Below are 56,076 nucleotides of genomic sequence, written 5' to 3' on the forward strand. Positions count from 1 at the left end.
AAGTGGGCCAGGACCGCGGTGCCGACGGCATCTACGACATCGTCGGCAAGGGCGACAAGCGCAAGCTGGTCTTCCGGAGCTACTTCAAGATCCCACGCCACCAGGCCGACACCGAGAACTGCGTCGCCCACAACGGCTCGCTGATCCCGGCAAAGGGCCGCGACATCATGGTCCAGGCGTGGTACCAGGGCGGCGTGTCCATCTGGGACTTCACCGACTCCGACCGGCCTAAGGAGATCGGCTACTTCGAGCGCGGGCCGCTCTCCAGCGACACGCTCGTCACCGGCGGCTCCTGGTCCGCGTACTACTACAACGGCTACATCTACTCCAACGACATCCAGAAGGGCTTCGATGTCCTGAAGATCCACGACCGGCGCACCGACAGCGCCGATTCGGTCCGGCTGCGCGAGCTCAACACGCAGACGCAGCCCGACTACCGCTGAGCGCCGCTCCCTAGTCCAGAGCGCTCATCCGGCTCCCGCCGGGCGGCTCATCGCCCGGCGGGAGCCCCAGCTCCCAGTCCAGTTCGTAGCGGTGGAACAGCTCCGCCCGCAGCCGCTCGGGCGCCATCGGCGCGCCCGGCAGCAGCACCGCGACCACGGCGCCCATCAGCAGGGCGCGCAGCAGCCGGTAGTCGGTCTCGGGGTCCTCGGAGCCGTAGCGCGTGACGGTGTCCCGCAGCAGGGCGGCCAGCCGCTGCTGCTCGGGGCACTGGATGAAACCCTCGGCCGTGAGGATCCCCGCCATATGCGTCCGCATCAGCCGCGGCCGGTCCCGGGCCAGGCCCAGGATCGCGTCGATCGCCCGGGCCAGCAGCTCCCGCCCGGCCTCCTCGCCCTCCGGCCGCGGCTCCCGCTCGAGCCCCCGCGCCAGCTCCATGTGCATCAGCCGGTGCACGGCCGTCTGCAGCAGCTGCCGCTTGCCCGGGAAGTAGTACGAGACCAGACCGCGGGCCGCCCCGGCCCGGTCGGCGATGTCGGCGAGGGTGGTCGCCTCGTAACCGTGCTCGCCGATCAGCTCGACCGTCGCCTCCAGCAGACGGGCCTGGGATCGGCGCCGCAACTCCTCATTGACCGACGGGCTTCGGGGGACCATGCTATAACTCCTGCGTTGGCTGGCTGTCAGCCAATATACTCAGGGGACATGGGGTTGTCCGCCGTTCCTCTGAGGGCCGCCGCATGTCTCCGCCGGTTCGGGCGACACGGGGGGATCGCCCGAACCGGTGGGGTTCGCCCTGGTGGGACGCCTCTGGAAGTCCTTGCGGGTCCTGCCTCCCAGCGCGTCGCACGCGGCGCAAGCGAGGGGAAGGCAGTCTTGAGCATGTCGACTTCCAGTCCGGCCGCCGGTTCCGCGTCTGCTTCCCGGCAGGTCACCGTCGGGCTGGCCGAACGCTCGTACACCGTCCACATCGGACACGGTGTGCAGCGGCTGCTCCCGCGGGTGGTGGCCGCCCTGGGCGCGCGCAAGGCGGTGGTGGTCACCGCGCGGCCCCCCGAGCGGACCCCCGACCCGGGTGTGCCCTCGCTCGTCGTACAGGCGCGCGACGGGGAGGAGGCCAAGGACCTGGCCGCCGTGACGGACCTGTGCCGCCGGTTCGTCGGATTCGGGCTGACCCGCTCGGACGTGGTGGTGTCCTGCGGCGGCGGCACCACGACCGACACGGTGGGCTTGGCCGCCGCCCTCTACCACCGGGGCACACCGGTCGTCCATGTGCCGACCTCGCTGCTGGCCCAGGTGGACGCGAGCGTCGGCGGGAAGACCGCGGTCAATCTGCCCGAGGGGAAGAACCTGGTCGGCGCCTACTGGCAGCCCGCGGCCGTGCTCTGCGACCTCGACCACCTGGACACCCTGCCCGAACGGGAGTGGCGCAACGGCCTCGGCGAGATCGCCCGCTGCCACTTCATCGGCGCGCCCGATCTCGACCGGCTGCCGCTGCTCGACCAGATCGCGGCCAGTGTGACGCTCAAGGCGGGCGTCGTCGCCGCGGACGAACGCGACACGGGCCTGCGCCACCTCCTCAACTACGGCCACACCCTGGGGCATGCGCTGGAGCGTGCCACCGGATTCGCACTGCGGCACGGGGAGGGCGTGGCCATCGGCACGGTGTTCGCCGGGCGGCTGGCCGGCGCGCTGGGGCGCATCGGCCCGGAGCGGGTCGCCGAGCACCGTGACGTGGTCGCCCGCTACGGCCTGCCGGCCGGGCTGCCCCCGCATGTCGCCGTCTCCGAGCTGGTGCAGCTGATGCGGCTGGACAAGAAGGCCACCGATGGGCTGACGTTCGTCCTGGACGGCCCCGAGGGGCCCGGACTGGTGCGCGGGATCCCCGAGGAGACGGTCAGCGCCACCCTCGCGGAGATGCCCCGCGAGGCGGAACGGTGATGTGGCACGAGCCGGAGGGATGATGCGCCCAGCGCGCCGGAATCGCGATACGCCGCGGTAGTCGGCCCGTTCGCCCCAGGGGCACACGCCGGGGCCGTCGGCCATCCTCCACGGGAGCGGCGATCCGGCGGCCGAGGCCGAGGCCGCCCGGCTGTGCCATCGGCCGTGCACCTCGCTGATCGTTCATGCGGAGCACACGCCACTGCTGCTCGCCCTGGACGATGTGCGGCACGGCGACCCGGCCTCCTGGAGCCGGGCGCTCCTCAGCCGGTGGGTGTGCTGGAGCCGGGCGCGCTCGAGCCGGGCGCGCCGGACCACGCGGCGGGCAGAACCTCGTCGACGGGCCCGCGCCGCACGCGGCGGCCGCCGTCGAACGGCGCGGGCTCCTCGGTCAGCGCACGGACCGCGGGCAGGTCGTGGCTGATGAACGGCGGGGCGGTCGCGGCCGGGGCCAGGGGAGCCACGGGCCGTGCGCCGCGCCGGATGCAGCCGACGAGGTCATGGCCCCCGCGCGCGAGGAAACTCTACAAACCTGTAGATTCTGTTTTCTCCCCACAATGGAGGTATTACTGAGAAGGAGATGCAGATGACGCTGTGGGACCGCCTCAGGGACTCGGTCCAGACGATGCAGGCTCAGCTCACGGCGAAGAAGCACGAGTTGCAGAGCGGGGCGTTCCGGGACGCGAGCATGGCCATGTGCGCCCTGGTGGCGGCGGCGGACGGCACGATCGACCCGTCCGAGCGGCGGCGCGTCGCCCAGCTCATCGCCACCAACGACGTGCTTCAGAGCTTCCCCCCGGACGATCTGCACCGCCGCTTCGAGGACCACCTCGACGAGCTCACCACGGACTTCGCCCTCGGCATGGCGAGCGCCATACGGGAGATCGGCAAGGCGAAGCGGAGGCCGGCGGAGGCCCGTGCCGTCATCCAGATCGGCATTGTCATCGGCTGCGCCGACGGCTACTTCGACGAGAGCGAACGGGACGTCGTCCGCGAGGCGTGCTCGGCCCTGGACATCCCCCCGACCGAGTTCGACCTCCACCGCCCCCTCCGCGTCCCCCGCCCGTACCGGGCCCCGGACGAGCTCCCGCAGGCGGCCGGCGAGCGGGTGTCGGGGCGTGCGGGCTCCGGTACGGGGCGGGCGATACGCCCCGGGGCCGCCGTACCCGGCGACGACCTCCAGGTCTTCCTCAAGGCGCTGACCAGCGGAACCCGCCAGAAGCTCTTCGCGCACTTCGCCGACGGGGAGGAGCTGACCGTCGGCGAGGCCGCCGAGCGTGCCGGACTCGGCCCGTCGACCACCTCCGAGCACCTCGCGGTCCTCCGGCGCGGCGGCCTGCTCCAGTCGACGCGCAGCGGCAAACTGGTCCGCTACCGCGCCGACAGGGAGGGCATCGCCGAACTGCTCGGCCAGCTCCACTCCTACCTCCTCGCCCCCTCCGAACCGCAGGACACCCCGCCCGCCCACGGCTAGTGCCGTGACCGGACGGGTCCGCCGGATCGGGCCATCACCGCGGCTCCGCCACGGCAGTAGAGTGCGACGGTGACCTCTCCGCCGGAAAACCCGCCGTCACTCGTCAGCGAAGACGACCGCGACACTGCCGTGCGGCGCCTACAGGACGCGTACGCCGAAGGGCACATCTCGCACGAGGAGATGGACCAGCGCCTCCACACGGTGCTCACCGCCACGACCCACGACGAGCTCGTGTCGGCCCTGGCCTCGCTCCCGGCGGAGCCCCCGGGCACCACGTCCACGATCGCCGCCCACAGCGGACGGATCCGGCGGCGCGGCCCATGGCGGGTACCGCGAACCCTCAGGGTCGAGTCGGCGTTCGGCAGGGTGCATCTGGACCTGTCCCGGGCGATCATCGAGCATCCGGTCATCGACATCGAGCTGGGGCTCGGCACCGGCAGGGCCAGGATCACGGTGCCGCGCGACGCGATCGTGGACGTCGAGGGCCTGCAGACCGGATGGAAGGACCTGCGCTACAAGCCCCGGCCGCGGCGCTCCCTCCCCGGCGGCCCGGGTGGCCCCGGCGGCCTCGGTGGCCCGGGCGGCGCGGGCGGCCCGAAGATCCGGATCTCCGGGGCCGTGGGGTTCGGGCGCTTGAAGATCCGCCACGCGCGGCGTTGAGGCCCCATCCGGCGCCGGAACCACCCGCCCCGCGCTCCTTGGGTCCTCCGGCTCTTGACTTTCCTATCGGGAAAGCAGGACGCTTACTTTCCCGATAGGAAAGTGAGGTCTCGGCATGGACGACATCGCTCCCGAGCAGGCCCGCACCGCCCTCGACGCGGCCGACCGGGCCCGGCGCCAGGTGGCCGAGGAGGTCGGCCTGCCCCGTGGCTACTGGTGGGCCATGGCGGTCGGCTGGCTCCTGCTGGGCGTGCTCGGCAATGTGCTGCCGCCCTGGCCGGCCGGGGTCGCGACCGTGGGCTTCGGCGTGGGGCACGGAGTGCTCGCGTCGCGCCTGCTCGACGGACGCCGGCGCACGGGGCGGCTCCAGGTGAGCGCGGCGGTCGCCGGCCGCCGCATCCCCCTGGTCGTGGTCGGCATGCTGCTCGGGCTCATCGGGGTCACCGTCCTGGTGGCCCTCGCGCTCGACGCCGACGGCGCAGGCCATGCCGGCATCTGGGCGGCGGCGCTGACCGCGGCCGTCGTCGGGTTCGGCGGGCCGGAGATGCTGCGCGTGCTGCGTCGGTGGGCGCGGGCATGACGAAGGCGCGATTCGATGAGCTGATCCATCCCAGCACCCGGCTGTCGCTGGTGGCGACCCTGGCAGCCGCCGACTGGGCGGAGTTCGCCTTCCTCAAGGACCGGCTCCAACTGTCCGACTCGGCGCTTTCCAAGCAGCTCACGACACTCGAAGAGGCCGGGTACGTCGCCACGGAGCGCCGGCTCAGCGGCAGCCGCCGGAAGGTGCGCGCCCGGCTCACCAGCGCCGGCCGGGATGCCTTCAACGGCCACATCGAGGCACTGCGAGCGATCGTCGCCGACGCCGCGGCACCGACCCAAGAGCCTCCCGTGTGAGGCCATCACGGAAACGCGGGCCTCACGGGTCAGCCGGAACGCGCACCGCCCGGATCGCCGCCGTGTCCCCGGCACGGCGGCGAATCGACATGCTCATCCGCGCACAAATCGACACGCGACGACAACATTACGGTCGTATGATCCCTGCTCACAGGCGCCCTCCAGGCCCTGTGCGGTGGAGTTAACCCCTGGTGACCGGCCTGAGAGACCTGCGCAATGAGCGGTTCGTACCGTCACGAAAGGCTGGACTGGACCGAGCACAGGACAAGGAGGCGCCCGTGGTCGCGTCGGGCTCCCGGAGCGAGGACACGACGAAGACGACGAAGGCGGTGCGGACGGTCTGCTCGTACTGCGGTGTCGGATGCGGCTTGGTCCTCGATGTCGGCAGGGGGCCGGACGGGCGCCGTACGGTCCTGAAGGCCTCCGGGGACAAGGAGCACCCCGCGAACTTCGGCCGACTGTGCGCCAAGGGTGCCACCACGGCCGATATGCTCGCCGCCCCCGGGCGTCTGACCACGGCGCTCCGGCGTCCGCACCGTGCGGAAGAGCCGGTGCCGACGTCCCGGGACGCGGCGATCGCCGAGACGGCGCGCCGGCTGCGGGCGATCGTCGACGAGCACGGGCCGGACGCGGTCGCCCTCTATGTGTCCGGGCAGATGAGCCTGGAGGCGCAGTACCTCGCGAACAAGCTGGCCAAGGGGTTCCTCCGCACCAACCAGATCGAGTCGAACTCCCGGCTGTGCATGGCCAGTGCCGGTACCGGCTACAAGCTCTCGCTGGGCGCGGACGGGCCACCGGGCTCCTATCAGGACTTCGACCAGGCCGATGTCTTCTTCGTCATCGGCTCCAACATGGCCGACTGCCATCCCATCCTCTTCCTGCGGATGATGGACCGGGTGAAGTCGGCCGGTGCCAAGCTGATCGTCGTCGATCCGCGCCGCACCGCCACCGCGGCCAAGGCCGATCTGTTCCTGCAGATCAAACCGGGTACGGACCTGGCGCTGCTCAACGGGCTGCTGCACCTGCTGCATGCGAACGGCCACACCGACGCCGGGTTCATCGCCGCGCACACCGAGGGCTGGGAGGCGATCCCGGAGTTCCTCGCCGACTACCCGCCCGCCACCGTCGCCGAGATCACCGGCATCCCGGAAGACGACATCCGCGACGCCGCCCGGCTGATCGGCGGGGCGGGCGAGTGGATGAGCTGCTGGACGATGGGCCTCAACCAGTCCACGCACGGCACCTGGAACACCAACGCGCTCGTCAACCTCCATCTCGCCACGGGCGCGATCTGCCGCCCGGGCAGCGGACCCTTCTCCCTGACCGGACAGCCCAACGCCATGGGCGGCCGGGAGATGGGCTACCTGGGGCCGGGACTCCCCGGTCAGCGGTCGGTGCTCGCCGACGCCGACCGGGCCTTCGTCGAGAAGCTGTGGGAGCTGCCGCCGGACACGATCCGCGCGGACGGCGTCGGCAAGGGCACCGTCGAGATGTTCCAGAAGATGGCCGACGGGGACATCAAGGCGTGCTGGATCATCTGCACCAACCCGGTCGCCTCCGTCGCGAACCGCAAGACGGTCATCGAGGGCCTGGAGGCCGCCGAATTCGTCGTCACGCAGGACGTGTTCGCCGAGACGGAGACAAACGCGTACGCCGATGTCGTGCTGCCCGGTGCGCTGTGGACCGAGGCAGAGAGCGTCCTGATCAACAGCGAGCGCAATCTCACCCTGGCTCAGCCGGCCGCCGATCCGCCCGGCGAGGCGATGGCGGACTGGCGCGTCATCGCGGCCGTGGCCCGGGCCATGGGCTTCGACAGGGGCTTCGCGTACGACAGCGCGGAGGAGATCTTCGAGGAGATCAAGCGCGCCTTCAACCCGTCGACCGGCTGGGACCTGCGCGGAGTGAGCTACGAGCGGCTGCGCTCCACCCCGGTTCAGTGGCCGGCCGCGAGCGCCGAGGGACCCGACCGCAATCCGATCCGGTACGTCGGTGCGGACGGCTCACCGAGCTTCCCGACCGCGAGTGGCCGTGCGGCCTTCTATCCCCGCCCGCACATACCGGCCGCGGAACTGCCCGACGACGACTGCCCGTACCTGCTCAACACCGGCCGTCTGCAGCATCAGTGGCACACCCTGACGAAGACGGCCAAGGTGCCCAGGCTGAACAGGCTCAACCCCGGTCCCTTCGTGGAGGTGCACCCGCGGGACGCGGCCGAGCTGGGCCTCGCCGAGGGGGATTCGGTGGAAGTCGCCTCGCGGCGCGGCCGGGCCGTGCTGCCCGCGGTCGTCACCGACCGGGTGCGGCCGGGCTGTTGTTTCGCGCCGTTCCACTGGAACGACCTGTTCGGGGAGTACCTCAGTGTGAACGCGGTGACCAGCGACGCCGTCGATCCGCTGTCGTTCCAGCCCGAGTTCAAGGTGTGCGCGGTTTCGCTGACCAAGGTGGCCACCCCGGTGACGGTGCGGACTCCGGCGGCGGCGGACGCGCAATCCACGGCCACGGTTTCCCCTGCGACTACGGCGTCCACCGCGGGCACGGCGTCCACCACGGCCCTGTCGTCCACCGCGGGCACGGCGGTCGCCCCACCGCCCGCCGTCCTTCCCGCAACCTCCGCTCCCGCCCCGTTCGGGCTGGACCCCGCCCCGCCGCCGGCCCTCACCGAACACGAACGCCGTTACCTGACCGGCTTCCTCGCCGGTATCCCGTCCGGCACCCCCGGAGTGCCGGTGCTGCCCGCGGACGCCCCGTTCAGCCCCTCGCACGCCCTGTGGGTGAACGGCGTACTGGCCGGAATGTACTCCAGAGCCGAGGCGACGCGTCCCACCGCGCACGACGTCGGCGACTCCCCGCGGTCGTCCTCCCCGCCCGCGGACGCGCCGCGCCGCCAGGTCGTGATCCTCTGGGCGTCCCAGACCGGGAACGCGGAGGAGTTCGCGGCCGCCACGGTGGAGCGGCTCACCGCGCACGGCCACGCCGCCTCCCGCGCGTCCATGGACGAGGCCGACCCTGCCGCGCTGCCGTCCGACGCCGACCTGCTGCTGATCACGAGCACCTTCGGCGACGGGGACGCACCGGACAACGGCGCCCGCTTCTGGGCGGCCCTCGCCGGGCCCGACACCCCGCGCCTGCCGGACCGGCGCTACTCCGTCCTGGCCTTCGGCGACTCCTCCTACGGCGACTTCTGCGGCCATGGCCGCCGCCTCGACCGGCGTATGGAAGAGCTGGGCGCCGTGCGGCTGGCCCCGCGCACCGACTGCGAACCGGACTACGAGACCGAGGCCGGGGCATGGCTCGACCAGGTACTCATCGCGCTGAAGAGCGCGGAGCGACCGGCCCCCGCCCCGGCCCCGGCCCCCGCCCCGGCCCCGGTCCCCGCTCCCGCCCCGGCCCCCACCCTCGCAGCCGCCCCCGCGGCCGGGACGGCTCCGCGCCCGAGCCGTCCCGCCCCTGCCACCGCCCGCCTGACCGGCAACCGCCGCTTGAGCCTGCCGGGCGCGGGCAAGGAGGTCCGCCGCTTCACCTTCGACACCCGCGACAGCGAGACCCCACTGGGCTACGAGGCCGGTGACGCCCTGGCGGTGCAACCGCTCAACCGGCCCGAGCTCGTGACCGAGTGGCTGGCCGCCACCGGCCTCGACGCGAACGCGACCGTTCAGGTCGGACACGTGGGAGAGGTGCCCTTCGCCGAGGCCCTGTCGCGCCATCTCGACATCACCCGCATCACTCCCGGCCTGCTGCGCTTCGTCGCCGATCGGACCCGCGACCCCCGCGATCTGCGGAAGCTCCTGCGCCCGGACAACAAGGGAGAGCTGGCGAAGTGGTCCTGGGGACGGCAGGCCGTGGACGTGCTGGCCGAGTTCGGCATCCGGGCCGGGGCGCAGGAGTGGACCGGCCTGCTGGGCCGCCTGCGGCACCGCCTGTACTCCATATCGTCCAGCCCGCTGACCGACCCCCACCTGGTGTCGCTGACGGTCTCCGTCGTCCGTTACGAGAACCTGGCCGGCCGTCCGCGCCAGGGCGTCTGCTCCCCCTTCCTCGCCGACGCGGAGCCGGGCACCCCGGTACCGGTCCGGGTCCAGCGCGCACCGCACTTCCGCCCGCCCGCCGACCCCGCCACGCCGGCGGTGATGGTCGGCCCCGGCACCGGTATCGCGCCCTTCATCGCCTTCCTGGAGGAACGCCGGGCCCGCGGCCACCACGCCCCGAACTGGCTGTTCTTCGGGGAACAGCACCGCGCGACCGACTTCTACTACGAGGAGGAGCTGACCGGGTTCCTCGCCGCGGGCGTCCTCACCCGCCTGGACACCGCGTTCTCCCGCGACGAGCGCGCGAAGAAATACGTTCAGGACCGCATGCGCGAGCACGGCCCCCTGCTGTGGTCCTGGCTCCAGGACGGTGCCCACTTCTACGTCTGCGGCGACGCTTCCCGCATGGCCAAGGACGTCGACCAGGCCTTGCGGGACATCGTCACCGTCCACGGCGGCCTGAACGAGGCCGAGGCGGCGGCGTACGTCAAGCAACTCGCCACCGACAAGCGCTACCTGCGCGACGTCTACTGACCGCCGCGTTCCATCAGGCGCCGACGGCTTCCAGCAGGAGATGGAGGTCGTGTGCGGCCTCGGCGGTGGACAGGACAGTGACGGCGAGGACCGTGGCTGTCACGGCGGCGAGGACGGGGTGGCGGCCGAACGGGGGAGCGAGGAGGGCGGCGACGCGGCGGGGCACGGGCCCGGCGGCGGCGAGTGGGGTGCGGCGGCCGAGGATGGCCAGGGCGGCGCCCGGGGTGCGGCCGGAGGCGTGGTGGGCGGCGAGGGCGGCCTTGCCGACGGTGCGGGCGACCCCCTCGCGGTCTCCGGTGGCGGCGGCCGCGCTCTCGTCGGCCCACCGTTCGATGGTGTAGGTCACGGCCGTGGCGAGGGGGCGCAGCAGGGGGTTGGCGGCGGCGCCGAGCTGGGCCAGGGCGACGAAGGCGTAATGGCGGCTCGTCAGGTGGGCGCGTTCGTGGGCGAGGAGGATGTGGCGCTCGGTCTCGTCCAGAGTGTGCAGCATGCCGGTGGAGACGACGACGCGGCCGGGCAGGCCGGGGATCGCGAAGGCGTTGGGGGCCTCGTCCTCGATCACGACCAGGCCGTCTTCGGCGGGCATGCAGGCCGCTTCCAGGGCGGCGGTGGCCAGGGTGCGGGCGCGCCGCCAGAGCATGCGGGCGGCCATGAGCACGGCGGCGCCGAGCAGTAGCCCGGCGATCAGGGCGACGGACAGTTCGGCGGGGTCGTCGCGCTGCGCGGTGTGGGCCGACCAGTGGCCGAGGCCGGCCAGCTGGGGGAAGCGGATCAGTCCGGTGATGGTCAGCAGCCCCAGCGAGATGGTGGTCGCCGTGCCCAGCAGGAGGGCGGAGGCGGTGAGCAGCCAGGTCGCCAGGCGGGGTTCGCATCGCTCCGCCAGGGGGCGTGCTCCGAGGGGAGCGAGCAGGGAGAGCAGCAGGGGGATGTAGACGGCGATGCGCATCTGGGCGGCCTCTTCCTACTGGTCGGGGTCGAGCAGTTGGCGCAGCAGGTCCGCGTCGGTGGTGGACAGGCCGTCGGCGAAGCGGGCGAGGACGTCCTGGCGGTCGGACCGCTCTTCCAGGACCGAGCGCATGCGGCGGGCGGCGAAGCCGGGGTCGTCGGTCACGGGGGCGTAGGCGTAGGCCCGGCCGCGCGGGGTGCGGGTGAGCAGCTGCTTGGTGTGCATGCGGGTGAGGATCGTCACCACGCTGTTGTAGGTCAGCTGGCTGCCGAGGCGTTCGGTGACCTCGCGGGGGGTCAGCGCGCCGTCGGCCCGCTGCAGCAGTTCGAGGATCTCGGCCTCGCGTGCACCGTTGGGCCGCTTGGGGCCCTGTCCTGGTGTGCGGGTGCCCATGGATTTGGCGTCCCTTCCCTCATCTTCTACAGTCGTGTAGAACTCCTACACCGGTGTAAAAGTCACTGTCTCCCAAGTGTGCCATGCGCTCGTACCCGGGCCGAACCCTGCCCCGGGCGGCGCACGGCCGGAAAGGAACCTGCGGTGCCGCTGGCTCTCGATCCGCTGGATGCCGCCCAACCACTGGTCGGCCGCCGCGCCCGTACCCGTACCGCCGCGGAGCCGACCGTGGGGAGCGCCAAGTGAAGATCACCTTCCTGATCCACAACGTGTACGCGATCGGCGGCACGATCCGCACCACGCTCAATCTCGCCGCGGCCCTCGCCGACCGGCACGAGGTGACGATCGTGTCGATGCTCCGCCACCGCACCCGCCCGCGGTTCGTCATCGATCCACGGGTGACGGTGGTGCCCCTGGTCGACATCCGGGAGAACAGTGCGGACGGCGGCGATCCGCTGCTGTACCGGCCGGCCGAGGTCTTCCCCACCGCCGAGAAGCGGTACGGGCAGTACAGCCGCCTCACCGACCACCGGGCGCGGGAGTACCTGCGGAGCTGCGACGCGGACGTGATCATCGGCACCCGGCCGGGCGTCAACGTGTACCTGGCCCGCTTCGCCCCGCCCCGGGCGCTGCGCATCGCCCAGGAACACCTCACCCACGACATGCACACCAAGAAGCTGCGCGCCCAGCTCGCCCGGGACTACCGTGACCTGGATGCCGTGGTCACCACGACCGACGCCGACGCGGCCGTCTACCGGGCGAAGATGCGGCTGCCGGGCGTGCGGATCCTGGCCGTCCCCAACGGTGTGCCCGACCCCGGCCTGCCGCCCACCGACGGCAGCGCCCCCGTCATCGCCGCGGCCGGGCGCCTGGTGCGCGCCAAGCGCTTCGACCTGCTCATCGAGGCATTCACCGATGTCGCCGCCAAGCACCCCGACTGGTCGCTGCGCATCTATGGAGCGGGCACCGACAAGGAGCGGCTCCAGCGGCTGATCGAGGAGCGGGGCCTGGGCGGCCGGGCGGCGCTGATGGGCGCGGTGTCCCCGATCGAGGCCGAGTTCGCGAAGGCGTCGATCGTCGCCTCCGCCTCCGACGCGGAGTCCTTCGGCATGACACTGGCCGAGGCGATGCGCTGTGGCATACCGGTGGTCGCCACCGACTGCCCGCTCGGCCCCGCCGAGATCATCAACGACGGCGTCGACGGCCGCCTGGTCCCCATGGGCGACCGGCGGGCGCTGGCCGCCGCGCTGAGCGACCTGGTCGCCGACGAGCCCGGCCGCCGCGGCATGGGCGAGGCCGCCCGCGCCGCGGCCCGCCGCTTCGACCCGGCCCATGTCGCGCACGCCTACGAGGAACTGTTCGGCGACCTCGCCGCCACGCGTTCCGCCCGCGCCTGGCAGCGCCGCAAGGCCCGCTGGCGCAACCGCGCGGGCCGGGCCCTGCGCCGCCTGCGCAGCCCGCGCCGCTGACCCCACCCCACTGACCGCGGCCGCACCGCGCCGTTTCCCCCTGCGCACACGGCCCGCTCCAGCCATCACAGAAACGGATCCAGATGAGTGCCATCAGCATCGGCCAGGCGGCCATCCTCGGCATCGTCGAAGGCGTCACGGAGTTCCTCCCCGTCTCCTCCACCGGCCATCTGAAGATCACCGAAGGGCTGCTGGGCATCCCGGTCGACGACACCTCCGTGGTCGGCTTCACCGCCGTCATCCAGGTCGGCGCGATCGCCGCGGTGCTGGTGTACTTCTTCAAGGACATCGTGCGGATCGTCTCCGCCTGGGGCCGCGGACTCGCCCACCGCGAACAGCGCTACCACCACGACTACAAGTTCGCCTGGTGGGTCGTCTACGCCACCATCCCGATCGTGCTCGTGGGCCTGGCCGCGAAACCCCTCATCGAGGGCCCGCTCGCATCCCTGTGGGTGGTCGCCGCGTCCCTTGTCGCCGGGTCCGGTGCGATGTGGGTCGCCGACCAGATGGGCCGCCACAAGCGCGGCGAGGACGACACGGGCTTCAAGGACGCCATGCTGGTCGGCTGCTCGCAGATCCTCGCGCTGCTCTTCCCCGGCTTCTCGCGCTCCGGCGCCACCATGTCCACCGCGCTCATCCTCGACCTGGACCGGGTGGCCGCCACCCGTCTGTCCTTCTTCCTCGGCATCCCGGCGCTGACCGGCGCGGGCCTGTACGAGCTGAAGGACGCCGTCGGCGCCGGGGTCGGCACCGCCCCCCTCGTGGTCGGCACCGCCGTCTCGTTCGTGGTCGCCTACGCCTCGATCGCCTGGCTGCTGAAGTTCGTCGCCAAGCACTCCTTCAACGCGTTCGTCATCTACCGCGTCGCCATCGGCCTGCTGCTCCTCGGCCTGCTGGGCACCGGAGCGCTCACGGCATGATCGCTTCGCGTACGGTCATCCGCCCACCGCGCCGGATCCCGTGGCTGGTGCTGGTCGCCCTCGCCTATGCCGTGGCCCAACTCGCCCTCGTGGTCCCACACCTTGGGCTGGGCTGGGACGAAACGGTGTACCTCTCCCAGGTCGACCCGCACCGCCCGGCGGCGTACTTCAGCGCCCCGCGCTCGCGCGGCATCAGCCTTCTGGCCGCCCCCGTCCTCGCCGTCACCGACTCCATCACCGTGCTCCGGGCCGTCCTGGCGCTGCTGTCCGCCGCCGCCCTGTACGCGGCCTACCGCGTCTGGCGGCCGCTGCTCGGCCCGAGGCGGACCGCCCTGGCCGCGCTGCTGTTCGCCGGCCTGTGGACCACCATGCTCTACGGACCGCAGGCCATGCCGAACCTGTGGGTGGCCCTGTCCGCGGTGGCGGCCGTCGGCTGGTTCCTGCGTACCGCACACCCCCGTGCGGGGCGGCGGGCCCTGCTCGGCCTGGGCGCCATGGTCGCGGCCGCCACCTGCTTCCGCTTCTCCGACGGCGGCTGGCTCGCCCTGCCCCTGCTCGCGGCGTGCGCGATCGTCCCGGCCCGGCGGCGCCCGGCGCCCGCGCTCGCCGTGGTCGGCGGATTCGCCGTGGGCGGCGCCGAGTGGATCGCGGAGGCGTACGCGCGCTGGGGCGGGGTCGGCGCCCGGCTGCACCTCTCCAGCACCACCGAGGGCGGCATGGGCACGCACTGGGCAGGCGGCATGGCATGGCGCAGCCTCAACGGCCCCCTGCTCTGTCGCCCCTGCCACGTCCCGCTCACCCACCCCGAGCTCACCCTGTGGTGGCTGGCCCTGCCCGCCCTCGCCCTCATCACCTGCGCCCTGGCCTGGCACACCCGGCGCGACGCGGTCATCCTGCTCCCCACCGCCTGCGCCACCACGCTGAGCATCCCCTACCTGCTGCTCATCGACTACTCCGCGCCGCGCTTCCTGCTGCCCGTCTACGCCCTGCTCTCCCTCCCACTCGCCGCCCTGGCAGCACACTCCGCGCAGGCCATCCGCCCGCCCCGCGCCCGCGCCCTGGCCGCCGGACTGGCAGCCGCGCTGCTCGCCCTGCACCTGTCCGCGCAGCACGAGGTCCTCGACCGCGACACGGCCGCCGCCCGCGCCACCGCCGCCCGCTACCGCGCCGCCGCCCACGACCTGCGCCGCCTCGGACTCACCCCGCCCTGCCTGGTCAGCGGCAAACACGCCCCGCCCATCGGCTACGACACCGGCTGCGCCTCGGCCAACGTCGGCGGCAACAACCGCGACACCACCGCGCACACCCTGCTGCGCCGCGCCGCCCGCGAACCCGCCGCCGCCCTCGCCAGGACCCGCTCCGGCCCTCCCCACTACGCCCGCACCTGGACCCCCCACCGCCTGCCGGGCACCGGGCTCACCGCCTACGTCCAGAGGGGGACCCGACGGCCGTGCCCCGGCGGGCGCGGCCGAGGTGTCCGCAGCCCTCTGATTCAACGGGTCAGCGCGCCCGGCCGCGTGGCTTCAGGGGTACGGGCGGGAGTTCCGGGGCGGGCAAGGAGGCGCCGTCGTAGCCGTGGACCTCGCCGAACCGGGAGTCCGATGTCCAGTCCTCGCGGGCCCGGGAGATCTCGTCATGGGAGCGCCCGATGAAGTTCCACCACATCACGATCTTCTCCTCGAAGGGCTCCCCGCCCAGCAGCATGAGCGCGCTGTCCACATCCGCCCGCAGCGGCAGTTCGGTGCGTCCGCAGCCGAGGTAGAGGAGGGAGCCGGGGGCCAGGCGCACCCCGTCGACCTCGGACTCGCCGGACATGGTGAGGGCCGCGTACTCGAAGTCGGGCCGCACCGGCAGCCGGGCGTCGGTGCCGGCCGCGAGGGCGACGTCCGCGCCCATCAGCGGGGTGAACGTGGTGCCGGGCGAGGCCGCGCCGTCCAGTTCGCCGAGGACGACCGTCGCCCGCAGCCCTCCGCCGCCGGTCACCCGGGGCAGCCCGGCGTGGTGCTCCCACATGGGCGCGATATGGCGGTCACCGTCGGGCAGCGCGACCCACAGCTGTGCGCCGTGCAGCAGCCGGGCGTGCTCACGCGGCGACTCCTCGGAGTGCGAGATCGCCCGGCCCGAGGTCATCAGCCCCAGCTCGCCGGGGCGCACCGTCTGCAGACTGCCGACGCTGTCGCGGTGCAGCACCTCGCCGTCGTGCAGCCAGCTGACCGTCTGCAGCCCCATATGCGGATGGGGCGGGACCTGCATGCCCGGTTCCTGGGCGATGTCGTCCGGGCCGTAGTGGTCGATGAAGCACCAGGCGCCGACCATGCGCCGCCCGAGGTTCGGCAGGAGCCGGCGCACCATGGTGGACTCGCCCAGCGGGACCTGTTTGGCGGCCAGCAGCTCACGGACCGGCTGGGCGGTGACGTCCTGGCGGCCGCCGCACACGGTCGGCGCGGGCCTCAGATCGAGATTGCTCATGGCCGTACTCTCCCATCGGGGGACGCCTCGCGCTGGCTCGTACGGCTCTGGACGTATCCGTACGAGGCGATCGCCCCGTACACCAGCGCCGCGCCCAGCAGCCAGCCGGCCACGACGTCGCTGGGCCAGTGGACGCCCAGATAGAGACGGGTGAAGCCGACGCCCAGCACGGATACGGCCCCTACGACGGCCATGAGCCGCGGCCACTTCGCCGGTGCCCCGTGCAGCGTCAGCAGCCACAGCAGCAGCCCGAAGGCGACGGTCGCGGTCAGGGCGTGGCCGGAGGGGAAGGCCGCGTAGTGCGCCGAGTCCACGGGGTTCGACCACCGGGGACGCTCCCGGTCGAGCGCGGCCTTCACCCCTTGTTGCAGCGCCGTGCCCAGCGCCGCCGTGACGGCCACCCAGAGCGCGAGCCGCCACTCCCGGCGCCACAGCAGCCACCCCACGGCCACGGCCAGCAGCGCACGCATCGTCCAGGGGTCCCAGAACCAGTCCGTCAGCACCCTGTTGGCCCGGGTGAGGCCGTGGTGCCGGACGGCGGAGTGGTGCAGGGTGACGACGATGTCCCGGTCGACGGTCTCCAGCGGCCCCCAATGGGCGGCCACCAGGGCGAGCAGCACCAGGAAGAGCGCGGTGAACACGGCCGCGGCGCTGGCGGCTCGGCGGTGGGGGTTTGCCGGCTGCATGGGTCGATGATCGCCGACGGGCGGGCTTCGGAGCCAGGAGGCCATCGATCTCCCCGGGGCCGGAAGCCGAGGCCCTTCGATCTCCCCGGGGCCGGAAGCCGCCGTTGTACCGAGACCGCCGAGACCGCCGAGACCGTCGAGAACGCCTACCCCAGCACCCGCAGCGCCGGGACGAGCGTGACCAGCAGCGGGACGGCCGGGACGAGCGCCGCGGTGGCCGTAAGGCGCCAGCGGCGCGCCACGGGGAGGCGGGAGGCCGGGGCCAGCAGCCGGTCCACCCGCTGCGGCACCTGGGCGAGCGCGCTGGGGCAGGGGCCGAACACGCCGCGGTCCTCGTTGAGTTCGACCAGGGCGAGCGCGGTGGTCGTCCGCCCGAAGCGCCGTGACGCGGAGTCGTCGGCCGCCAGTTCGACCAGCCGGTGCACCTCGTCGCGGAACGCCGCGAACATGGTCACCTGCGGAAAGCCGCTGGCCAGCGCGCCCGAGCAGTGCAGCAGCCAATGGTGGCGGGCGCGGGCGTGGCCCTGCTCATGGGCGATGACGGCGTCCAGTCGACGGCCCTTGAGGCGGCGCAGCGCCGCCGTGGTGATGACGAGCCGGGGTGTGGTGCCCGGCAGCCACCACGCGTCCGGCTTGTCGCTCTCCAGGACCACCAGGCGATCCTCGCCGGGCTCCTCACCGGGCAAGGCGGGGGAGCGGACGAGGAGTTCGGCGCGGTGTTGCCTGCGCCAGGCGCGGGCGCGGCCGATCTCGCGGGTGAGCATCACCGCGCTCCAGACGGCCCCGAAGGCGAGCACGAGGGCGACGGGCGCGGCCAACGGTCCGTAGCCGGACAGCGCGTACGCCTCCACCACGCCCTTGGGCGCGGGGGCGAAGACATTGCCGCGCACGGCATCCCAGGCGGCCGCCCCGGTGAGCGCCATGGTCAGCGCGCAGCACAACAGCACCCCGACGACCACGCACTGCCACACCCAGAGGGCGAGCACGGGTTCGCGGTCGATCCAGTCGGAGCGGGACAACAGGCGCGGCGCCATTGCCGCCGCCAGTGCGCCGAGGCCCATCAGCGCGAGCGGGACCATCATGGCCGTCAGCCTATGATCGCGACGCTCGGGCCGGGTACGGTCATGGCGGGGAAGTGACGCATACCACGGTGCGGACAGGGATACGCGGCCATGGATCGGACCATGGCCCGGCCCGCCGCCCGTTCACAGGGCCAGCAGCATCGCGAACATCCCTATCCCCATCGACAGCCGGCAGGCATGCCTCAGCTCGGGCCGCCGCGACCAGCGGACGCCGGGCGGCCCCGCCCCCGCGCCGCCCACCGCCCCGTCCACGGCCCCGTCCGTCATCGGTACGAGCCGCAGCCCGGACCGTACGACGTAGACCGCGAAGTACACGAGGAGCACCCCGGTCAGCAGCGGCACCCCGCCCGCCATCCGGTCCGTGGTCGTCCCGCCGGTGTGATGGTGGCCGCCCGTGGTGCCCACCATCATCGCGAGCGCCATATAGACCATCGCCAGCGCCCCGACGGTGTGATGCAGACGGTGCCCCGGGAGCCCCACACCGCGCGGGACCGGCAGCAGCGCCCTTACGGCGGCCACGGCGAAGACCGCCGCGAAGGCGGGCGGACCCCAGGGCCGGGGGTCCAGCACGGCGGACGGCACCGCCATCACGGCCATCCCCCACCCCATCAGCGCCTCGGCGCCCGCGATCCGCCGCCCCGGCCCGGGCGGCTCACCGCGCATCTGCAGCAGACAGTAGCCACCCGTGGCCGCGCACAGCGCGACCAGCAGCCAGCCGATGAGCGGAGGTCCGTGCACGGCCACACCTCCCGAACGGGGACGTAATACCAGGAGACATCCCCTTCCGCGGCACCACCCACGGGAGCGCACGGGCGCAGTGGGGGAGCGCGAGGCGTGCGGAGTAGTGGGGAGCGCGAGGAGCGGTATGGCACGGTGAGGGGAACGGCCCGTGGATCACGCAGGCCCCAGCCGCACCACGGGACGTGAACAGCTGTCCAAAGAGGAGGAGAGCCCGTGTCGAATCCACCGCTTCCCGAGGCCGCGGTCGCCATGCTCGAGAAGCCCAATCCGGCCGTGATCGCGACGATCCGGTCCGACGGTCAGCCGGTGTCCACGGCCACCTGGTACCTCTGGGACGACGGCCGGATCCTGGTCAACATGGACGAGGGCCGCAAGCGGCTCGACCACATCCGCAACGACCCCAGGGTCTCCCTCACCGTGATCGACGAGGCGAACTGGTACAACCACATCACCCTCATCGGCCGGGTCGTCGAGTTCCAGGACGACGAGGACCTGGCCGGAATCGACCGGCTGGCCCAGCAGTACCTGGGCAAGGACTACCCGCGGCGGGACCGCGGCCGGATCAGCGCCTGGATCGAGATCGACCGCTGGCACGGCTGGGGCGAGCACAAGGAGAACACCCAGCCCGGCTGATCTCCCCTCCGGCACCGCTCGCCGTCCGTCCCGCCACCTCCGGCCACCGGGAGCCATGGCGGGCGGACGGCGTCCGGCGACCCCCGCACCGTCCGGCGATCCCGGGAGGTCTGGCCCGTCCCCGTTTCTGGCGGATGCTTCCGACGTCATTCGTCGACTGACCGTGACCCGTTGGTCTCCGACCGCCTAGGACTGCGGACCTCGTCGCGCAACGCGCGGATGGCGCGCACCGCTTGGGTGGCTTCTTTGCAGACTGCCGGAATCTTCCTCAGCGCCGCTACGAGAACCCGAGCGAGGGCGCCGATGAACGCCACGATCATGGCGGCCGGCAGCACTCAACCCGCAAGGAGGCAAGCAGATGGTCGGCCGCGGACCCGCGTCCAAGGCCCCATCGAAGCGGCGCAGGCGCGACGCCACCGAGCCACAGACCGTCGTCGCCCCTGGGCACATCGTGGACGACGCGCTGTGGCTCGCCCCGGGAGACACCTCTATCCCGGTCGCGGCTCACTGCCAGCACCGCCGGGCGGGACTTTTTCATGCTTGCTGGCTGCGGTCAGATCCCTGGACGGTAACGGATCGGATGCTCCTCGGGGACCTCCACGACCGCGATCCGCACCCCGTCCGGATCCGCGATCCACATCTCCACCAGCCCCCACGGCTCCTTCTTCGGCGGCCGCAGCACCTCGACCCCCTGCGCGGTGAGCTCCTTGTGCGCCGCCGCCACGTCCGGCACCTGGAGCCACAGCTGGAGGCCCGGGGCGGGCGGGGTGTCCGAGCGGCCGGATACCTCCAGGAAGCCCCCGCCGAGGAAGTAGACCGTGCCGCGCTCGGGGCCCGTCCCGAACTCCCGGTAGACCGCCAGACCCAGGGCCTCGCCGTAGAACGCCCGGGAGCGCTCGGGGTCCGTCGGCCGCAGCAGGACGCGGCTGCTCAGTACGTGAACCATGCCCGCGACCCTACGCAACCCGACCCCTTCGGGGCAGGTTAAGGTCTATTTGCCGCCACCGGCCGTCACACTGGCCATCGGCCGCCACACCGGCCACCGGTTGCCACACCGGCCGCCCGGCCGTCACCGAAGGGAACCCCGTCGACGCCATGGACACCGCGGACGCCACCGTACGAGCCACCGACCCGCTCACCTTCCGCACCGCCACCGAGGCCGATGTGGAGGGGCTGGTTGCCCTGATCGAGTCGGCCTACCGCGGGGACGCCAGCCGCGCCGGATGGACCACGGAAGCGGACATCCTCGACGGGCAGCGCACCGACCGGGAGGACGTCGCGGACGTGGTGGGGGCCGAGAACGGCCGGATGATGATCGTCGAGCGGAACGGTGAGCTGATCGCCTGCTGCCAGCTCGAGCACCGCGGTGACCACGCCTACTTCGGCATGTTCGCGGTCCGGCCCGCGCTCCAGGGCGGGGGCCTGGGCAAGTTGATCATCGCCGAGGCCGAGCGGTTCACGCGGGCGGAGTGGGGCGCCAAGGAGATGCATATGACCGTGATCTCCGCCCGCGAGGAGCTGATCGCCTGGTACGAGCGGCGCGGCTACGTCCGTACCGGCCGGATGACCCCGTTTCCGTACGGCGACGAGCGCTTCGGCGTGCCGCGCCGCGCCGACCTCGAGTTCGAGCTGCTGATCAAGCCCCTCGGCTGAGCCCCGCTGAGGGCCCCGAGGGGCTTGCGCCGCCTACGCCGTACGGGTGAATGCGGCCCGCGAGCGCGTCACGCCGTGAAGCGCGCCGCCCGCCGGATCTCCGGGAAGTCGGTCGTGGCGCCGTCCAGCCGGAGGCCGCGCGCCAGCTTCAGATGGTCGGGGGTGTTCACGGTCCAGCCGATGACCTTGAGGTCGTCGGCGTGTGCCTTCTCCACCAGCTCCAGCGTCAGCCTGCGGATGTTGAGCACCAGCATTCCGGCGCCGACGGCATGCGCCCGGTCGATCACGTCGAGGCCGTAGCGGCTGGCCACGAGGGCGGTGCGGGCGGTCGGGAGCAGGGTGCGGATCTCGGCGAGCGCCTCGTCGTGGAAGGACAGGATGTCCACCCGGTCCAGCAGATCGCGGCGGGTCAGCACCTGGGCCAGCGCCCGGGCGGCCGCCGTGTCCTTGATCTCGGCCTGGAGCGGCGCCTCCACGGCGTCCACGACCTCCTCGAAGACCGGGATCCGCTCGCCCTCCCCGGCGTCCAGCCCACGCAGCTCCGCGAGGGTGAAGTCGCTGATCGGGCCCTTGCCGTCGGTGGTGCGGCCGACGTCCGCGTCGTGCATCACCACGAGCGCGCCGTCCTTGCTGAGGTGCAGGTCCAGTTCGATGACGTCCATGCCCTCGTGCTCGGCGCGGACGAAGGACCGAAGGGTGTTCTCCGGCTCGACACCCATCACTCCGCGGTGTCCGATGGTGAGAAAAGTCAACGCTGTCTCGCTCTTCTGACGGCCCTCGACGCCCTTCGTCGGGTCGTCTTCGTCGGGTCGTCTGCGTCGGGTCGGGGGAGGCAGTGGGGTGGCTGATTCATCGGCACGCGGCGGACGGGCCGCCCGGACCGGCGCACACCATACCGGCCGCTCATGACAGGACCGTTCAAGCGGGGCCGTGGCATGAGCCGAGCCGATGGGGGCAGGAAAAACTGCGGTGGTGCGGGTGTGGCGCAGGAGGATTTCCCGTACCGTCGCTTGAGCGAGGGAGCGTCCATAGATACGGTGGTCATACGCGAGTTTCTCCGGTGAAGGAGTGGTCATGGCGAAAATCCTTTCGTCTGCGATAGCTGAAGGTGTCGTTCTGCCTGCAGAGCGTGTGGTCGATCATTCGGCCTGGGCAACCCTCAAGACCGCTGTCGAAACGTTTCGCCCGTGGCAGTCCAAGGACGGTTCCATCGACTTCGACGCCGAGGGCGCGCCCACTCGGGAGGCGGCCGCGGCGACCGTCGACCGGGTGATCGGGGCCATCGAGGAGCTCGCCCCGCTGCTTCCGCACGACGCCGACTACCACCGGGCGGTCGTCGCGGATCTGCGCCGCTGGACCGAGGAGGGATTCGGCGTCCCCGACTTCCTCGACTCGCTGCTCGCCTTCCAGCCCGCCCGCACGCGCGCCGACGGCCTCCAGCACCTCGTGGTCTTCCCCATGTACACGCAGAACGGCAATCCGGACCGCAACCTGGAAGCCGTGGTGCTGCGCATGGTCTGGCCGGAGTGGCTGGCCGAGCTGGAGCGCACCCGCTATGACAACGCGCTCTACTGCGGACTGGCCTTCGAGGACTTCACCTCCGGCTACGACACCAACTCCGCGGTGCTCTTCCCCGAGACCATCGCCGTCCGCGAGGCCCCCGAGCGGTTCAGCTGGGGCGGCATCTTCTGCGACCGCGAGGCGGCCCGGTTCCGCCGGGTCAGCGAGGCGGCCGTCCGGGCCCTTGGCATCGAACTCCCCGACGACATCCGGGACATGCTCGCCGACCAGCGCCGCTGCCAGGAGGCGTTCGCCCTGTGGGACATGGTCCACGACCGCACCCACAGCCATGGCGACCTGCCGTTCGACCCCTTCATGATCAAGCAGCGGCAGCCGTTCTGGATGTACGGACTGGAGGAGCTGCGCTGCGACCTCACCGCCTTCAAGGAGGCCGTGAAGCTGGACGCCGAGGGCGTCGCCCAGGGCCGTGACGTCCAGTACGCCGTGATCTTCGACCGGATGTTCCGGTTCCCGGTCACCGGCGCGCGGGTCCGCAACTACGACGGGCTCGGCGGCCAGTTGCTCTTCGCCTACCTCCACCAGCACGACGTCGTACGCTGGACGGACAACACCCTGCACATCGACTGGTCCCGCGCCTCGCAGGTCACCAACCAGCTGTGCGGCGAGATCGAGAAGCTCTACCGTGACGGCATCGACCGCCCCAAGCTCGTCCACTGGTTCAAGGCGTACGAGCTGGTGTCGACCTATCTCGCCCCGCACCCCGGCTCGGTCTGGGCCAAGGGCCCCGAAGCCCTCGACCTGAGCCAGCCGCCGCGCAAACTCGTCGACGACGTGCTCCCCGACGAGTTTCCGCTGAGCATGTTCTACGAGGCGCTTGGGAAGAAGCTGCGAGACGTGGTCGCCTCCACCAAGGGCATCACGGCCGACAGCGATCTGCCGGCGGCGGCATGAGCACCGCGCCGGCGCACAGCCCCCAGGCGGGGCAGGACGAGGAGGCGGCGAGCATGACCACACCGACATCGAGCCCCAGCCCGAACGAGCCGGGCGAGAGGCCGCTGGACGGTGCGGTGGTGGCGGTGGCCGGCGCGGCCGGCCCCGCGGGCCGGGCCACGCTGCTCCGCCTCGCCGAGGCGGGCGCCACCGTCGTCGCCTCCGACGCCGACCCGGCGCGGCTGGCCGAGGCGGTGGACACGGCGCGCTACGCCCACGGCGGCGCCAGCGTCACCGGCGAGACGGTCGACCTGCTCGACCTCGGCGCCGCCCGCGCCTGGGCCGACCGCACCGAGAAGGAGTTCGGCCGGGTCGACGGGCTGATCCACCTGGTCGGCGGCTGGCGCGGCGGCAAGACCTTCGCCGACGCCCCGCTCGCCGACTGGGACACCCTGCACAATCTGCTGATCCGCACCGCCCAGCACACCTCCCTCGCCTTCCACGACGCCCTGCTGCGCAGCGGCAAGGGCCGCTATGTGCTGATCAGCGCGGCGGGCGCGTCCAAGCCCACCGCGGGCAACGCCGCGTACGCCGCCGCCAAGGCCGCCGCCGAGGCCTGGACGCTCGCGCTCGCCGACTCCTTCCGCAAACTGGGGGGCGAGAGCGGTCCGCCGGCGGCCGCTGCCATCCTGGTGGTCAAGGCGCTGGTGCACGACGCCATGCGGGCGGAGCGCCCCAACGCGAAGTTCGCGGGCTTCACGGACGTCAAGGAGCTGGCCGAGGCCATCACCGGACTCTGGGACCGGCCCGCCCAGGAAGTGAACGGAACCCGCCTGTGGCTGACCCCCGAGCAGTGAGGACCGACGCCCGCCGCCACCACGACCCCGAGGTGCGCGGCTTCGCCAGCGACAATTACGCCGGCACCCACCCGGAGATCCTCGCCGCGCTCGCCCTGGCCGACGGAGGCCATCAGGTCTCCTACGGCGAGGATGACTACACCGCGCATCTGCAGTTCGTCATGCGCAGCCACTTCGGCCCGCACGCCCAGGCGTTCCCGGTCTTCAACGGCACCGGCTCCAACGTCGTCGCCCTCCAGGCCCTCACCGACCGCTGGGGCGCGGTCATCTGCGCCGAGTCCGCCCATATCAACGTGGACGAGTGCGGGGCGCCCGAGCGCGTCGGCGGGCTGAAGCTGCTCACCGTCCCCACCGAGGACGGCAAGCTCAGCCCCGAGCTCATCGACCGCCAGGCATGGGGCTGGGACGATGAGCACCGGGCGATGCCACAGGTGGTCTCGATCGCCCAGAACACCGAGCTCGGCACCGTCTATACGGTGGACGAGATCCGCGCCATCTGCGACCACGCGCACGAGCGCGGGATGAAGGTCCACCTCGACGGCGCCCGGATAGCCAACGCGGCCGCGTCCCTGGACGTGCCGATGCGCGCGTTCACCAACGCGGCGGGCGTCGACATCCTGTCGTTCGGCGGCACCAAGAACGGAATGCTCTTCGGCGAGGCCGTCGTCGTCCTCGACCCGGACGCGGTGGGCGCCATGAAGCATCTGCGCAAGCTGTCCATGCAGCTGGCGTCCAAGATGCGGTTCATCTCCGTCCAGCTGGAGGCCCTGCTCGCCCGCGACCTGTGGCTGCGCAACGCCCGCCACGCCAACACCATGGCCCAGCGGCTGGCGGACGGCGTGCGCGCGGTGGACGGGGTGGAGATCCTCCACCCGGTCCAGGCCAACGCGGTCTTCGCCCGGCTCCCGCACGAGGTGAGCGAACGCCTCCAGAAGCGCTACCGCTTCTACTTCTGGGACGAGACCGCGGGCGATGTGCGCTGGATGTGCTCCTTCGACACCACGGAGGAGGACGTGGACGGCTTCCTCACGGCCCTCAAGGAGGAGATGGGCCGGTAGGCCGTTTCCGGGAACGAGCGCACGGGGCGGGCCGCACGGCCCGCCCTGCGGCCTTCCGTCCCCTAAGCGGATCGGCGGAAGTCGGCTTGCGGTTCGGTGGCGCCCCGAAGGGGCGCGGGCCTGTGTCGAGGTGCGGCTCCGCCGCGCGGGCGCGACCAGCCACGACGCAGCCGCGGATGAACGACGGCACCTCGCGCCACTTCCCGCGGAGCGCTCAGCGGCCCCGGTCCAGGGCCAGCGCCTCGGCCGGGGTGGGAGCGGTGCCGCCCAGGTGGGCCGGGACCCACCAGGTGTCCTCCGGGCCCTTGGGCCGCACCGGATACGCCCGCTGCGCCGCCTCCAGCAGATCCTGCACCCGGCCGCGCAGCCGCTCGGTCAGGGTGTCCGAGGGCTCGGTCGGGTCGGCCTCCATCGGCTCGCCGATCCGCATCGTGATCGGGAAGTGATGGCGGCCCAGCGCCCGCTTCTGGCCCTTGGTCCACAGCCGCTGGGTGCCCCACAGCGCCATGGGCAACAGCGGGACGCCCGCCTCCTGCGCCAGCCGGGCCGCGCCCGACTTGAAGTTCTTGAGGGTGAAGGACCGCGAGATCGTCGCCTCCGGGAAGACGCCGATGATCTCGCCGGAGCGCAGCGCCCGCAGGGCGTGCTTGTACGCGTCCATACCCGCCGCGCGGTCCACCGGAATGTGCTTCATCGCGCGCATCAGCGGCCCGGAGACCTTGTGCCGGAAGACCGACTCCTTGGCCATGAACCGCACCAGCCGCTTGGCCGGACGGGCGGTCAGCCCGCAGAAGACGAAGTCGAGATAGCCGATGTGGTTGCTCACCAGAACCGCGCCACCCGTCTGCGGGACATTCTCGGTGCCCTTGATGTCGAAGCGCAGATCGAGCGCCTTGAACATGGTGCGGGCGATGCCGATCACCGGCGGGTAGACGAGCTCTGCCATCGAGGACCCTTCGTCGTATGCCTGGGGAGGGTTCTCCCGGCGGAAGTTACGCGGCCGTAGGTATCCGGCTTCTGGCAGATGGTGCCCGATGTCGTCTCTTTGTGCTACCGCGCGGCGCGGCCCGGCCGAGAGATCCTCATCACGTCGGGGAGCCACCTGGGAATCCCCGGGCCGCCCAGGACGCTGCACCAGGGAGGCCCGACCGGGAGGAGACAGGTGCGAGACGGCGACGGAAGCCGGCGGCTGGGCGCCGCCGAGCTCGGCGCGGAGCTGGGGGAGCGGGCGACGCTGGTCCAGTTCTCCAGCGCCTTCTGCCAGCCCTGCCGGGCCACCCGGCGGACGCTGTCCGAGGTGGCCGCCATGGTGGACGGCGTGGCGCATATCGAGATCGACGCCGAGTCGCGGCTGGAGCTCGTCCGGGCGCTGGACATCGCCCGTACCCCCACCGTGCTGGTGCTCGACGCGGCCGGGCGGGTCGTACGGCGGGCCTCCGGGCTGCCGCGCCGGGCCGATGTCATCGCCGCTCTGGGTGATGCCGTGTGAGCCACCGCGCCCCGGCCCCACTTGACGGTCCGCACCCGGCGTGGTCAGGGTGAACGGCATGCGGCCTGGACCCCTTCTTTACGGACGTGTGCACGTGGACCTGATGCGGACCGCCGGCGCACGGTGTCCGGGCGGGTGAGCGAACCAAGGACAAGCGCAGCCCCCGCCCGTACCTCCGGCAGAAGGACAACTCCATGACGGCAACGCACGACCTCGGCACGTCCGCGCCGGCGACGTCCGACCTCTTCCGCTCCGTCTTCCGCAGGCACGCCTCCGGCGTCGCCGTGATCACCGCCCAGGGCACCCGCCCGGTCGGCTTCACCGCCACCTCCCTCGCCTCCGTGGCCGCCGAGCCGCCGCTGCTCTCCTTCGGCGTGGGCACCGGCTCCTCGAGCTGGCCGGTGCTCTCCGAGGCCGAGTACGTCGGTGTCCACATTCTGGGCGAGCACCAGCGGGAGCTGGCCGCGACCTTCGCGCGCAGCGGTGCCGACCGCTTCGGACCGGCCACCGGCTGGCGCTCGGGACCGGAGGGTGTGCCGGTGCTCGACGGGGTGCTGGCGTGGCTGGTGTGCCGGGTGGTGGCCCGGATACCCGCCGGGGACCACCGAGTGCTGATCGGCGAGGTCACCACGGGTACGGCGGCCGGGACCGGCCGTCCGCTGCTGTACCACCAGGGGCGCTTCCACGCGCTCCGCGACTGACCTGTCACGCGCTCCTCGGCCGACCCGCGCCCCTCCGATTGGCATGTACGCCTCGCGTTGATCACCGCCGTTGGCAAGGTCACAGTTCAAGCGGGTTGCGTATGGGGAAGGAGCTGGGTGTACTGACGAGTAATATTTTGCTGCGGTGCATGGGCCGCCCGGCAGGAAACCGCCCGCGGTACCGCCCGGGTCCCGCCCCCGAAGGCGCCTATGCTGCCAGCAACAAGGCAGCTCGGTAGAGACGATGCAGTAGGAGAGCCGGCGTGAGCTTGAGGATCGTTGTCTGTGTGAAGTACGTGCCCGACGCCACCGGCGACCGGCACTTCGCCGAGGACCTGACCGTTGATCGCGATGACGTGGACGGTCTGCTCTCGGAGCTGGATGAGTACGCGGTCGAGCAGGCGCTGCAGATCGCCGACGAGGCCGATGAGGCCGAGATCACCGTTCTGACCGTCGGTCCGGAGGACGCCAAGGACGCGCTGCGCAAGGCGCTGTCGATGGGTGCGGACAAGGCCGTGCACGTCGAGGACGAGGATCTGCACGGCACGGACGCGCTGGGGACCTCGCTGGTGCTGGCCAGGGCGGTGGAGAAGACGGGTTACGACCTGGTCGTCTGCGGGATGGCTTCCACCGACGGCACGATGGGTGTGCTCCCGGCGATGCTGGCGGAGCGCCTGGGTGTGCCGCAGGTGTCGCTGTTGTCGGAGGTGTCGGTCGGGGACGGCATCGTGAAGGGGCGCCGTGACGGGGACACCGCGACCGAGCAGTTGGAGGCGCAGCTTCCGGCGGTGGTGTCGGTGACCGATCAGTCGGGTGAGGCGCGTTACCCGTCGTTCAAGGGCATCATGGCGGCGAAGAAGAAGCCGGTGACCTCCTGGGACCTGTCCGACCTCGACATCGAGGCCGAGGACGTGGGGCTGGAGGGTGCCTGGACGGCGGTCGAGGGTGCCACCGAGCGTCCGGCCCGTACGGCGGGCACGATCGTCAAGGACGAGGGCGAGGGCGGCAAGCAGCTCGCCGAGTTCCTGGCGGGTCAGAAGTTCATCTGAGCCGCGCTGCCCCTACCGCCCAGATCTTTCGCATTTCGCAGGAGAGCGATTCCCATGGCTGAAGTCCTTGTCTTTGTCGACCACGTGGACGGTGCCGTCCGCAAGCCCACCCTGGAGCTGCTGACCCTGGCCCGCCGCATCGGTGAGCCGGTCGCGGTCTCCCTCGGCGCCGGTGCCGAGAACACCGCGTCCGCTCTCGCCGAGCACGGTGCGGTGCGGGTGCTGACCGCTGACGCGCCCGAGTTCGCCGACTACCTCGTCGTTCCGAAGGTGGACGCGGTCCAGGCCGCGTACGAGGCCGTGTCGCCGTCCGCGGTGCTGTTCCCGTCTTCCGCGGAGGGCAAGGAGATCGCGGCCCGGCTGGCGGTCCGTATCGGCTCGGGGATCATCACCGACGCGGTGGACCTGGAGGCCGGTGAGGAGGGTCCGGTGGCGACGCAGTCGGTGTTCGCCGCCGCCTTCACGACCAGGTCCCGGGTCAGCAGGGGCACTCCGGTGATCACCGTGAAGCCGAACTCGGCCGCCGTGGAGGCCGCCCCGGCCGCGGGCGCGGTCGAGGTGCTTCAGGTGTCCTTCTCTGAGCGCGCCACCGGCACGAAGGTCGTCTCGCGCACGCCGCGTGAGTCGACCGGGCGCCCCGACCTGACCGAGGCCGCGATTGTGGTCTCCGGTGGCCGTGGTGTGGGCGGTGCGGAGAACTTCCCCGTCGTCGAGGCCCTGGCCGACTCCCTCGGCGCGGCTGTTGGTGCTTCGCGTGCGGCGGTGGACGCGGGCTGGTATCCGCATACCAATCAGGTGGGGCAGACGGGTAAGACCGTCTCGCCGCAGTTGTATGTCGCGGCGGGTATCTCGGGCGCGATTCAGCACCGGGCGGGTATGCAGACTTCGAAGACCATTGTGGCTGTGAACAAGGATGCCGAGGCGCCGATCTTCGATCTGGTCGACTACGGCGTGGTCGGCGACCTCTTCGAGGTCGTCCCGCAGCTGACCGAGGAGGTCAAGGCACGCAAGGGCTGACACCCGCCGGACCTCCGCGAGGCCCCGTACGCGATGCGCGTGCGGGGCCTCGCGGCTGCCGGGAGGGTGTTGACCCGCCGTTCCACGGCTGGCTAACTTCACCGTACGGATCATCGTTTCCGTACAGCGGAAACGGCGGGAAGGGTGGCGAACGGACATGGAGCCTCAGGAGACGGTGCGGACCAGCCTGCCCGGTGCCGTACGGGCGTCAATCGCCGACTCCCTCGCCGCCGTCGACGCCGACCTCGCCCGCCGCTACCCCGGTGACCCGGGCACCCGTCAGCCCGTCCACACCGTTTACGTCCCCGCCGACCTCTTCACCGCCGGTACGGTGCGCGACTGGGGCGACCAGGCGCTGGCTGCCCTCGACCGGCACGCCCCCGACGCCGCCTCCTTCGCCGCCGTCCTCGGCCTCCCCGGCGAACTCGCCGAGCCCGTCCACGCCCGGGTGCGGGCCAAGCTGGAGCGCGAGCCCGTGGAGGATCTGCGGATCGACTTCGAGGACGGTTACGGCCTCCGCCCCGACGCCGAGGAGGACGCCGCGGCCGCCCGCGCCGCCTCGCTCGTCGCGGCCGCCTGCGCCGGGGGCACCGCGCCGCCCTACACCGGCATCCGCATGAAGTGCCTGGAGGCCGCCGTACGCGACCGCGGGATCCGCACCCTCGACATCTTCCTCACCGGGCTGATGGCGGCCGGGGGGCTGCCGGCCGGTCTGGTGCTCACCCTCCCCAAGGTGACGTACGCCGAGCAGGTCACCGCGATGGCCCGGCTGTGCGGGGAGTTCGAGAAGGCGCACGGACTCGCCCCGGGCCGTATCGGCTTCGAGATCCAGATCGAGACCACCCAGGCCATCCTCGGCCCCGACGGCCGCGCCACCGTCGCCCGGATGATCGACGCCGCCGAGGGGCGGGCCACCGGACTGCACTACGGCACCTTCGACTACAGCGCCTCCTGTGGCGTCGGCGCCGCCCATCAGTCCATGGACCACCCCGTGGCCGACCACGCCAAGGCCGTCATGCAGGTCGCCGCCGCCGGAACCGGCGTACGGCTCTCCGACGGCTCCACCAACGTGCTGCCGGTCGGCCCCACCGAGCGGGTCCACGACGCCTGGCGGCTCCACCACCGCCTGGTCCGGCGGTCGTTGGCGCGCGCCTACTACCAGGGCTGGGACATGCATCCCGGCCACCTCCCGACCCGCTACGCCGCCGTCTACGCGTTCTACCGCGAGGGCCTGGAGGCGGCCGCGGAACGGCTCGCCGCATATGTGGCCCGTACGGCCGGAGGCACCGGCATCGCCGACGAACCGGCCACCGCGAAGGCGCTCAGCGGCCATCTGGTGCGCGGGCTGGACTGCGGGGCGCTCGACGGCGCCGAGGTCGAGCGGCTGACCGGGCTCGGCCGCGCCGAACTCGACGCGCTGGCGGGCCGCGCCGCCCCGGCCGCCTCCTGACCGACCCGGAACACCGGACCCGGGCGAGCCCACGGATCGGCCCGTCCCGCCGGGCCCGCTGATCCGCTTGGCCACATCCGCTCACCCGCACGTGTCACCCGGGATGCGGCCCCGCCGGTGAAGGCGGGAGATGGGTGTCATGGCCAGAAGCGCCGTGTCGGCCCTGCTGATCCTGCTCGGTTGCCTCCTCGTACCGGTGTCCGTGCTGACGGTCTGGGTCCACGACATCGTCCTGGACACCGACCGCTATGTGGCGACCGTCGCCCCGCTCGCGAAGGACCCGGCGATCCAGGACACCGCCGTGGAACAGGTCAGCCAGGCCGTCGACATCCGCCACAACAGCCAAGAGATCACCGCGGACATCGCCTCCTGGCTGCGTGCCCACGGCCTCCCGGAGCGGGCCGCCGACACCATCGAGGGGCTGGCACCGCAACTGGACTCGGCCCTGGACCAGGCGGTGCGGAAGGTGGCCGCCCACATCGTGCGCAGCGAGCAGTTCCCCGCCGTGTGGACCGGCGCCAACCGGGCCGCCCACACCGCCGTCGTGAGCGCCCTCACCGGCAAGGGCGGCGGGCCGGTCGGCGTCCAGGGCCACACCGTCACCCTCAACGTCGGCGCCGCCGTGGAGCGGGTCAGACAGCAGCTGGTGGACGCCGGGCTCCCCGCGGTGACCGGCGTCCCGGACATCCACCAGCGGCTCGTCCTCTTCCACTCCGACCGGCTCGACACCATTCGACGGTCGGCGCGCCTGCTCGACCTGGCCGGGAACTGGCTGCCCGCGCTGACGGTGACCCTCGGCGGTACGGGAGTGCTGCTCGCCCGCCGGCGCCGCCGGGCGCTCGCCCGCGCGGCCCTGGGCACCGCGCTCGCCTCCCTCGCCCTGGCCCTGGTCCTGGTGGTCGGCCGCCGCTACTACCTCGACCATGTGCCGACGAGCGTGCTGTCCAGGGAGGCCGCCTCGGTCCTCTTCGACACGGTGGTGCGCTTCCTGCGGGTCACCGTGCTCACCGTGCTGGTGCTCGGTCTCGTGGTCGCGCTCGGCGCCTATCTGGCAGGGCCGGGGCGGCTGCCGAGCACCGTGCGCGGCCGGGCCGAGGTCCTCGCCGACGGCGCGGCCCGCTGGGGCGCGGCCCATGGGATGCGTACCGGCCGGGCCGGCACCTGGACCGCCGACCACCGGCGGGGACTGACGACGACGGCCCTGCTGGTGCCGGTCGCGGTGTTCGCCCTGTGGAACCACCCCACCGTGCTGACGGTGGTCTTCCTGGTGCTGATCCTGCTGGCGGCCCTCGGGGTGATCGCCCTGCTGGCCGCCACGGGCCGCACGGGCGCACCCGGCCGGGGCGGTTGAAGCCGGGCCGGGGGTCCGCCCACACGACGTCAGCCGGGGCCCGCCCACACCCCGTCAGCCGGGGCCCGCCCACACCCCGTCAGCCGGGGCCCGCGCACAGACCGTCAGGGGGCCAGGATGAGCACGATGAAGATCAGGCACGCGGCGACATTGACCACCCAGCTATGGGTGGTGAGCCATTCCCGGAGCCGGGGCATCGCATGCCGCGCCCGGTCGCCGAGAAGGAGGTAGACCAGCAGTGGCAGTGCCGCGATGAACACGGTGGCGGCGACGAACGGCAGCGCCGCCGTCCATTGCGCGTCGTGCTGCTCCAGATTCGCCCCCACCGTCAGCATGACCGCGATGTCGGACGGCATGAGCAGGATGATCAGAATGCCGGTCGTGAGCGCCTTACGGGGACCGACTTCCATCAGCGAGCCCAGCCACTTCGGCGGCTCGGCCGTCCGCCGCTTCACCACGTTCTTCACGGCCACCAGCGCCAGCAGTCCCACCAGTACCAGCTGGACGACGACCGCAGCCACCCCCCGATCGGACGGGTCGCCCGGTGCGATCGCCTGCCCCAGCAGCGCGAAGATCCCCCGGGCCAGGGCGACTCCCACCGCCGTGGCGATCGCCACCCCCAGCAGAAACGCCAGACACACCCGCACCGGCCGCGCCGTGGTCACGAGGACGACGGCGGCCACGATCTGCGGCCCCGCCATCATCGTGACGGCCAGGGGGAGAACCTGGAGCTCCATGGCCCACCCGCCCTTCCGGCCTCCGCCGCGCGGTGACGCCCCGCCTTCCCATTGGTACGCACCGCTCGCCCCCGTGGCATCCGCTGCTACGCCGACCGGGGGCCGTCGTAAGCTGAGGATGTGGGCCCTGGTGGGGCCCTGGCGGCCCCGCCGGGCGTGTCCGACGGGAGGCAGACGATGGGCTACCCACTGCTGAATATATTTCTGACCACGATGTGGGTCTTTCTGTGGATCCTGTGGCTGTTTCTGCTGTTCCGCGTGCTCGCCGATCTCTTCCGCGACGACTCGCTGAACGGATGGGCCAAGGCGGGCTGGACCGTCTTCGTCCTGGTGCTGCCCTTCCTCGGCGTCTTCGTATATCTGGTGGCGCGTGGCCGGGGGATGGGCATGCGCGAGACGAAGCGGGCCGAGAAGGCGGAGGCGGACTTCCGGGAGTTCATGCGGACGACCGCCACCACGGGCCGCGCGGCGGAGCTCGAGCACCTCGTGGAGCTCAAGAACCACGGCGACCTCACGCCCGAGGAGTACGAGCGCGCCAAGGCCAAGGTGCTCGCCGCCTGAGCTGCCGTGGAACCGACCGGCACGGGCGGGGTGCCGGGGTGTGTGCGGGTTCAGCGCGCGCCCACGTGGGCGCCGAGGAACTTCCGCATCAGGGGGACCACCTCGTCCAGGCCCGTTTCGAGGAGGAAGTGACCGCCGTCCTGGAGGTGGACCTCGGCCTTCGGGTTGTCGCGGGCGAAGGCGCGGGCGCCGTCGGGGCCGAAGATGGGGTCGTCACGGCCCCATACGGCGAGCAGGGGCGGCTGGTGGGCGCGGAAGTACTCGTGCACCCGGGGGTACAGGGGGCTGTTGGTGGCGTAGTCCCGGAAGAGCTGGAGCTGGACCAGGTCGTTGCCGGGGCGGGACACCTGCTGGAAGTCGTGGTGCCAGGTGTCGGGGCTGACCAGGCTCTCGTCGGGAGCTCCGGTGACGTACTGCCATTTGATCAGGTCCAGGGAGAGGGCCTGGCGGATGGCCTCCTCGTTCTTCGGGCTCCGATCCTCCTGATAGGCCCAGACCGGTCGCCAGAAGTCCTCGACGAAGCCCTCGTCGTAGGCGTTGCCGTTCTGCGTCACGATGGCGGTGACCGCTTCAGGGGTGCGCAGGGCCAGGCGCCAGCCGATGGGCGCGCCGTAGTCCTGGACGTAGAGGGCGTATCGGTCGAGGCCGAGGTGGTCGAGGAGACCGGCGGTGAGGTCGGTGAGGGCGTCGAAGGTGTAGTCGAAGTCGTCGACGCCGGGGGCGTCGGAGAAGCCGAAGCCGAGGTGGTCGGGGGCGATCAGACGGTAGCCGTCCGCCAGGCGCGGCATGAGGTCGCGGAACATGAACGAGCTGGTGGGGAAGCCGTGCAGGAGGACGAGCGCGGGGGCGTCCGCGGGACCGGCCTCGCGGTAGAACAGCCGTCGGCCTTGGATGTCCGCGAACCGGTGGTGCACCTGTGGCATGGCTTCTGCGCCTTTCGAGCCTGGTTCCTGGTCCCCCGGGGCCTTGCGCCCTCGGGTCCTCGGGTCCTGGTGGTCAGTGCCGGTCGGTACGGTCAGTGCCGGTCGGTACGGTCAGTGCCGGTCGGTACGGTCAGTACCGCACCGCCGTGCCCACGTTCGCCGTGATGCGGCCGGTGAGCTTGCGGTGGCTGCGGGCGGTGGCCGGAGTGGGCTGGTTCGGGGGCACCTTGGTCAGCCGCAGGACGACGGCGTCCACCAAGTCCCCGCTCGTGTTGCGGAAGTTGACCTCGATGGCGTAGCCGGCCGGGTGCTTGCTGCCGTTGGTCACGGTCAGCGGGGCCACGGCACGTCCCGCGCCGTCGCGGCTCACCCGGCCGACCTTCACCTCGCGCTTGGCCTGGGAGCCGCCCTTGATCTTGTCCAGCTCGGCCTGGGCCGACGCCCTCGCGGACGCGATGGCGGCGGAGGCCCGGGACACTTCGGACGACGGGGTGCCCCCGTCGTCCGAACAGCCGACGGCGGCCGGCGCCAGCACGGCCATGAGGCTCACCGCGCAGATCGTCCGCGTTCGGCGCCCGCTCATCGCGTCTCCCTCGTTCCGTCGGACGGGCCCCGGGCCCTCCGCCTCCACCCTCGGGGGAGTGGGAGACCGAGGCAACCGGAGCGGGGCCGTCCAGGCGTTCGGAGAAAGCGGGCCGTTCGGGGAAAGGCCGATCGGGCATTCGGGGGAGGCGTGCCGCTGGAGGGGAGAGGGGCGCTCAGGATGTCGCGGGCGGGGGCAGTTCGCCCGAGCCGCGCGGGATCAGCCGGGTCGGCAGGACGAGCCGCCGGGGGTCCCCGCCCGCGCCGTCGAGGCGGCGGAAGAGCAGATCGGCGGCGGTGCGGCCGAGCTGGGCCGAGTCCTGGGCTATGACGGTGATCCCGGGGGAGAGCAGATCGGCGAGCTCGAAGTCGTCGAAGCCGACGAGGGCCACCGGCGTGGGGGGCGCGGGGCGCTCGGCCAGGACCCGTACGACCGTGACGGTGACCCGGTTGTTGCCCGCGAAGATCGCGGTGACCGGCTCGGCGGCGTCCAGCATCGCGGTGGCCGCCGCCCGGACCCGCTCCGGATCGGTGGGGCCGAGCGAGACCCAGGCGTCATGGACCGGCAACCCGGCCTCGCTCATCGCCGCGTGGTAGCCGCGCAGCCGCTCGGCGGCGGTGTGGATGCCCGGCAGGTCGCCGAGGAAGCCGATCCGGCGGTGGCCGTGGGCGATCAGATGGGCGACGGCGTCGTGGGAACCGCCGAAGCTGTCGGCGAGCACGGCGTCGGCGTCGATACGCCCCGCCGGCCGGTCGACGAAGACGGTGGCGACTCCGGCCGCCATCTCGGGCGCCAGATAGCGGTGGTCATGGCCGGCCGGGATGATGACGAGGCCGTCGACCCGGCGTGCGCACAGCGCGAGCACCAGCTCCTGCTCCCGCTCGGGGTCCTCCGCGCTGGACCCGTTGATCAGCAGCGCGCCATGGGCCCGGGCGACCTCCTCGACGGCGCGGCTCAGGGGACCGTAGAAGGGGTCGGCCAGATCTTCCAGGACCAGTCCGATGCTGGCCGTACGGCCCTTGCGCAGAATGCGGGCGCTGTCGTTGCGGCGGAAGCCGAGCGCGGTGATGGCCTCCTGGACGCGGCGCTCGGTGTCGGGGGTGACGCCCGGCTCGCCGTTGACCACCCTGGAGACGGTCTTGAGGCCGACCCCGGCCCGTGCGGCTACGTCCTTCATGGTGGGGCGGGTGCCGTAACGGCGTGTGGGGGTGCGGCTGGCGGTGCCCGGGGCGGTGTCGGTCACAGTGCGCTCGTCCCGTCGCTGGTCGTCGTGGGGGAAGGAGTGACGAGCATAGCCCCTGGACAACGTTGTCAGCGCCGGGAAGACTATTGCCGCACACTGAACGCGTCCATGCCCATCAGCATGCCCCACCAGGAGAGTCGACACCTATGCCACGTGACCTCATCGCCGCACTGGACATCGGCGGGACCAAGATCGCGGGCGCTCTGGTGGACGGGAGCGGAAAGCTGGCCGTGCGGACCCGCCGCGCCACCCGCGCCCAGGAGGACGGCGCCACGGTGATGGGCCAGGTCACCGCCGTGCTCGAGGAGCTCGCGGCCACCGCGCACTGGTCGCGGGTCGCCGCCGTCGGCATCGGCAGCGCGGGCCCGGTGGACGCCTCCGTGGGCACCGTCAGCCCCGTCAACATCCCCGGCTGGCGTGACTTCCCGCTGGTCGCCGGGGTCCGGGAGACCACCGGCGCGCTGCCGCTGTCGCTGGTCGGCGACGGACCGGCGATGACGGCCGCCGAACACTGGCAGGGCGCGGCACGCGGCCGTAAGAGCGCGCTGTGCATGGTGGTCTCCACCGGCGTGGGCGGCGGGCTGGTCCTGGGCGGCCGACTGCACCCGGGCCCCACCGGGAACGCCGGGCACATCGGCCACATCAGCGTGGAGCTGAACGGCGACCTGTGCCCCTGTGGCGGACGCGGCTGTGTGGAGCGGATCGCCAGCGGCCCCAACATCGCCCGCCGCGCCCTGGACGTCGGCTGGCGCCCGGGGCCGGACGGCGACACCAGCGCCGAGGCCGTCGCCGCCTCGGCGCGGGCCGGAGACCCCGTCGCGCGGGCCTCCTTCGAACGGGCCGCCCAGGCCCTGGCCGCCGGGATCGCCGCGACCGCCGCGCTCGTCGAGATCGAGGTGGCGGTCGTCGGAGGCGGCGTGGCGGGCGCCGGGGACGTGCTCTTCGCGCCCCTGCGGCGCGCCCTGCGCGACTACGCGACCCTGTCGTTCGTCCAGGGGCTGGAGGTCGTCCCGGCGCAGATGGGCACCGACGCCGGGCTGGTGGGCGCGGCCGCCGCGGCGGCGCAGGAGGCGCGTCTTGAGGGGTTCGGCCCGGCGGCGGGCACACCGCCCACCGGGGACTGAGCCCCGGTCCTTCACCGTTTGACCATGACCCGCTGTCACCGTCTGCCCCTAAGCTGTTCGCCCTGAGCCCGGCAGTGGCCGGGCGGGACCGAGGAGCGCGCTAGGGTCTGTCGTCAAAGGGGGCGCCCGCCGCGAGCGGCGTCTGGTGCGGTCGATCGCAAGGCGGAGCATCGCCCTCGTACTGGGCGTACTCGGGTGATGCGACAACGCGGCGAGCGGCCGTGCCAGGCGTCGGGAGCAGGGCGCTCCCTTTGACGACAGACCCTAGGGGAGGCGGGCGGTGGCACCGGCGGACATGGGCGGCGATCTGTCCGGGCGGCTGCTGGGCGGGCGGTACCGGGTGACGGGCCGTCTCGGCCGGGGCGGCATGGGCGTGGTCTGCAGGGCCGTGGACGCGGTGCTCGGCCGGGAGGTCGCGGTCAAGGTGCTGCGCACCCACACCGACGCCTCCAGCGCCGAACTGGCCGATCTGCGCACCCGGATGCAGCGGGAGGCGCGGGCGGCGGCCCGGATCCGGCACTCCGGTGTGATCACGGTCCACGACGTGGCCGAGGAGGGCGGGCTGCCGCTCATCGTCATGGAGCTGATCGACGGGCCCTCGCTCGACGATGTGCTCGACGAGCGGGGCACCCTCGACCCCCGGGAGGCCGCGGGGATCGGCGCCGAGGTCGCGGACGCGCTCGGCGCGGCCCATGGCGCCGGGGTGCTGCACCGGGATGTGAAGCCCGGCAACGTGCTGCTGGACCGCGAGGGCCGTGTCGCCCTCACGGACTTCGGCATCGCGAGCCTGGAGGCGCCCGAGGACGGTGCGACCACCAAGCTGACCCGCAGCGGCGAGCTGATCGGCTCCCTGGACTATCTCGCGCCGGAGCGCGCCCAGGGCCAGGACCCGAGCCCGGCCTCGGACATCTGGGCGCTGGGGATGACGCTGTACGCGGCGGTGGAGGGTTCGTCGCCGTTCCGCCGTACCTCCGTATGGTCCACGCTCACCGCGATCGTCAATGAGCCGCTGCCCGAGCCCCGGCTGGCCGGGCCGCTGGCGCCCGTGCTGCGCGCGCTGATGGACAAGGATCCGCGAGGGCGGCCGTCCGCCGCCGAGGCGCGCCGGATGCTGGCGGAGGTCGCGGCGCGGGAGACGCCGCGCGGCGCGGCCGGGCCGCCGTCCGTTCCACCGGGCGAGCCGGTCCCCTCCGCCCCGCCTCCGGGCTTCGGCCCGCCGCCCGTGGTGGAACCGCTGGTGAGCGGGGAGCCGGGCGCGGGGGACGGAGACGGGGCCGGGGACGGGGCCGGGGCGCGAAGCGCGGGGCGCAGACGCCGCGGAGCGCTCATCGCGGCCGCGGCCGCCACCGTCGTGCTCATCGGCGGCGGGCTGACGTACGCCCTGGTCGGAGGCGATGACCACACTACGGGGCCGGGGCGCACGAAGGATCAGCCGAGCGAATCGGCGGGCCCGGGGAAGAGCGCCGCACCGGGCGGCGGAAAGGCGAGCGCCACGGCCGGGCAGGGCAGCGCGCGGCCGGATGACACGGCCTCACCCACTCCGGGCGGCGGCAACGGCGATCAGGGCGGCCCGGCGGCCTCCTCGGCCCCGCCCTCGGGCGCCGCGCCCGTCTGCCATGGCGGCGACGGCGGGCGGTACGACTGCGAGGTGTGGCGCGACGCCACCTCGTACACCCACGCCGGTGAGCCGGTCGGCACCCTCGAGCACGGCGTGAACTACTTCTACTGCCAGGAGAACCTGGGCCGCCGGGAGACCTATGGCAAGTGGACGAACGTGTGGTGGGCCAGGACCGACGACGACAACGGCCATCGGGACGTCTATGTGAGCGTCGTCTACGTCAAGGGCGGCGACAATGACGCGCCCCTTCCCGGGCTGCCCGAGTGCTGAGCCCGGGACGGCGGCGGGAAGGGGCGGATCTCATCGGTGGATCCCGGCGGGGCGCAGACGTCTCAGCGCGGTGGTCCCGGCCAGACGTCTCCACGTGGTGGTCTCAGCGGGGTCTCAGCAGGTGAAGGCCGCGTCGGCCCAGTCCCCGTGGTCGCTGGTCACCCCGTCCCCGCCGTCGGTGACGACGAGCCGGACCGTCTTCGCCCCGCCGATGGCGGCGTCGAGGGCGGTGGCCGGATCGGCGTTGGTCAGCGTCTTCGACGATGCCACCTTGGCGTCGTCCGCCCAGACCTCGAAGCCGACCGTCCCGGCGGTGCCCTCCTCGTCGTCCACGCCGACCTGCGCGGTGAAGCGCGAGCACCGGCCGCCGGTGTAGTACGTGACCTCACTCGGCGCGTGCACGCCCAGGCCCTTGTCGTACCTGGTGCCGCCGAGGGTGAGCGGATGGCCGTCACCCGCCTCGTTCTCGCCGACGCTGGTGTTCTTCTCCACCGGGCCCCAGCCGTTGAGCGCGCTCAGCCAGGGCAGATCGCTCGCGTACGAGTTGCCGGAGGGCGGTGCGACCACCACATGGACCGCCGATACCAGCCGGGCGGCGGCCTTGTCGCCTCCGGGTGAGCGGTAGTCGGCGCTGACCGTCAGGTCGTACGCACCGGGCGCGGCCCCGGCGGGCGCGGTCACCTGCCAGCGGGTGGCCAGCTTCGAGCCGGTGGGCAGCGAGGCGGCCCGGGTCGGGGAGGTGGCCCTGATCCGCCAGCCGTCGGGGCCGGTGAGCCGGACCGAGACCTGCTGGGCCGGGGTGCGGCCGAGGTCGGTGAGCGTGGTGCCGACCTGGGCCGTGGCCCCGGCCTCGGTCAGCGCCGTGCCGTCGAGGCCGAGTTCGGCGGCGGGCGGGTAGGAGGCCCAGCGGGTGTCGGCCGAGGCCCGGTAGAGCACGGTGCCATGGGCCGGGACGGTGGCCGAGATGGCTCCGGCGGTGTTGTAGTCCTTGTGCGCCCACAGGTCGCGCAGCCCGTAGGCGGTCGCCCGGGGCAGCCCGACCCCGGTCGCCGTGGTGGCGATGTGCTGCGGCCGGTCGGTCTCGTTGAACAGCGCGACGGCGCGGCTGCCGTCCGCCATCTCCTTGGCGATGACCCAGCGTCCGCCCTCGGAGGAGACCACGGTGCCCTGCTTGCCCAGCGGGTCCTGATCGACGGCGATCACTTCGTGATTGCCGAGGATCTCGTACGTCTCGGCGTTGGCCTTGCGCAGATCGGTACCGATCAGCAGCGGTGCGGCCATGACCGACCACAGCGAGAAGTGGCTGCGGTACTCGGTGGCCGTCATCCCGCCGTTGCCGACCTCCAGCATGTCGGGGTCGTTCCAGTGGCCGGGCCCGGCGTACTTCGCGAGCGGCAGGTTCTGCTTGGCGATCGACAGCATGCTGCCCCAGCTGTCGCTGATGTCGCCCGTGGTCCGCCACAGCTGGCCGACTTCCCCGGCCCATTCCCAGGGCTTGTTCTCGCCCCATTCGCAGATGCTGTAGACGATGGGGCGGCCGGTGGTCTCGGTCGCGGCCTTCAGTGCGTCGCGCATGGTGCGGTAGCGCTGCTTGGCGTCGACACCCTGGTTATTGCAGTTGTCGTACTTGAGGTAGTCGATGCCCCAGTCGGCGAACTGCTGGGCGTCGGACTTCTCATGGCCGAGCCCCCCGGGGAAGCCGGCGCTGTTGCAGGTCTTGGTGCCCGCGCTGGTGTAGATGCCGATCTTCAGTCCCTTGGAGTGGACATAGTCGGCGACGGCCTTGATGCCGTTCGGGAAGCGGACCGGGTCGGGCACCAGCTTGCCGTTGGCATCGCGCTGCGGCAGCGCCCAGCAGTCGTCGAGGTTGACGTACTGGTATCCGGCGTCCTTCAGTCCCTTGGCCACGAAGATGTCGGCGATGCCCTTGACCATCGCCTCGTTGAACTCCGCCCGGCAGTGGGTGGAGTTCCAGTTGTTGAAGCCCATCGGAGGGGTGAGGGCGAGCCCGTCACCGGGCGCGGCGCCCGGGTCGGAGGCCGGTGTGGTGACCTCGGCGGGCCGCGCGGGCTGGGCGGCGGCGGGGAGGGCCAGGCCGACCGTGGCCAGCAGACCGGCGCTCAATGCTCCGATGACTCTTCGTCTCGCGGGTCGAAAACAGCGGTGGCGCACGATGCGGGTCCTCCGTTCTCAACGGGGGTAACGCAGTGTCATGGCTGCGTCACATGCGAGCGTTTACGGTAGACCCTGTTCGAGTCTGTTGGAAGAGATGCGATAACAGTTGTTCGATATCTCGTCAAAACCCTTGACGATTTGCCCGGCTGCCGGGTGAGATCCGATCACTCGCGTTCGGTTGTGTTTGATTGAACCTCTGTGGAGGGGCACATGGCACCGTCATCGTCAGGACATCGGATCTCCCGCCGTGCGCTACTACGAGGCACCGCGGCCGGAGCCGGCGCGGTAGCCCTTCCGACGCTGCTGACCGCCTGCGGTGGTCCGGGCAACGAAGTGAAGATCGGCTCCAACGCCTCCGACGCCGTCCCCCGCAAGGCGTTCGCCGAGGTGTTCGACGCGTACGAGAAGAAGTCGGACAAGAAGGTCAAGGTCAATACCGTCAACCACGAGGCCTTCCAGGAGGGCATCAACCGCTATCTGAAGGGCACCCCCGACGACGTCTTCATGTGGTTCGCCGGGTACCGCATGCAGTTCTTCGCGGAACAGGGGCAGCTCGCCGAGATCAGCGACCTCTGGAAGGGCTTCGACGGGTTCTCGGACGCGCTCAAGGCGCAGTCCACCGGCAAGGACGGCAAGCAGTACCTCGTGCCGTACTACTACTACCCCTGGGCCGTCTTCTACCGGAAGAGCGTCTTCGCCCAGCGCGGCTACGAGGTTCCGAAGACCTTCGACGAGTTCCGGGCGCTCGCCAAGCGGATGGACAAGGACGGCCTCGACGCCATCGCCTTCGGCGACAAGGACGGCTGGCCCGCCATGGGGACCTTCGACTATCTCAATATGCGGGCCAACGGCTACGACTTCCATATCTCGCTCATGGGCGGCAAGGAGTCCTGGACCGATCCCAAGGTCCGAAACGTCTTCGACCTGTGGCGCGGGCTGATGCCGTATCACCAGAAGGGCGCCAACGGGCGGACCTGGCAGGAGGCCGCCCAGAGCCTGGCGCAGAAGAAGTCCGGTATGGCGGTCTTCGGGCTGCCCCACCCCGGGCAGCAGTTCTCCGCCGCCGACCGCGATGATCTGGACTTCTTCCCCTTCCCCGAGATCGACTCCGCCTATGGACAGGACGCGGTGGAGGCGCCGATCGACGGCTTCCTGCTGGCGAAGAAGTCCAAGCGGCAGAAGGAGGGCAAGGAGCTGATGAAGTACCTCGCCACCCCCGCCGCCGAGGAGATCTACCTGAAGCGGGACCCGAACAACATCGCCGTCAACGACAAGGCGTCCACCTCCTCGTACAACGCGCTCCAGAAGAAGGCCGTCGACCTCGTCTCGAACGCCAAGCAGATATCGCAGTTCATGGACCGCGACACCCGGCCGGACTTCGCGTCCCAGGTGATGATCCGGGCCATTCAGCAGTTCATCAACAAGCCGAACGACATCGACTCCCTCACCAAGGACATCGAGTCCCAGAAGAAGACCATCTTCGCCAGCGACTAGGAGATTCGCGCCGTGCCGCTCCCGACCGCGCGGCGTGCCAAACGGCGGGGTCCGCGGAGATTCACCTCCCGCGACCTCGCCGTCATCGGCGTGCTGCTGGGCATACCCATCCTGCTCGAACTGGCCCTGATCTGGGGCCCGACCCTCGCCTCCATCGGCCTGTCCTTCACCAACTGGGACGGCATCGGCGATATCCACTGGGTGGGCATCGACAACTACAAGACGCTCTTCACCGACTATCCGCCGTTCTGGCCCGCGGTCCGCAACAATCTGCTCTGGGTGGCCTTTCTCGGCTTGGTCGCGACGCCCTTCGGGCTGCTGCTGGCCGTACTGCTGGACAAGGGTGTCCGGTTCAGCCGCTTCTACCAGTCCACCCTCTATATGCCGGTGGTGCTCTCCCTCGCCATCGTCGGCTTCATCGCGCAGCTGGTCTTCTCCCGTGACCAGGGTGCGCTGAACGCGATCCTCGCCAACAAGAACGACCCGGTGGACTGGCTCGGAGACCCGGACCTCAATATCTGGATGGTGCTGCTGGCGGCCGCCTGGCGGCACACCGGGTATGTGATGATCCTCTATCTGGCCGGGCTGAAATCCGTCGATCCCTCGCTCAAGGAAGCGGCCGCGATCGACGGCGCCAGCGAGACCCAGACCTTCTTCCGGGTGGTGCTGCCCACCCTGCGGCCGGTCAATATCATCGTCGGCGTCATCACCGTGATCGAGGCATTGCGCGCCTTCGACATCGTCTATGCCATCAACCATGGCCGTAACGGGCTCGAACTGCTCTCGGTGCTGGTCACCGACAACATCATCGGCGAGGCCAGCCGGATCGGATTCGGCTCCGCGATCGCCGTCGTCCTGCTGACCGTGTCCCTGGGATTCATCGTGACCTATCTGGTCCAGGAGTTGCGAGGGGGGAAGAAGGGATGACCGTCACCACTCCGCCCGCCCCCGTACGGACCGCGACCCCGGTGACCGGCACCGGTAAGCGCCGGGTGACCCGTGGCCGGCTGGGGCTGCACGCCTTTCTGATGGTCGTGTCGCTCGCCTTCCTCGCCCCGCTGCTGCTCGCCGTCTACGCCTCGCTGCGGCCGTACGAGGAGACCGCGAAATACGGCTATTTCTCGCTGCCGCGCCATCTGTCGTTCGACTACTACGCCAAGGCGTTCAATGACTCCGGGATGGGCAAGTACTTCGTCAACTCGCTCATCATCGCGGTGCCCGGGGTCCTGCTGACGCTGTTTCTCGCCTCGTTCGTCGCCTTCTGCGTGACCCGGCTGAGAATACGCGGCGGGCTGGTGCTGCTGATGGTGTTCACGGCGGGAAATCTGCTGCCCCAGCAGGTCATCGTCACCCCGCTCTATGTGCTCTTCACCAAGATCAATCTGCCCTATTGGATGTCGGACTCGATGACGATGTACGACTCCTACTGGGCCGTGCTCGCCGTTCAGGTCGCCTTCCAGGTGGGATTCTGCGTCTTCGTCCTGGCCAACTTCATGCGCACCATTCCCGATGAGATCGTGGAGGCGGCGCGGGTGGACGGGGCGGGGGTCTGGACGCAGTACTGGAACATCACGCTTCCGCTGTGCCGGCCCGCGCTGGCCGCGCTCGCCACCCTGCAATTCACCTGGATGTACAACGACTTCCTGTGGGCGCTGGTCTTCATCTCCGACGGCGACAAGCTGCCCATCACCTCCGCGCTCAACAATCTGCGCGGCCAGTTCTTCACCGACTACAACCTGCTCGCGGCGGGCTCGGTGATCGTGGCGCTTCCCACGGTGCTGGTCTTCCTGCTGTTGCAGCGCCACTTCATCGCGGGACTCACCCTCGGCGCCAGCAAGGGCTGATACGGCAGGGGTCACCGTGGCTCATGTGGCCACGGTGACCCCTGTGGCACAAGCGCCACAAGATCCCCGACCACGCTCCGCCGCCCCGTCCCGCGTCCCCCGCCCAACCCGTCCGGAGCGACGCGATCCGTCACTCGGTCGTCTTCGCGCGTTTCCGTGACAGGGTGATGCGGGCAACTGTCAGGAGGCGATGGAATAGGGGGAAATGTGATCGTCTGGCTGAACGGTGCGTTCGGTGCGGGTAAGACCTCCGCGGCCCGCGAATTGGTGGACTTCATGCCCGGCAGTACGTTCTACGACCCGGAGCTGGTCGGTAACGGTCTGCGGATGATGCTCCCGCGGAAACGTCTTGAGCAGGTTTCCGACTACCAGGATCTGCCCTCCTGGCGCCGGCTGGTGGTGGACACCGGAGCGGCGCTGATCGCGGAGGTCGGCGGCCCGCTCGTGGTCCCGATGACGGTCCTCAGACAGGAGTACCGGGATGAGATCTTCGGCGGTTTCGCGGCCCGCCGCATCCCCGTACGGCATCTTCTGCTGCACACCGATGAAACGATCCTTCGCGAGCGCATAGCCGAACGCGAGGAGATACCCGGGGACGCGGACGCGAGCGAGTCCGTACGCCAGTGGTGCCTGGCCCATCTCGCGCCCTACCGGGCCGCCCTGACCTGGCTGACCACCGATGCCCATGTCGTGGACACCACCGGGCTCAGCCCGCGCCAGACCGCCCAGCACATCGCCGACGCGGTCCGCGAGGGCGCCGGGATCTGCGACATCGTGCAGACCCCCGAGCCGAGGGCGGAGACGCTGGCCGCCGGGGTCCTGCTCTTCGACGAGGAGGACCGGGTGCTGCTCGTCGACCCCACCTACAAGCCCGGCTGGGAGTTCCCCGGTGGCGTCGTCGAACCGGGCGAACCCCCGATGTGCGCCGGGGTGCGCGAGGTCACCGAGGAACTGGGGGTACGGCTGGACGAACCGCTGCGGCTGCTGGTGGCCGACTGGGAACGCCCCCAGCCGCCCGGCTACGGGGGCCTGCGGCTGCTCTTCGACGGCGGCAAGCTCTCCAGCGCGGCCGCCCAGGAGGTGCTGCTGCCCGGCTCCGAACTGCGCGGCTGGCGCTTCGTCACCGAGAGCGAGGCCGCCGAGCTGCTGCCACCGGTGCGGCTGAGCCGGCTGCGTTGGGCGCTGCGCGCCCGTGAGCAGGGCCGTCCGCTGTACCTCGAAGCGGGCGTCCCCACGGGCTGACCGGGCCGGCCCAGCCCGTGGGCCGCCCGCCGACCCGCTGCGAGGTGAAGGGGGATCAGCCGTTGCCCGCCGCGTACATCCCCAGGAACAGTGCCTCGGTGAGCGAGAGCTTCTCCAACTCCTCGGGCGAGACGCTCTCGTTGACCGCGTGGATCTGTGCCTCCGGCTCGCTCAGCCCGATCAGCAGGATCTCCGCCTCCGGGTAGAGCGAGGCCAGCGTGTTGCACAGCGGGATCGAGCCGCCCTGCCCGGCGACCGCCATCTCCTGGCCGTCGTACGCCAGGCGCATCGCCTCCCGCATCGCCGCGTACGCCGGGCTCGTGGTGTCCGCGCGGAACGGCTGGCCCTGGCCGAGCTGCTCGACCGAAAGCCGCGCGCCCCACGGCACCGAGGACCGCAGGTGCTCGGCGAGCAGCCGGTTGGCCTCGGCCGCGTCCACGCCCGGCGGCACCCGCAGGCTGATCAGCGCCCGCGCGCCCGCCTGGACGGACGGGGTGGCGCCGACCACCGGCGGGCAGTCGATGCCGAGCACGGTGACCGCCGGGCGCGCCCAGACCCGGTCGGCGACCGTACCGGAGCCGATCAGCCCGACCCCGTCGAGCACCTTGGCGTCCTTGCGGAACTCCTCGTCCGGGTACTGCAGCCCGTCCCACGCCGCGTCCGCGTCGAGGCCCTTGACGGTGGTCGAGCCGTCCTCGGCGCGCAGCGAGTCCAGGACGCGGATCAGCGCGGCGAGCGCGTCCGGGGCCGCCCCGCCGAACTGGCCGGAGTGCAGATTGCCCTCCAGGGTCTCCACCGAGACCCGCAGCAGCGTCATCCCGCGCAGCGTGGCGGTGACAGTCGGCAGCCCGACCCGGAAGTTGCCCGCGTCTCCGATCACGATGGTGTCGGCGGTCAGCAGCTCCGGACGGGCCTCGGCGTAGCGCTCCAGACCGCCCGTGCCCTGCTCCTCCGAACCCTCCACGATCACCTTGACGTTGACCGGGACCCCGCCGTTGGCCCTGAGCGCGCGCAGCGCGGTGAGATGCATGATCACGCCGCCCTTGCAGTCCGCGGCGCCCCGCCCGTACCAGCGGCCGTCACGCTCGGTCAGCTCGAAGGGCGGGGTGTGCCAGGCGTCCTCGTCCAGCGGGGGCTGCACGTCGTAGTGCGCGTAGAGCAGCACGGTCGGGGCACCGGCCGGACCGGGCAGGAAGCCGTAGACGGACTGGGTGCCGTCGGGCGTGTCCAGCAGCGCCACGTCCTCGAACCCCTCGGCGCGCAGCGCGTCGGCGACCCAGCGGGCGGCCGCCTCGCATTCGCCGGGCGGGAACTGCGCCGGGTCCGCCACCGACTTGAAGGCCACCAGCTCGGCCAGCTCGGCCCTGGCGCGCGGCTGCAGGGCGGCGACGGTGGCGGCGAGAGGCGCCTTCTCCATGGGGGACCCTCCTGGGGTGCGACGGGCCGGCGGCGGGATGCGCGGCGATGGGCACGTATGTACGGCTTGATGCCGCGTGGCCGATCATCCCACAGCGGGGTCATCCGCCGGGGAGCCGTAGGATGCCGGGTAGGCGCATCAGGTCGGTCGATTGGGAGCGGATCCACACGTGAGCAGCGACAACGCAGCCCCGGACAATGAGACGGTATGGGACGTCGTCGTAGTGGGCGCGGGTCCGGCGGGTGCCTCCGCGGCCCATGCCGCCGCCTGCGCCGGGCGCCGGGTGCTGTTGTTGGAGAAGGCCGAGTTGCCGCGCTACAAGACCTGCGGCGGTGGCATCATCGGCCCCTCGCGCGACGCCCTTCCGCCCGGTTTCGAACTGCCCCTGCGGGAGCGGGTGCACGCGGTGACGTTCTCGCTGAACGGCAAGCTGTCCCGCACCCGGCGCTCCAAGCACGCGCTCTTCGGGCTGATCAACCGGCCGGAGTTCGACGCGGCCCTGGTCGACGCCGCCAAGGACGCGGGCGCCGAGGTCCGTACGGGCGTCGCGGTCACCCGCGTCGAGCAGCACGGCCCGGCCGTGCCCGACCGGCGGACGGTCGCCGTGGTGCTCTCCGACGGTGAGACCGTGCTGGCGCGGGCCGTGGTCGGCGCGGATGGCAGCGCGAGCCGCATAGGCGCGCACGTCGGCGTGAAGCTGGACCAGGTGGACCTCGGCCTGGAAGCGGAGATCCCCGTTCCGGAGACCGTCGCGGAGGACTGGGCGGGCCGCGTGCTCATCGACTGGGGCCCGATGCCGGGGAGTTACGGCTGGGTCTTCCCCAAGGGCGACACCCTTACCGTCGGCGTCATCTCGGCGCGCGGCGAGGGCGCCGGGACCAAGCGCTACCTGGAGGACTTCATCGCCCGGCTCGGCCTCGCCGGATTCGAGCCGAGCATCTCCTCCGGCCATCTGACCCGCTGCCGCGCCGACGACTCGCCGCTGTCGCGCGGCCGGGTCCTGGTGTGCGGCGACGCGGCCGGGCTGCTGGAACCGTGGACCCGCGAGGGCATCTCCTACGCGCTGCGCTCGGGCCGGCTGGCGGGGGAGTGGGCGGTGCGCGTCGCCGAGGCCCACGACGCGGTGGACGCCCGCCGCCAGGCCCTGAACTACGCCTTCGCGATCAAGGCGGGGCTGGGTGTGGAGATGGGTGTCGGCCGCCGTCTGCACACGGTCTTCGCCCGCCGCCCCGGGATGTTCCACGCGGCGATCACCGGCTTCCGCCCGGCGTGGCGCGCCTTCACGAAGATCACCCGTGGCACGACCACGCTGGGCGACCTCGTCCGCACCCACCCGGCCGCCCGCCGCGCCCTGGGGGCGATGGACCGGGGCTAGGGAGTGTCCGACGGACCTTGACGCCTGCGGCGGGCTGCTCTGAACGATATGCGGCTCCGCCGCGTGCGGGCTCGCACGGGTCGTCGCCGGGCGCCGCAGGTGTTCGGTTTGGGCTTGCCCCACGTCCGGCGCGGCGGGGCGCCGGGTTCGGGTCGGCCCTGTCCCGCGATCTGCTCGGCAGGGCACGGGCGTCTACTCCGCCGGGAGTAGGCGCGGGCACCGCGCAGGGGGGACGCCTGGGCCGCGCCGCCGGTTTAGCGTTGCCCGTATGCACGGATTCACGGGGGAGCACGGCCCGGGGCAGCGGCCGGGCGGATGGCGGCGCGGGGCGCCCTTCGACCCAGCGCGTTCGGCCGTGCCCTGGCGCTCCTCGGTCGCCATCGCCGTCATCCAGATGGTGGGCACCGGGTTCGCCGCACATGATCAGCCCGCCCGGGCGGGCCTCGGGCCCGGGAGCGCCGCGCTGCTGCTCGCCGGGCCCGCGCTGCTGCTCATGCGCCATCGCCGCCCCGGGACGGTCGTGGTCGGCACGGCGGTGGTGACCGCCGTCTACCTCGCCGCCGGTTATCCGTACGGGCCCGTCTTCCTCAGCGTCGTCGTCGCCTGTGTGACGGCCATCGCGGCCGGGCGGCGGATCGCCGCGTGGAGCGCGCTCGGGCTGTTGTGGGGGAGCCATCTGCTCATCGGCCACTGGCTCTACCGCTGGCTGCCGCCGGGCGACGACGGGCCCGTCGGATGGGGGCAGGAGCTGGTGGTCACCGCCTGGGCGGCGGCGATCGTGGCCGCCTCCGAACTCGTCCGCGTACGGCGTGAGCAGTGGGCCCGGGAACGGGCCGAACGGGAGGCGGCGGCGCGCCGCCGGGCCGACGAGGAGCGGCTGCGGATCGCCCGCGAACTGCATGACGTCCTCGCCCACAGCATCTCGGTCATCAACGTCCAGGCGGGCGTCGGGCTGGCCCTCCTCGACCAGGACCCCGAGCAGGCCCGCACCGCGCTGACCACCATCAAGGCGGCCAGCAAGGAGGCGCTGGGCGAGGTCCGACAGGTCCTCGACACCCTGCGGGCCTCCGGCTCCGGCGCGCCCGGCGCCGCGCCGCGCTCACCCGCGCCCGGCCTGGACCGGCTGGCGGAGCTGACCGGTCAGGCGGCGGACGCGGGGCTCGCGGTGCGGGTGGAGGTGGAGGGCGTACGGACGGCTCTGCCGCCGGGCGCCGATCTCGCGGCGTTCCGTATCGTGCAGGAGGCCCTGACCAACATCGTCCGCCACTCCGGCTCCCGGAACGCCCGTGTGCTGCTGCGCTATGCCCCCGGTGAGTTGGAGCTACGGGTGGACGACGATGGCCCCGCGACCGGGGACGGGGCGACGGGCGGCGGCAACGGCCTGGTCGGCATGCGCGAGCGGGCCGCCGCGCTCGGCGGCACAGCGGAGGCGGGCCCGCGCCCGGACGGCGGCTTCCGCGTCCGGGCCAGGATCCCGTTCAAGGGTGGGAGGGAGAACCCGTGAGGGACAAGGGTGGGAGGGTGACCCCATGAGGGATGAGGACGGGAGGGTGACCCCATGAGGGATGAGGACGGGAGGGTGACCCCATGAGGGATGAGGACGGGCCCGGGACCGTGATCCGTGTCGCGCTCGCCGACGACCAGCTCCTCGTCCGCGCCGGATTCCGCGCGCTGCTGGCCGCGCAGCCGGATATCGAGGTGGTCGGCGAGGCGGCGGACGGGGAGCAGGCGCTGGCGCTGGTACGGGAGCGGCGTCCCGACGTCGTCCTCATGGACATCCGCATGCCGGTGCTCGACGGCCTCGCCGCCACCCGGGGGATCACCGGGGACCCGGCCCTCGGCGGGGTGAAGGTGGTCATGCTGACCACCTTCGAACTCGATGAGTACGTCTTCGAGGCGATCCGCTCCGGCGCCTCCGGCTTCCTGGTCAAGGACACCGAACCGGAAGAGCTGCTGCGGGCCGTGCGCGCGGTCGTCGGCGGCGACGCGCTGCTGTCGCCCGGGGTGACCCGCCGTCTCATCGCCGAGTTCGCGGCCCGGTCCAGGGAACCCGCGCCCGCGGCTGCGCTGGCGGAGCTGACCGAGCGGGAGCGGGAGGTGATGGCCCTGGTCGGCATGGGGCTGTCGAACCAGGAGATCGCCAGGCGGCTCGTGGTCAGCCCGCTCACCGCCAAGACCCATGTGAGCCGCACGATGGTCAAACTGGACGCCCGGGACCGCGCCCAACTCGTCGTGCTCGCCTATGAGTCGGGCCTGGTCCGGCCGGGCTGGCTCGGCTGAGCGAGGCTCGGTGGTCCGGGCTCAGTGGTCCGGGGGCGTAACCCTCCCCTCGGAACAGCCCCCTCGGAACAGCCCTTCCCCTCGGAACAGCCCTTCCCCTCGGAACAGCCCCTCCCCTCGGAACAGCCCCTCCGCTCAGAACAGCCCCTCCGGGGCCTCCGCCTCCCGCTCCCGCCGCGCCACCGGCGCGGTCGTCGGGGCGTCCGCCGCGGCCGCCGCCAGTGGCCAGCCCGCCAGCTGCCGGGTGTCCAGCAGCAGGGCCCGGCCGTCCGTCGAGGTCAGATGGATGTCAGGGCCCGCCACGGCGTCGATACGACCGGCCACGGTGGTCTCGGGGGCGAGCTGGATCAGCCCCGGCGCGGGGCGCACCCGGTCCAGGTGGAACACCGAGTCATGGTGTACCGGCTCGAACGGTGCCAGGGCCAGCGACTCCGGCAGACCGCCCAGGCCGCGCGCCCGCTGGTGGAGCGCGGCGAGGTCGGCGGCCCGTCGCTCCGGGGGCGGCGGGGCCTCGCGGGCGGTGCGCTTGGCGGCGTACGGGAAGCGGTCCGGGACGCCGAGCGCGGCGCCCAGCACGGCCTCGGCGCGGCGCGCGGCCATCAGCGGGCCGCGGCCCAGCAGACAGTACGAGAGCGCGGCCTGCTCCAGCAGCCGTGCCCCCTCCCGCTCGGCCGCGGTGATCCCGACCTTGACCAACTCCGGTCCGAACCAGGCGAGATAGACGTCGTAAGGGCGCGGATCGTCCGTACGGGTGTCGGCGGCCACGGAGTACGAGCGGTCCAGCCGGGCGCAGTCCGGGCACTGCGCCGATACGGCGGCGGCCGGGACCTCGGCCCCGGCCGGGCACGGGGTGTGCCGGGCGCCCCTTCGGACGCCGACGCAGGCGCGCCGGGGCCCGGTGGTGAACGAGAGCGGGCGGTCCGGCGTCAGCGGGGAGAGCCGTTCCCCCTGGGCCGGATGGCGCCAGACCAGCGCGGGCCCGTCGCGGCGCCAGCGCGCCCCGGCGCACTGCCACCGTGCGGGCTGCGGGTCCTGGCTCTGGCCGTGGCGCCGGCCCTGGCCCTGGGTCATCAGCGCCTCTGCCGGGAGAAGAGCCACAGCGCCCGCACCAGGCGGATGGCGAATCCGACGGTGGCCACCGCGAAGGCGGCTCCCTGCCAGGCCCGCTCGTGGGCCCGCTCCAGGTCGCCGAAGAGGGCGGGGCTCGCGACCGCCACATAGAGCACGGCCGCCAGCAGACCGGCCGTGACCAGGGCGAACACTATCTCGATGGTGAGCGCGTCGCGTTCGTCCTGGGTACGGGGTCCGGTCATCTCGTCTCAGCCCTTCGCCTGGTGTCCGGTGGCCGCCGCCGGGTCGGTCCTCCCCGGCCCCGGCCCGCGCTGCCCGTCATGGTGCTTCCGGCGCACATACAGCTGCTTCCGTACGCGTGCCACGACCGTACCGTCCGCGGTGACCACCTCGTTCTCGAACCACGGCAGCGCCTTGCCGCCGTCCGCCGTGGCCTCGCGGATCTCCTCCAGCCGCTCCTCGGTGAGCTTGAAGTCGGCGAACACGTCACCGCGGCCGGGCGAGACGAAGTCGATCTCGCCCGCCTTGTCCCAGACGATGTAGTCCCGGCCGAGCCGTCGCATCACCAGCAGCATCCAGAACGGGTCGCTCATCGAGAACAGCGAGCCGCCGAAATGGGTCCCCACGTAGTTGGAGTTGAAGCGGCGCAGCCGCAGGCTGACGCGGGCGCTGCTCCAGTCCTCCGCGAGGTGGACCACCCGCACTCCGGCGAAGAGATAGGGCGGCCACCAGTTCATCGCGCGGCGCAGTCCGCGCGGCGACATCGATCGACGTGACATGACAGGAAGCTAACACGGGTTATTACCCACCGGTAACCCAAGTGGTCGGCTCACCCGGGCGGTGGGCGCGACCAAGCGGCGGGCGTACCCGAGCGGCGGGCGTACCCGGGCGGTGGGCGCGACCCGGGCGGTGTGGTCGCGCCCCGAGCGGCCGGGAGGTCAGATCCCCGAGTGCTCCCGCCACAGCTCGGCCAGCTTCTCGTCCCCCTCGGTGGTCAGCGCCGTGATCGGCAGCCGGTTCCAGAGCGCGAGATAGAGGTCGCGGGCCGGGCCGCTGAGCTCGCAGTCGGCCGCCCCCTCGCCGTGGCGCTCGGTGCGCGGGGCATCCTGGGACAGCCGCATCGTCCAGACTGCCCCCTGGTCCGTGGTCCTCATCCGGAGCGTGCGCGGGGTGTCCGTGCGCACCCGGGACCGGTCCAGGCTGTGGAAACCGGCCAGCAGCTCATCGACCCCGTCGGCCGCGAACTCCGGGGTGAACGGGGAGAAGTCCCCGCCGCGCGCCGACTCCGCGTCGATCCGGTGGATGGCCGTCTCATGGGCCTGGCGCCGGGTCCAGAACTCCAGCGGGGCCTCCGAGGGCAGGAAGGTGAAGCACTTCACCTCGGGGTCGGCATGGGTGAGGGCGTCGACCAGTCGGCCATGGACCTCGCGGTACCACGACACCAGCTCGGCGTCGGCCGGTGCCGCCTCGACCGTCGGCCGGACCGGCTCGGTCAGGCCCTCGGCGACGATCCGGGTGGCCCAGCCGTGCACCTGGCCGATGTGGGACAGCAGATCACGGACGCGCCAGTCGGGGCAGGTGGGCACGGGGGCGTCGACCCCGGCCTCGGCCGCGGCGTCGGCCAGCAACCGGCCCTCGCGGTCCACGATTTCGATCAACTCGGCAGTCTCCATGGCGGAATCATGCCAGCCGCCTCCGACAACGCCCGGCCGGGCCGCCGGAACGTCAGCTTCCGGTCGTGCGCGCGGCATTCCGCGTGCCGTACGCGACGACGGCCGCCACGGCCGCCAGCGCCGCGACCGTGGTGAGCGCGACCGGCAGCGAGTACCAGTCGGCGAGGAAGCCGATCGTCGGCGGGCCCAGCAGCATGCCGCCGTAGCCGAGCGTGGAGGCCGCGGCGACCCCGCCCGGCCCCGTCAGCGCGCCCGCCCGCGCGATGGCGACCGGGAAGAGGTTGGCCAGCCCCAGCCCGGTGACCGCGAAGCCGAGAAGGGCGAGCCAGATCGTGGGCGCGAGCGAGCCCAGCAGCATTCCGGCCGCGGCCGTGGCGCCGCCCGCGATCAACGTCCTGGTCTGGCCGAGCCGTTCGAGCAGCGCGGTGCCGCTCAGCCGCCCGACGGCCATCATCAGGGCGAAGACGGCGTAGCCCGCCGCGGCGAGCCCGGCGGACGTGCCGAGGTCCTGGTGCAGATGGAGCGCGGCCCAGTCGGCCATGGCACCCTCGCCGTACGCCGTGCAGAGCGCGATCAGGCCGAATACGGCGACGAGCCACCGGGCGCGGCCCAGCCGCTGTGCGCCGGGGGGCGATCCGAGGTCGGTGGCCTGACCGGACTCGGCCGCGGGCCCCGTGCCGCCCCGCGGCGTGGGCACCGGCAGTGAGATCAGCGCCCGGCCCGCGACGGCCGTGAGCAGCAGCCCGAAGACCGCGAGCAGCGACAGATGGCGAGTGGGGGAGAGATGGCCGGCGATCAGCCCGCCCAGCCCGGCCCCGGCCATCCCGCCCAGGCTGAACGCGGCGTGGAAGCCGGGCATGACCGGGCGGCGCAGGGCGGCGATGAGGTCGACGGCCGCGCTGTTCATGGCCACGTTGAGTGCGCCGAACCCGGTGCCGAAGACCAGCAGCACCAGCCCGAGGGCGAGCGCGGAGTGGGCCAGCGGCGGCAGCGCGACCGAGCCCGCGAGCAGCACACCGGCGGCCACCGTCGTCGGATGGTTGCCGAAGCGGCGGCACAGGCGTCCGGTGGCCATCATCGTGGCCGTACCGCCCGCCGACACACCGAGCAGCGCCAGCCCCAGCGCGCCCTCCGAAGCGCTCGTCCGGTCCTTGATCGCGGGGATCCGGGCGACCCATCCGGCGAACACGAATCCGTCGAGGAAGAAGAACGCGGTGATGGCGGCGCGGAGTCGGGTGAGGTCGCGATCCGTGGAGACGGAACGGCGCGCGCCCGGAATGGCCGTCCGTGTTTTGTTTGGAGTCGGCACAAAGTGAGAATAGAGGCGTGACCCAGACACGGACAAGGCTCGAGCGCGGCCGAAGCGCTCTTGGCCCGGCACTGGCACTCGTCCATACCGGCCGCGCCCCCACCCGCGCCGTGCTCACCGCCGAACTCGGGGTGACCCGAGCGACCGCGGGCGCCGTCGCCGCCGAGTTGGAGGCGCTCGGCCTGATCCAGGTCGACTCGCGGCCGCTCGGGGCCGCCGGGGCACAGGGCCGTCCCTCGCACCGGCTGTCGATCGCCCCTCACGGGCCGGTCGCGCTCGCCGCCCAGGTGCACGCCGACGGCTTCCGCGCGGCGCTGGTCGGGCTCGGCGGGCAGACCGTGGCCACCGCCCCCGGCTGCATGACCGTGCCCGCCGACCCGGCGCATGTCCTCGACGCGGTCGTCGAGGCCGGTGCCAGACTGCTGCGGGAGACCGGCCGCCGCTGTGTCGGCGCGGGGCTCGCCGTCCCGTCCGCGGTCGCCGAACCGGAGGGCACCGCCCTGAACCCGCTGCACATCGCCTGGCCCGCGGGCACTCCGGTGCGCGAGCTGTTCAGCCGCAGCCTGGCCGCGGCCGGGATCCGCGGCGACGACGGTGAGCCGGTCACCGGCTTCGCGGGCAATGACGTCAACCTGGCCGCGCTCGCCGAACACCGCCATGGCGCGGGCGGCGGCGCCCAGCACCTGCTCTGTGTCGCCACCGGGCACCGGGGCGTCGGCGGCGCGCTGGTGCTCGACGGACGGCTGCACACGGGCA

The 56,076-nt window shown here is 72.2% G+C and carries 54 protein-coding genes and 1 pseudogene (2 of these 55 cut by a window edge); 33 read left to right on the forward strand and 22 right to left on the reverse strand.

Annotation, left to right across the window (positions count from 1 at the left end; translation table 11 throughout):
- Positions 1-443, forward strand: partial view of an LVIVD repeat-containing protein gene (locus LIV37_RS43445; RefSeq protein WP_020873428.1) — the 3' portion only. It extends 1,039 nt beyond the left edge of the window; the window shows 443 of its 1,482 coding nt (coding positions 1,040-1,482); its start codon lies beyond the left edge, outside the window; it ends in the stop codon at positions 441-443.
- Between the two features lie 10 nt (positions 444-453).
- On the opposite strand, the gene LIV37_RS43450 is transcribed toward LIV37_RS43445, so the two are convergent.
- Positions 454-1,095 carry a TetR/AcrR family transcriptional regulator gene (locus LIV37_RS43450; protein ID WP_020873429.1) on the reverse strand — a complete coding sequence of 214 codons (642 nt, stop codon included), beginning with the start codon at positions 1,093-1,095 and terminating at the stop codon, positions 454-456.
- Between the two features lie 225 nt (positions 1,096-1,320).
- Here LIV37_RS43450 and LIV37_RS43455 point away from each other — a divergent pair, with 225 nt between their 5' ends.
- Entirely contained in the window at positions 1,321-2,379 is a 1,059-nt protein-coding gene (locus LIV37_RS43455) for a 3-dehydroquinate synthase family protein (protein ID WP_020873430.1), read from the forward strand.
- 263 nt (positions 2,380-2,642) lie between these two features.
- Here LIV37_RS43455 and LIV37_RS43460 read toward each other — a convergent pair whose 3' ends face one another.
- The gene (locus LIV37_RS43460) at positions 2,643-2,843 is read right to left on the reverse strand and encodes a hypothetical protein (RefSeq protein WP_020873431.1); all 201 of its coding nucleotides are present in this window, start codon (positions 2,841-2,843) and stop codon (positions 2,643-2,645) included.
- A 122-nt stretch (positions 2,844-2,965) separates the two neighbouring features.
- Between LIV37_RS43460 and LIV37_RS43465 the strand changes: the two are divergent.
- From LIV37_RS43465 to LIV37_RS43490, 6 genes and pseudogenes are all read left to right on the forward strand, one after another.
- Positions 2,966-3,418, forward strand: a pseudogene (locus LIV37_RS43465) (tellurite resistance TerB family protein); the annotation flags it as partial.
- 69 nt (positions 3,419-3,487) lie between these two features.
- Positions 3,488-3,853 (forward strand): ArsR/SmtB family transcription factor, encoded by a 366-nt coding sequence (locus LIV37_RS43470; RefSeq protein WP_243146232.1) that lies wholly within the window; start codon positions 3,488-3,490, stop codon positions 3,851-3,853.
- A gap of 69 nt (positions 3,854-3,922) precedes the next feature.
- Positions 3,923-4,513: a DUF1707 SHOCT-like domain-containing protein gene (locus tag LIV37_RS43475; protein WP_121823823.1), complete on the forward strand. Its 591-nt coding sequence runs from the start codon at positions 3,923-3,925 to the stop codon at positions 4,511-4,513.
- Positions 4,514-4,628: 115 nt separating this feature from the next.
- A complete protein-coding gene (locus tag LIV37_RS43480) occupies positions 4,629-5,093 on the forward strand; it encodes a hypothetical protein (protein ID WP_020873434.1) in 465 nt (154 codons plus the stop codon).
- Positions 5,090-5,407, forward strand: a complete 318-nt coding sequence (locus LIV37_RS43485; RefSeq protein ID WP_121824934.1) for a winged helix-turn-helix domain-containing protein — start codon at positions 5,090-5,092, stop codon at positions 5,405-5,407. Before LIV37_RS43480 ends, LIV37_RS43485 begins: the two co-directional genes overlap by 4 nt.
- Before the next feature lie 278 nt (positions 5,408-5,685).
- Complete coding sequence (locus LIV37_RS43490; protein WP_121823822.1) at positions 5,686-9,966, forward strand: bifunctional nitrate reductase/sulfite reductase flavoprotein subunit alpha; 4,281 nt, start codon at positions 5,686-5,688, stop codon at positions 9,964-9,966.
- Between the two features lie 13 nt (positions 9,967-9,979).
- Here LIV37_RS43490 and LIV37_RS43495 read toward each other — a convergent pair whose 3' ends face one another.
- On the reverse strand, positions 9,980-10,912 hold the full coding sequence (locus tag LIV37_RS43495) for a M56 family metallopeptidase (RefSeq protein WP_121823821.1): 933 nt from the start codon (positions 10,910-10,912) through the stop codon (positions 9,980-9,982).
- Between the two features lie 15 nt (positions 10,913-10,927).
- On the reverse strand, positions 10,928-11,305 hold the full coding sequence (locus tag LIV37_RS43500) for a BlaI/MecI/CopY family transcriptional regulator (RefSeq protein ID WP_020873437.1): 378 nt from the start codon (positions 11,303-11,305) through the stop codon (positions 10,928-10,930).
- Between the two features lie 242 nt (positions 11,306-11,547).
- Here LIV37_RS43500 and LIV37_RS43505 point away from each other — a divergent pair, with 242 nt between their 5' ends.
- A complete protein-coding gene (locus LIV37_RS43505) occupies positions 11,548-12,774 on the forward strand; it encodes a glycosyltransferase family 4 protein (protein WP_020873439.1) in 1,227 nt (408 codons plus the stop codon).
- An 83-nt stretch (positions 12,775-12,857) separates the two neighbouring features.
- Positions 12,858-13,694 carry an undecaprenyl-diphosphate phosphatase gene (locus tag LIV37_RS43510; RefSeq protein WP_020873440.1) on the forward strand — a complete coding sequence of 279 codons (837 nt, stop codon included), beginning with the start codon at positions 12,858-12,860 and terminating at the stop codon, positions 13,692-13,694.
- Between the two features lie 1,500 nt (positions 13,695-15,194).
- Here the strand turns inward: LIV37_RS43510 and LIV37_RS43515 are convergent.
- The 4 genes from LIV37_RS43515 to LIV37_RS43530 form a co-directional block, all read right to left on the reverse strand.
- Positions 15,195-16,163 carry a pirin family protein gene (locus LIV37_RS43515; protein WP_020873442.1) on the reverse strand — a complete coding sequence of 323 codons (969 nt, stop codon included), beginning with the start codon at positions 16,161-16,163 and terminating at the stop codon, positions 15,195-15,197.
- Complete coding sequence (locus tag LIV37_RS43520) at positions 16,160-16,849, reverse strand: phosphatase PAP2 family protein (protein ID WP_020873443.1); 690 nt, start codon at positions 16,847-16,849, stop codon at positions 16,160-16,162. Before LIV37_RS43520 ends, LIV37_RS43515 begins: the two co-directional genes overlap by 4 nt.
- Positions 16,850-16,995: 146 nt before the next feature.
- Positions 16,996-17,931, reverse strand: coding sequence for a M56 family metallopeptidase (locus LIV37_RS43525; RefSeq protein ID WP_020873444.1), 936 nt, complete (start codon positions 17,929-17,931; stop codon positions 16,996-16,998).
- Between the two features lie 123 nt (positions 17,932-18,054).
- Positions 18,055-18,669 (reverse strand): DUF5134 domain-containing protein, encoded by a 615-nt coding sequence (locus LIV37_RS43530; RefSeq protein ID WP_121823820.1) that lies wholly within the window; start codon positions 18,667-18,669, stop codon positions 18,055-18,057.
- 216 nt (positions 18,670-18,885) lie between these two features.
- Between LIV37_RS43530 and LIV37_RS43535 the strand changes: the two genes are divergently transcribed.
- Positions 18,886-19,305 carry a PPOX class F420-dependent oxidoreductase gene (locus tag LIV37_RS43535; protein ID WP_020873446.1) on the forward strand — a complete coding sequence of 140 codons (420 nt, stop codon included), beginning with the start codon at positions 18,886-18,888 and terminating at the stop codon, positions 19,303-19,305.
- A 553-nt stretch (positions 19,306-19,858) separates the two neighbouring features.
- On the opposite strand, the gene LIV37_RS43540 is transcribed toward LIV37_RS43535, so the two are convergent.
- Positions 19,859-20,251, reverse strand: coding sequence for a VOC family protein (locus LIV37_RS43540; protein WP_020873447.1), 393 nt, complete (start codon positions 20,249-20,251; stop codon positions 19,859-19,861).
- 149 nt (positions 20,252-20,400) lie between these two features.
- On the opposite strand from LIV37_RS43540, the gene LIV37_RS43545 reads away from it, so the two are divergent.
- A complete protein-coding gene (locus tag LIV37_RS43545) occupies positions 20,401-20,958 on the forward strand; it encodes a GNAT family N-acetyltransferase (protein WP_020873448.1) in 558 nt (185 codons plus the stop codon).
- A gap of 68 nt (positions 20,959-21,026) precedes the next feature.
- Here the strand turns inward: LIV37_RS43545 and LIV37_RS43550 are convergent, their stop codons facing one another.
- Positions 21,027-21,710, reverse strand: a complete 684-nt coding sequence (locus LIV37_RS43550; RefSeq protein WP_121823819.1) for a glycerophosphodiester phosphodiesterase — start codon at positions 21,708-21,710, stop codon at positions 21,027-21,029.
- A gap of 322 nt (positions 21,711-22,032) precedes the next feature.
- Between LIV37_RS43550 and LIV37_RS43555 the strand changes: the two genes are divergently transcribed.
- From LIV37_RS43555 to LIV37_RS43565, 3 genes are read left to right on the forward strand one after another with little or no spacing between them, the layout of a single operon-like run.
- On the forward strand, positions 22,033-23,430 hold the full coding sequence (locus LIV37_RS43555; protein ID WP_121823818.1) for a DUF6421 family protein: 1,398 nt from the start codon (positions 22,033-22,035) through the stop codon (positions 23,428-23,430).
- Positions 23,431-23,483: 53 nt separating this feature from the next.
- Positions 23,484-24,266 (forward strand): SDR family oxidoreductase, encoded by a 783-nt coding sequence (locus LIV37_RS43560; RefSeq protein WP_121824933.1) that lies wholly within the window; start codon positions 23,484-23,486, stop codon positions 24,264-24,266.
- Positions 24,263-25,324 (forward strand): threonine aldolase family protein, encoded by a 1,062-nt coding sequence (locus LIV37_RS43565; protein ID WP_020873452.1) that lies wholly within the window; start codon positions 24,263-24,265, stop codon positions 25,322-25,324. Before LIV37_RS43560 ends, LIV37_RS43565 begins: the two co-directional genes overlap by 4 nt.
- 214 nt (positions 25,325-25,538) lie before the next feature.
- Here LIV37_RS43565 and LIV37_RS43570 read toward each other — a convergent pair whose 3' ends face one another.
- On the reverse strand, positions 25,539-26,270 hold the full coding sequence (locus LIV37_RS43570; RefSeq protein ID WP_020873453.1) for a lysophospholipid acyltransferase family protein: 732 nt from the start codon (positions 26,268-26,270) through the stop codon (positions 25,539-25,541).
- A gap of 183 nt (positions 26,271-26,453) precedes the next feature.
- Between LIV37_RS43570 and LIV37_RS43575 the strand changes: the two genes are divergently transcribed.
- From LIV37_RS43575 to LIV37_RS43600, 7 genes are all read left to right on the forward strand, one after another.
- On the forward strand, positions 26,454-26,813 hold the full coding sequence (locus LIV37_RS43575) for a TlpA family protein disulfide reductase (RefSeq protein ID WP_185058137.1): 360 nt from the start codon (positions 26,454-26,456) through the stop codon (positions 26,811-26,813).
- A gap of 58 nt (positions 26,814-26,871) precedes the next feature.
- Positions 26,872-26,952: a putative leader peptide gene (locus tag LIV37_RS52260; RefSeq protein ID WP_317259516.1), complete on the forward strand. Its 81-nt coding sequence runs from the start codon at positions 26,872-26,874 to the stop codon at positions 26,950-26,952.
- Between the two features lie 55 nt (positions 26,953-27,007).
- Positions 27,008-27,514, forward strand: a complete 507-nt coding sequence (locus LIV37_RS43580) for a flavin reductase family protein (protein WP_020873455.1) — start codon at positions 27,008-27,010, stop codon at positions 27,512-27,514.
- A gap of 263 nt (positions 27,515-27,777) precedes the next feature.
- On the forward strand, positions 27,778-28,563 hold the full coding sequence (locus LIV37_RS43585) for an electron transfer flavoprotein subunit beta/FixA family protein (protein WP_121823816.1): 786 nt from the start codon (positions 27,778-27,780) through the stop codon (positions 28,561-28,563).
- Between the two features lie 54 nt (positions 28,564-28,617).
- A complete protein-coding gene (locus LIV37_RS43590) occupies positions 28,618-29,580 on the forward strand; it encodes an electron transfer flavoprotein subunit alpha/FixB family protein (protein WP_121823815.1) in 963 nt (320 codons plus the stop codon).
- A gap of 157 nt (positions 29,581-29,737) precedes the next feature.
- Complete coding sequence (locus LIV37_RS43595) at positions 29,738-31,030, forward strand: DUF6986 family protein (RefSeq protein WP_020873456.1); 1,293 nt, start codon at positions 29,738-29,740, stop codon at positions 31,028-31,030.
- A gap of 139 nt (positions 31,031-31,169) precedes the next feature.
- Positions 31,170-32,381: a hypothetical protein gene (locus LIV37_RS43600; RefSeq protein ID WP_121824931.1), complete on the forward strand. Its 1,212-nt coding sequence runs from the start codon at positions 31,170-31,172 to the stop codon at positions 32,379-32,381.
- Between the two features lie 104 nt (positions 32,382-32,485).
- Here the strand turns inward: LIV37_RS43600 and LIV37_RS43605 are convergent, their stop codons facing one another.
- The gene (locus tag LIV37_RS43605) at positions 32,486-33,118 is read right to left on the reverse strand and encodes a GAP family protein (RefSeq protein ID WP_020873458.1); all 633 of its coding nucleotides are present in this window, start codon (positions 33,116-33,118) and stop codon (positions 32,486-32,488) included.
- A gap of 177 nt (positions 33,119-33,295) precedes the next feature.
- Between LIV37_RS43605 and LIV37_RS43610 the strand changes: the two genes are divergently transcribed.
- Complete coding sequence (locus LIV37_RS43610) at positions 33,296-33,679, forward strand: SHOCT domain-containing protein (protein WP_020873459.1); 384 nt, start codon at positions 33,296-33,298, stop codon at positions 33,677-33,679.
- Between the two features lie 50 nt (positions 33,680-33,729).
- On the opposite strand, the gene LIV37_RS43615 is transcribed toward LIV37_RS43610, so the two are convergent.
- The 3 genes from LIV37_RS43615 to LIV37_RS43625 form a co-directional block, all read right to left on the reverse strand.
- Entirely contained in the window at positions 33,730-34,602 is an 873-nt protein-coding gene (locus tag LIV37_RS43615) for an alpha/beta fold hydrolase (RefSeq protein ID WP_020873460.1), read from the reverse strand.
- Positions 34,603-34,732: 130 nt separating this feature from the next.
- Positions 34,733-35,185, reverse strand: a complete 453-nt coding sequence (locus LIV37_RS43620) for a hypothetical protein (protein WP_020873461.1) — start codon at positions 35,183-35,185, stop codon at positions 34,733-34,735.
- A gap of 175 nt (positions 35,186-35,360) precedes the next feature.
- A complete protein-coding gene (locus LIV37_RS43625) occupies positions 35,361-36,428 on the reverse strand; it encodes a LacI family DNA-binding transcriptional regulator (protein WP_020873462.1) in 1,068 nt (355 codons plus the stop codon).
- Positions 36,429-36,574: 146 nt separating this feature from the next.
- Here LIV37_RS43625 and LIV37_RS43630 point away from each other — a divergent pair, with 146 nt between their 5' ends.
- Together LIV37_RS43630 and LIV37_RS43635 are read left to right on the forward strand one after the other, a co-directional pair.
- Positions 36,575-37,552, forward strand: coding sequence for an ROK family protein (locus tag LIV37_RS43630; protein WP_020873463.1), 978 nt, complete (start codon positions 36,575-36,577; stop codon positions 37,550-37,552).
- A gap of 295 nt (positions 37,553-37,847) precedes the next feature.
- Positions 37,848-39,440: a serine/threonine-protein kinase gene (locus LIV37_RS43635; RefSeq protein ID WP_121824930.1), complete on the forward strand. Its 1,593-nt coding sequence runs from the start codon at positions 37,848-37,850 to the stop codon at positions 39,438-39,440.
- A gap of 114 nt (positions 39,441-39,554) precedes the next feature.
- On the opposite strand, the gene LIV37_RS43640 is transcribed toward LIV37_RS43635, so the two are convergent.
- Positions 39,555-41,612: an NPCBM/NEW2 domain-containing protein gene (locus LIV37_RS43640; protein ID WP_121823814.1), complete on the reverse strand. Its 2,058-nt coding sequence runs from the start codon at positions 41,610-41,612 to the stop codon at positions 39,555-39,557.
- Positions 41,613-41,825: 213 nt separating this feature from the next.
- Between LIV37_RS43640 and LIV37_RS43645 the strand changes: the two genes are divergently transcribed.
- The 4 genes from LIV37_RS43645 to LIV37_RS43660 all read left to right on the forward strand — a co-directional run bounded on the left by LIV37_RS43645 (position 41,826) and on the right by LIV37_RS43660 (position 46,195).
- Positions 41,826-43,109, forward strand: a complete 1,284-nt coding sequence (locus LIV37_RS43645) for an ABC transporter substrate-binding protein (RefSeq protein WP_185058117.1) — start codon at positions 41,826-41,828, stop codon at positions 43,107-43,109.
- A 12-nt stretch (positions 43,110-43,121) separates the two neighbouring features.
- Positions 43,122-44,036: a carbohydrate ABC transporter permease gene (locus tag LIV37_RS43650; protein ID WP_020873467.1), complete on the forward strand. Its 915-nt coding sequence runs from the start codon at positions 43,122-43,124 to the stop codon at positions 44,034-44,036.
- Positions 44,033-44,953 carry a carbohydrate ABC transporter permease gene (locus LIV37_RS43655; protein ID WP_020873468.1) on the forward strand — a complete coding sequence of 307 codons (921 nt, stop codon included), beginning with the start codon at positions 44,033-44,035 and terminating at the stop codon, positions 44,951-44,953. Before LIV37_RS43650 ends, LIV37_RS43655 begins: the two co-directional genes overlap by 4 nt.
- A gap of 207 nt (positions 44,954-45,160) precedes the next feature.
- The gene (locus LIV37_RS43660; protein ID WP_020873469.1) at positions 45,161-46,195 is read left to right on the forward strand and encodes an NUDIX hydrolase; all 1,035 of its coding nucleotides are present in this window, start codon (positions 45,161-45,163) and stop codon (positions 46,193-46,195) included.
- 55 nt (positions 46,196-46,250) lie between these two features.
- On the opposite strand, the gene LIV37_RS43665 is transcribed toward LIV37_RS43660, so the two are convergent.
- Positions 46,251-47,612: a dipeptidase gene (locus LIV37_RS43665; protein ID WP_020873470.1), complete on the reverse strand. Its 1,362-nt coding sequence runs from the start codon at positions 47,610-47,612 to the stop codon at positions 46,251-46,253.
- 169 nt (positions 47,613-47,781) lie between these two features.
- On the opposite strand from LIV37_RS43665, the gene LIV37_RS43670 reads away from it, so the two are divergent.
- The 3 genes from LIV37_RS43670 to LIV37_RS43680 all read left to right on the forward strand — a co-directional run bounded on the left by LIV37_RS43670 (position 47,782) and on the right by LIV37_RS43680 (position 51,267).
- Positions 47,782-48,987, forward strand: coding sequence for a geranylgeranyl reductase family protein (locus tag LIV37_RS43670; RefSeq protein ID WP_020873471.1), 1,206 nt, complete (start codon positions 47,782-47,784; stop codon positions 48,985-48,987).
- Between the two features lie 268 nt (positions 48,988-49,255).
- Positions 49,256-50,491, forward strand: a complete 1,236-nt coding sequence (locus LIV37_RS43675) for a sensor histidine kinase (RefSeq protein ID WP_020873472.1) — start codon at positions 49,256-49,258, stop codon at positions 50,489-50,491.
- A 110-nt stretch (positions 50,492-50,601) separates the two neighbouring features.
- Entirely contained in the window at positions 50,602-51,267 is a 666-nt protein-coding gene (locus LIV37_RS43680) for a response regulator transcription factor (protein ID WP_121824927.1), read from the forward strand.
- Between the two features lie 135 nt (positions 51,268-51,402).
- On the opposite strand, the gene LIV37_RS43685 is transcribed toward LIV37_RS43680, so the two are convergent.
- The 5 genes from LIV37_RS43685 to LIV37_RS43705 all read right to left on the reverse strand — a co-directional run bounded on the left by LIV37_RS43685 (position 51,403) and on the right by LIV37_RS43705 (position 55,320).
- Positions 51,403-52,338 carry a DUF2797 domain-containing protein gene (locus LIV37_RS43685; protein ID WP_020873474.1) on the reverse strand — a complete coding sequence of 312 codons (936 nt, stop codon included), beginning with the start codon at positions 52,336-52,338 and terminating at the stop codon, positions 51,403-51,405.
- On the reverse strand, positions 52,338-52,580 hold the full coding sequence (locus tag LIV37_RS43690) for a DUF6332 family protein (RefSeq protein ID WP_020873475.1): 243 nt from the start codon (positions 52,578-52,580) through the stop codon (positions 52,338-52,340). Before LIV37_RS43690 ends, LIV37_RS43685 begins: the two co-directional genes overlap by 1 nt.
- Positions 52,581-52,586: 6 nt before the next feature.
- On the reverse strand, positions 52,587-53,117 hold the full coding sequence (locus LIV37_RS43695; RefSeq protein WP_243146046.1) for a DUF4442 domain-containing protein: 531 nt from the start codon (positions 53,115-53,117) through the stop codon (positions 52,587-52,589).
- A gap of 159 nt (positions 53,118-53,276) precedes the next feature.
- A complete protein-coding gene (locus LIV37_RS43700; protein ID WP_020873477.1) occupies positions 53,277-54,011 on the reverse strand; it encodes a maleylpyruvate isomerase family mycothiol-dependent enzyme in 735 nt (244 codons plus the stop codon).
- A 52-nt stretch (positions 54,012-54,063) separates the two neighbouring features.
- Positions 54,064-55,320 carry an MFS transporter gene (locus LIV37_RS43705; RefSeq protein WP_121823812.1) on the reverse strand — a complete coding sequence of 419 codons (1,257 nt, stop codon included), beginning with the start codon at positions 55,318-55,320 and terminating at the stop codon, positions 54,064-54,066.
- Between the two features lie 17 nt (positions 55,321-55,337).
- Between LIV37_RS43705 and LIV37_RS43710 the strand changes: the two genes are divergently transcribed.
- Positions 55,338-56,076: the 5' portion of an ROK family protein gene (locus LIV37_RS43710; protein ID WP_020873479.1), read on the forward strand. Its footprint extends 491 nt past the window's final position; only the first 739 of its 1,230 coding nucleotides appear in the window; the start codon lies at positions 55,338-55,340; its stop codon lies beyond the right edge, outside the window.

It is taken from the genome of Streptomyces rapamycinicus NRRL 5491 (assembly GCF_024298965.1).
Lineage (GTDB): Bacteria > Actinomycetota > Actinomycetes > Streptomycetales > Streptomycetaceae > Streptomyces > Streptomyces rapamycinicus.

Coding starts and splice junctions, on each gene's coding strand:
- LIV37_RS43450 (WP_020873429.1), bottom strand. CDS start 1,095: ATGGTCCCCCGAAGCCCGTCGGTCAATGAGGAGTTGCGGCGCCGATCC.
- LIV37_RS43455 (WP_020873430.1), top strand. CDS start 1,321: ATGTCGACTTCCAGTCCGGCCGCCGGTTCCGCGTCTGCTTCCCGGCAG.
- LIV37_RS43480 (WP_020873434.1), top strand. CDS start 4,629: ATGGACGACATCGCTCCCGAGCAGGCCCGCACCGCCCTCGACGCGGCC.
- LIV37_RS43485 (WP_121824934.1), top strand. CDS start 5,090: ATGACGAAGGCGCGATTCGATGAGCTGATCCATCCCAGCACCCGGCTG.
- LIV37_RS43495 (WP_121823821.1), bottom strand. CDS start 10,912: ATGCGCATCGCCGTCTACATCCCCCTGCTGCTCTCCCTGCTCGCTCCC.
- LIV37_RS43500 (WP_020873437.1), bottom strand. CDS start 11,305: ATGGGCACCCGCACACCAGGACAGGGCCCCAAGCGGCCCAACGGTGCA.
- LIV37_RS43510 (WP_020873440.1), top strand. CDS start 12,858: ATGAGTGCCATCAGCATCGGCCAGGCGGCCATCCTCGGCATCGTCGAA.
- LIV37_RS43515 (WP_020873442.1), bottom strand. CDS start 16,163: ATGAGCAATCTCGATCTGAGGCCCGCGCCGACCGTGTGCGGCGGCCGC.
- LIV37_RS43520 (WP_020873443.1), bottom strand. CDS start 16,849: ATGCAGCCGGCAAACCCCCACCGCCGAGCCGCCAGCGCCGCGGCCGTG.
- LIV37_RS43525 (WP_020873444.1), bottom strand. CDS start 17,931: ATGATGGTCCCGCTCGCGCTGATGGGCCTCGGCGCACTGGCGGCGGCA.
- LIV37_RS43540 (WP_020873447.1), bottom strand. CDS start 20,251: ATGGTTCACGTACTGAGCAGCCGCGTCCTGCTGCGGCCGACGGACCCC.
- LIV37_RS43545 (WP_020873448.1), top strand. CDS start 20,401: ATGGACACCGCGGACGCCACCGTACGAGCCACCGACCCGCTCACCTTC.
- LIV37_RS43555 (WP_121823818.1), top strand. CDS start 22,033: ATGGCGAAAATCCTTTCGTCTGCGATAGCTGAAGGTGTCGTTCTGCCT.
- LIV37_RS43560 (WP_121824933.1), top strand. CDS start 23,484: ATGACCACACCGACATCGAGCCCCAGCCCGAACGAGCCGGGCGAGAGG.
- LIV37_RS43570 (WP_020873453.1), bottom strand. CDS start 26,270: ATGGCAGAGCTCGTCTACCCGCCGGTGATCGGCATCGCCCGCACCATG.
- LIV37_RS52260 (WP_317259516.1), top strand. CDS start 26,872: ATGCGGCCTGGACCCCTTCTTTACGGACGTGTGCACGTGGACCTGATG.
- LIV37_RS43580 (WP_020873455.1), top strand. CDS start 27,008: ATGACGGCAACGCACGACCTCGGCACGTCCGCGCCGGCGACGTCCGAC.
- LIV37_RS43590 (WP_121823815.1), top strand. CDS start 28,618: ATGGCTGAAGTCCTTGTCTTTGTCGACCACGTGGACGGTGCCGTCCGC.
- LIV37_RS43595 (WP_020873456.1), top strand. CDS start 29,738: ATGGAGCCTCAGGAGACGGTGCGGACCAGCCTGCCCGGTGCCGTACGG.
- LIV37_RS43600 (WP_121824931.1), top strand. CDS start 31,170: ATGGCCAGAAGCGCCGTGTCGGCCCTGCTGATCCTGCTCGGTTGCCTC.
- LIV37_RS43605 (WP_020873458.1), bottom strand. CDS start 33,118: ATGGAGCTCCAGGTTCTCCCCCTGGCCGTCACGATGATGGCGGGGCCG.
- LIV37_RS43610 (WP_020873459.1), top strand. CDS start 33,296: ATGGGCTACCCACTGCTGAATATATTTCTGACCACGATGTGGGTCTTT.
- LIV37_RS43615 (WP_020873460.1), bottom strand. CDS start 34,602: ATGCCACAGGTGCACCACCGGTTCGCGGACATCCAAGGCCGACGGCTG.
- LIV37_RS43620 (WP_020873461.1), bottom strand. CDS start 35,185: ATGAGCGGGCGCCGAACGCGGACGATCTGCGCGGTGAGCCTCATGGCC.
- LIV37_RS43630 (WP_020873463.1), top strand. CDS start 36,575: ATGCCACGTGACCTCATCGCCGCACTGGACATCGGCGGGACCAAGATC.
- LIV37_RS43635 (WP_121824930.1), top strand. CDS start 37,848: ATGGGCGGCGATCTGTCCGGGCGGCTGCTGGGCGGGCGGTACCGGGTG.
- LIV37_RS43645 (WP_185058117.1), top strand. CDS start 41,826: ATGGCACCGTCATCGTCAGGACATCGGATCTCCCGCCGTGCGCTACTA.
- LIV37_RS43655 (WP_020873468.1), top strand. CDS start 44,033: ATGACCGTCACCACTCCGCCCGCCCCCGTACGGACCGCGACCCCGGTG.
- LIV37_RS43665 (WP_020873470.1), bottom strand. CDS start 47,612: ATGGAGAAGGCGCCTCTCGCCGCCACCGTCGCCGCCCTGCAGCCGCGC.
- LIV37_RS43675 (WP_020873472.1), top strand. CDS start 49,256: ATGCACGGATTCACGGGGGAGCACGGCCCGGGGCAGCGGCCGGGCGGA.
- LIV37_RS43685 (WP_020873474.1), bottom strand. CDS start 52,338: ATGACCCAGGGCCAGGGCCGGCGCCACGGCCAGAGCCAGGACCCGCAG.
- LIV37_RS43690 (WP_020873475.1), bottom strand. CDS start 52,580: ATGACCGGACCCCGTACCCAGGACGAACGCGACGCGCTCACCATCGAG.
- LIV37_RS43695 (WP_243146046.1), bottom strand. CDS start 53,117: ATGTCACGTCGATCGATGTCGCCGCGCGGACTGCGCCGCGCGATGAAC.
- LIV37_RS43700 (WP_020873477.1), bottom strand. CDS start 54,011: ATGGAGACTGCCGAGTTGATCGAAATCGTGGACCGCGAGGGCCGGTTG.